Source organism: Kitasatospora sp. GP82 (assembly GCF_029892105.1).
Taxonomy (GTDB): Bacteria; Actinomycetota; Actinomycetes; order Streptomycetales; family Streptomycetaceae; genus Kitasatospora.
On the sequence record NZ_JARZAJ010000019.1, the window covers coordinates 1 to 55,624 of the forward strand.

50 protein-coding genes and 6 pseudogenes (1 of these 56 cut by a window edge) are annotated in these 55,624 nt (G+C 70.2%); 25 read left to right on the forward strand and 31 right to left on the reverse strand.

The features are described from left to right. Window positions 1-456: 456 nt before the first annotated feature. The 3 genes and pseudogenes from P3T39_RS21040 to P3T39_RS21050 form a co-directional block, all read left to right on the forward strand. A pseudogene (locus tag P3T39_RS21040) lies at window positions 457-915 on the forward strand (transposase); the annotation flags it as partial. A 627-nt stretch (window positions 916-1,542) separates the two neighbouring features. Beyond that, window positions 1,543-2,085 carry an adenylyl-sulfate kinase gene (gene cysC / locus P3T39_RS21045; RefSeq protein ID WP_280700018.1) on the forward strand — a complete coding sequence of 181 codons (543 nt, stop codon included), beginning with the start codon at window positions 1,543-1,545 and terminating at the stop codon, window positions 2,083-2,085. Window positions 2,086-2,149: 64 nt separating this feature from the next. Next, window positions 2,150-2,384 (forward strand): annotated as a pseudogene (locus P3T39_RS21050) (sulfate adenylyltransferase small subunit); the annotation flags it as partial. Between the two features lie 30 nt (window positions 2,385-2,414). Here P3T39_RS21050 and P3T39_RS21055 read toward each other — a convergent pair. Both P3T39_RS21055 and P3T39_RS21060 read right to left on the reverse strand, forming a co-directional pair. Then, the gene (locus P3T39_RS21055; RefSeq protein WP_280700150.1) at window positions 2,415-2,993 is read right to left on the reverse strand and encodes a helix-turn-helix domain-containing protein; all 579 of its coding nucleotides are present in this window, start codon (window positions 2,991-2,993) and stop codon (window positions 2,415-2,417) included. Next, the gene (locus P3T39_RS21060; RefSeq protein WP_280700019.1) at window positions 2,994-3,167 is read right to left on the reverse strand and encodes a hypothetical protein; all 174 of its coding nucleotides are present in this window, start codon (window positions 3,165-3,167) and stop codon (window positions 2,994-2,996) included. 255 nt (window positions 3,168-3,422) lie between these two features. Here P3T39_RS21060 and P3T39_RS21065 point away from each other — a divergent pair, with 255 nt between their 5' ends. After that, complete coding sequence (locus P3T39_RS21065; RefSeq protein WP_280700020.1) at window positions 3,423-4,076, forward strand: TetR/AcrR family transcriptional regulator; 654 nt, start codon at window positions 3,423-3,425, stop codon at window positions 4,074-4,076. Between the two features lie 7 nt (window positions 4,077-4,083). On the opposite strand, the gene P3T39_RS21070 is transcribed toward P3T39_RS21065, so the two are convergent. From P3T39_RS21070 to P3T39_RS21085, 4 genes are all read right to left on the reverse strand, one after another. Further along, window positions 4,084-5,571, reverse strand: coding sequence for an MFS transporter (locus P3T39_RS21070; protein WP_280700021.1), 1,488 nt, complete (start codon window positions 5,569-5,571; stop codon window positions 4,084-4,086). Window positions 5,572-5,673: 102 nt separating this feature from the next. Beyond that, on the reverse strand, window positions 5,674-6,492 hold the full coding sequence (locus P3T39_RS21075; RefSeq protein ID WP_280700022.1) for an alpha/beta hydrolase: 819 nt from the start codon (window positions 6,490-6,492) through the stop codon (window positions 5,674-5,676). A gap of 149 nt (window positions 6,493-6,641) precedes the next feature. Then, entirely contained in the window at window positions 6,642-7,100 is a 459-nt protein-coding gene (locus P3T39_RS21080) for a cupin domain-containing protein (RefSeq protein WP_280700023.1), read from the reverse strand. A gap of 180 nt (window positions 7,101-7,280) precedes the next feature. Continuing rightward, complete coding sequence (locus P3T39_RS21085; RefSeq protein ID WP_280700024.1) at window positions 7,281-8,066, reverse strand: SDR family oxidoreductase; 786 nt, start codon at window positions 8,064-8,066, stop codon at window positions 7,281-7,283. A gap of 171 nt (window positions 8,067-8,237) precedes the next feature. Between P3T39_RS21085 and P3T39_RS21090 the strand changes: the two genes are divergently transcribed. After that, complete coding sequence (locus P3T39_RS21090) at window positions 8,238-9,230, forward strand: helix-turn-helix domain-containing protein (protein WP_280700025.1); 993 nt, start codon at window positions 8,238-8,240, stop codon at window positions 9,228-9,230. A 42-nt stretch (window positions 9,231-9,272) separates the two neighbouring features. On the opposite strand, the gene P3T39_RS21095 is transcribed toward P3T39_RS21090, so the two are convergent. The 3 genes from P3T39_RS21095 to P3T39_RS21105 all read right to left on the reverse strand — a co-directional run bounded on the left by P3T39_RS21095 (window position 9,273) and on the right by P3T39_RS21105 (window position 11,889). After that, window positions 9,273-9,578, reverse strand: a complete 306-nt coding sequence (locus P3T39_RS21095; RefSeq protein ID WP_280700026.1) for a MarR family transcriptional regulator — start codon at window positions 9,576-9,578, stop codon at window positions 9,273-9,275. Between the two features lie 320 nt (window positions 9,579-9,898). Further along, window positions 9,899-10,543, reverse strand: a complete 645-nt coding sequence (locus P3T39_RS21100) for a response regulator transcription factor (RefSeq protein ID WP_280700027.1) — start codon at window positions 10,541-10,543, stop codon at window positions 9,899-9,901. Continuing rightward, window positions 10,528-11,889 carry a sensor histidine kinase gene (locus P3T39_RS21105; protein ID WP_280700028.1) on the reverse strand — a complete coding sequence of 454 codons (1,362 nt, stop codon included), beginning with the start codon at window positions 11,887-11,889 and terminating at the stop codon, window positions 10,528-10,530. Before P3T39_RS21105 ends, P3T39_RS21100 begins: the two co-directional genes overlap by 16 nt. Before the next feature lie 270 nt (window positions 11,890-12,159). On the opposite strand from P3T39_RS21105, the gene P3T39_RS21110 reads away from it, so the two are divergent. Together P3T39_RS21110 and P3T39_RS21115 are read left to right on the forward strand one after the other, a co-directional pair. Beyond that, window positions 12,160-13,470 (forward strand): serine hydrolase domain-containing protein, encoded by a 1,311-nt coding sequence (locus P3T39_RS21110; protein WP_280700029.1) that lies wholly within the window; start codon window positions 12,160-12,162, stop codon window positions 13,468-13,470. Window positions 13,471-13,561: 91 nt separating this feature from the next. Further along, window positions 13,562-14,704, forward strand: a complete 1,143-nt coding sequence (locus P3T39_RS21115; protein WP_280700030.1) for an MMPL family transporter — start codon at window positions 13,562-13,564, stop codon at window positions 14,702-14,704. Window positions 14,705-15,215: 511 nt separating this feature from the next. Here the strand turns inward: P3T39_RS21115 and P3T39_RS21120 are convergent. Both P3T39_RS21120 and P3T39_RS21125 read right to left on the reverse strand, forming a co-directional pair. Then, entirely contained in the window at window positions 15,216-15,641 is a 426-nt protein-coding gene (locus P3T39_RS21120) for an organic hydroperoxide resistance protein (RefSeq protein ID WP_280700031.1), read from the reverse strand. Window positions 15,642-15,811: 170 nt separating this feature from the next. Beyond that, window positions 15,812-16,732, reverse strand: a complete 921-nt coding sequence (locus P3T39_RS21125; protein ID WP_280700032.1) for a helix-turn-helix transcriptional regulator — start codon at window positions 16,730-16,732, stop codon at window positions 15,812-15,814. A gap of 380 nt (window positions 16,733-17,112) precedes the next feature. Between P3T39_RS21125 and P3T39_RS21130 the strand changes: the two genes are divergently transcribed. Next, window positions 17,113-17,841 carry an SDR family oxidoreductase gene (locus tag P3T39_RS21130; RefSeq protein ID WP_280700033.1) on the forward strand — a complete coding sequence of 243 codons (729 nt, stop codon included), beginning with the start codon at window positions 17,113-17,115 and terminating at the stop codon, window positions 17,839-17,841. Between the two features lie 508 nt (window positions 17,842-18,349). Here P3T39_RS21130 and P3T39_RS21135 read toward each other — a convergent pair. Genes P3T39_RS21135 through P3T39_RS21145 form a run of 3 tightly spaced genes read right to left on the reverse strand, consistent with a single transcriptional unit; the run spans window position 18,350 to window position 21,830 of the window. Continuing rightward, complete coding sequence (locus P3T39_RS21135; RefSeq protein ID WP_280700034.1) at window positions 18,350-18,700, reverse strand: UBP-type zinc finger domain-containing protein; 351 nt, start codon at window positions 18,698-18,700, stop codon at window positions 18,350-18,352. Further along, complete coding sequence (locus tag P3T39_RS21140) at window positions 18,697-20,157, reverse strand: ATP-binding protein (protein WP_280700035.1); 1,461 nt, start codon at window positions 20,155-20,157, stop codon at window positions 18,697-18,699. The genes P3T39_RS21135 and P3T39_RS21140 overlap by 4 nt, the downstream gene beginning before the upstream one ends. Next, the gene (locus tag P3T39_RS21145; RefSeq protein ID WP_280700036.1) at window positions 20,154-21,830 is read right to left on the reverse strand and encodes an FAD-dependent oxidoreductase; all 1,677 of its coding nucleotides are present in this window, start codon (window positions 21,828-21,830) and stop codon (window positions 20,154-20,156) included. The genes P3T39_RS21140 and P3T39_RS21145 overlap by 4 nt, the downstream gene beginning before the upstream one ends. A gap of 572 nt (window positions 21,831-22,402) precedes the next feature. Between P3T39_RS21145 and P3T39_RS21150 the strand changes: the two are divergent. Beyond that, window positions 22,403-23,341, forward strand: a pseudogene (locus P3T39_RS21150) (amidohydrolase family protein); the annotation flags it as partial. A 48-nt stretch (window positions 23,342-23,389) separates the two neighbouring features. Here the strand turns inward: P3T39_RS21150 and P3T39_RS37605 are convergent. The 6 genes from P3T39_RS37605 to P3T39_RS21185 form a co-directional block, all read right to left on the reverse strand. After that, the gene (locus P3T39_RS37605; RefSeq protein ID WP_348534369.1) at window positions 23,390-23,902 is read right to left on the reverse strand and encodes a DUF302 domain-containing protein; all 513 of its coding nucleotides are present in this window, start codon (window positions 23,900-23,902) and stop codon (window positions 23,390-23,392) included. Between the two features lie 427 nt (window positions 23,903-24,329). Beyond that, window positions 24,330-25,259, reverse strand: coding sequence for an NAD(P)H-binding protein (locus P3T39_RS21160; protein ID WP_280700037.1), 930 nt, complete (start codon window positions 25,257-25,259; stop codon window positions 24,330-24,332). Window positions 25,260-25,385: 126 nt separating this feature from the next. After that, a complete protein-coding gene (locus P3T39_RS21165) occupies window positions 25,386-26,393 on the reverse strand; it encodes a zinc-binding dehydrogenase (protein WP_280700038.1) in 1,008 nt (335 codons plus the stop codon). A gap of 115 nt (window positions 26,394-26,508) precedes the next feature. After that, on the reverse strand, window positions 26,509-27,057 hold the full coding sequence (locus P3T39_RS21170) for an NAD(P)-binding domain-containing protein (protein WP_280700039.1): 549 nt from the start codon (window positions 27,055-27,057) through the stop codon (window positions 26,509-26,511). 227 nt (window positions 27,058-27,284) lie between these two features. Beyond that, window positions 27,285-28,259: a zinc-dependent alcohol dehydrogenase family protein gene (locus P3T39_RS21175; RefSeq protein ID WP_280700040.1), complete on the reverse strand. Its 975-nt coding sequence runs from the start codon at window positions 28,257-28,259 to the stop codon at window positions 27,285-27,287. A gap of 736 nt (window positions 28,260-28,995) precedes the next feature. Beyond that, window positions 28,996-29,286 carry a zinc-binding dehydrogenase gene (locus P3T39_RS21185; RefSeq protein ID WP_280700041.1) on the reverse strand — a complete coding sequence of 97 codons (291 nt, stop codon included), beginning with the start codon at window positions 29,284-29,286 and terminating at the stop codon, window positions 28,996-28,998. A gap of 148 nt (window positions 29,287-29,434) precedes the next feature. Between P3T39_RS21185 and P3T39_RS21190 the strand changes: the two genes are divergently transcribed. The 4 genes from P3T39_RS21190 to P3T39_RS21205 all read left to right on the forward strand — a co-directional run bounded on the left by P3T39_RS21190 (window position 29,435) and on the right by P3T39_RS21205 (window position 32,793). Further along, window positions 29,435-29,722, forward strand: a complete 288-nt coding sequence (locus tag P3T39_RS21190) for a hypothetical protein (RefSeq protein WP_280700042.1) — start codon at window positions 29,435-29,437, stop codon at window positions 29,720-29,722. After that, window positions 29,715-30,767 (forward strand): polyprenyl synthetase family protein, encoded by a 1,053-nt coding sequence (locus tag P3T39_RS21195; protein WP_280700043.1) that lies wholly within the window; start codon window positions 29,715-29,717, stop codon window positions 30,765-30,767. Before P3T39_RS21190 ends, P3T39_RS21195 begins: the two co-directional genes overlap by 8 nt. 30 nt (window positions 30,768-30,797) lie before the next feature. After that, window positions 30,798-31,967 carry an oxygenase MpaB family protein gene (locus P3T39_RS21200; protein ID WP_280700044.1) on the forward strand — a complete coding sequence of 390 codons (1,170 nt, stop codon included), beginning with the start codon at window positions 30,798-30,800 and terminating at the stop codon, window positions 31,965-31,967. A gap of 439 nt (window positions 31,968-32,406) precedes the next feature. After that, entirely contained in the window at window positions 32,407-32,793 is a 387-nt protein-coding gene (locus P3T39_RS21205; protein WP_280700045.1) for a hypothetical protein, read from the forward strand. A gap of 321 nt (window positions 32,794-33,114) precedes the next feature. Here the strand turns inward: P3T39_RS21205 and P3T39_RS21210 are convergent. Next, window positions 33,115-33,276, reverse strand: a pseudogene (locus P3T39_RS21210) (IS5/IS1182 family transposase); the annotation flags it as partial. A 376-nt stretch (window positions 33,277-33,652) separates the two neighbouring features. Next, window positions 33,653-33,937, reverse strand: a pseudogene (locus tag P3T39_RS21215) (TipAS antibiotic-recognition domain-containing protein); the annotation flags it as partial. 216 nt (window positions 33,938-34,153) lie between these two features. Between P3T39_RS21215 and P3T39_RS21220 the strand changes: the two are divergent. The 9 genes from P3T39_RS21220 (at window position 34,154) to P3T39_RS21260 (ending at window position 43,294) form a co-directional block, all read left to right on the forward strand. Continuing rightward, window positions 34,154-36,892 (forward strand): bifunctional GNAT family N-acetyltransferase/acetate--CoA ligase family protein, encoded by a 2,739-nt coding sequence (locus tag P3T39_RS21220; RefSeq protein WP_280700046.1) that lies wholly within the window; start codon window positions 34,154-34,156, stop codon window positions 36,890-36,892. 5 nt (window positions 36,893-36,897) lie between these two features. Then, window positions 36,898-37,161, forward strand: a complete 264-nt coding sequence (locus tag P3T39_RS21225) for a hypothetical protein (protein ID WP_280700047.1) — start codon at window positions 36,898-36,900, stop codon at window positions 37,159-37,161. Next, window positions 37,158-37,949, forward strand: coding sequence for an HAD family hydrolase (locus P3T39_RS21230; RefSeq protein ID WP_280700048.1), 792 nt, complete (start codon window positions 37,158-37,160; stop codon window positions 37,947-37,949). Before P3T39_RS21225 ends, P3T39_RS21230 begins: the two co-directional genes overlap by 4 nt. A 236-nt stretch (window positions 37,950-38,185) precedes the next feature. After that, the gene (locus tag P3T39_RS21235; RefSeq protein WP_280700049.1) at window positions 38,186-39,349 is read left to right on the forward strand and encodes a 4Fe-4S dicluster domain-containing protein; all 1,164 of its coding nucleotides are present in this window, start codon (window positions 38,186-38,188) and stop codon (window positions 39,347-39,349) included. Continuing rightward, window positions 39,346-39,798 (forward strand): cyclic nucleotide-binding domain-containing protein, encoded by a 453-nt coding sequence (locus P3T39_RS21240; protein ID WP_280700050.1) that lies wholly within the window; start codon window positions 39,346-39,348, stop codon window positions 39,796-39,798. The genes P3T39_RS21235 and P3T39_RS21240 overlap by 4 nt, the downstream gene beginning before the upstream one ends. Next, on the forward strand, window positions 39,795-40,613 hold the full coding sequence (locus P3T39_RS21245; protein ID WP_280700051.1) for an FAD/NAD(P)-binding protein: 819 nt from the start codon (window positions 39,795-39,797) through the stop codon (window positions 40,611-40,613). The genes P3T39_RS21240 and P3T39_RS21245 overlap by 4 nt, the downstream gene beginning before the upstream one ends. 1 nt (window position 40,614) lies before the next feature. Next, complete coding sequence (locus P3T39_RS21250; RefSeq protein WP_280700052.1) at window positions 40,615-41,454, forward strand: oxidoreductase; 840 nt, start codon at window positions 40,615-40,617, stop codon at window positions 41,452-41,454. Next, window positions 41,451-42,812, forward strand: coding sequence for a nickel-dependent hydrogenase large subunit (locus tag P3T39_RS21255; protein ID WP_280700053.1), 1,362 nt, complete (start codon window positions 41,451-41,453; stop codon window positions 42,810-42,812). The genes P3T39_RS21250 and P3T39_RS21255 overlap by 4 nt, the downstream gene beginning before the upstream one ends. Further along, complete coding sequence (locus P3T39_RS21260; RefSeq protein WP_280700054.1) at window positions 42,809-43,294, forward strand: hydrogenase maturation protease; 486 nt, start codon at window positions 42,809-42,811, stop codon at window positions 43,292-43,294. The genes P3T39_RS21255 and P3T39_RS21260 overlap by 4 nt, the downstream gene beginning before the upstream one ends. A gap of 26 nt (window positions 43,295-43,320) precedes the next feature. Here P3T39_RS21260 and P3T39_RS21265 read toward each other — a convergent pair whose 3' ends face one another. Next, on the reverse strand, window positions 43,321-43,773 hold the full coding sequence (locus P3T39_RS21265) for a universal stress protein (protein WP_280700055.1): 453 nt from the start codon (window positions 43,771-43,773) through the stop codon (window positions 43,321-43,323). A 307-nt stretch (window positions 43,774-44,080) separates the two neighbouring features. Beyond that, window positions 44,081-44,419, reverse strand: coding sequence for an RICIN domain-containing protein (locus P3T39_RS21270; protein ID WP_280700056.1), 339 nt, complete (start codon window positions 44,417-44,419; stop codon window positions 44,081-44,083). Between the two features lie 350 nt (window positions 44,420-44,769). Between P3T39_RS21270 and P3T39_RS21275 the strand changes: the two genes are divergently transcribed. Further along, window positions 44,770-44,976, forward strand: a complete 207-nt coding sequence (locus P3T39_RS21275) for a transposase (protein WP_280700057.1) — start codon at window positions 44,770-44,772, stop codon at window positions 44,974-44,976. A gap of 189 nt (window positions 44,977-45,165) precedes the next feature. Here the strand turns inward: P3T39_RS21275 and P3T39_RS21280 are convergent, their stop codons facing one another. Both P3T39_RS21280 and P3T39_RS21285 read right to left on the reverse strand, forming a co-directional pair. Further along, complete coding sequence (locus P3T39_RS21280) at window positions 45,166-47,715, reverse strand: FtsX-like permease family protein (protein ID WP_280700058.1); 2,550 nt, start codon at window positions 47,713-47,715, stop codon at window positions 45,166-45,168. Window positions 47,716-47,782: 67 nt separating this feature from the next. After that, window positions 47,783-47,926, reverse strand: a pseudogene (locus P3T39_RS21285) (ABC transporter ATP-binding protein); the annotation flags it as partial. A 212-nt stretch (window positions 47,927-48,138) separates the two neighbouring features. Between P3T39_RS21285 and P3T39_RS21290 the strand changes: the two are divergent. Then, window positions 48,139-49,356, forward strand: a complete 1,218-nt coding sequence (locus P3T39_RS21290; protein ID WP_280700059.1) for a histidine kinase — start codon at window positions 48,139-48,141, stop codon at window positions 49,354-49,356. 20 nt (window positions 49,357-49,376) lie between these two features. Beyond that, window positions 49,377-50,051, forward strand: coding sequence for a response regulator transcription factor (locus P3T39_RS21295; RefSeq protein WP_280700060.1), 675 nt, complete (start codon window positions 49,377-49,379; stop codon window positions 50,049-50,051). Here P3T39_RS21295 and P3T39_RS21300 read toward each other — a convergent pair. The 5 genes from P3T39_RS21300 to P3T39_RS21320 all read right to left on the reverse strand — a co-directional run. Beyond that, window positions 49,940-50,347: an integrase core domain-containing protein gene (locus P3T39_RS21300; protein ID WP_348534370.1), complete on the reverse strand. Its 408-nt coding sequence runs from the start codon at window positions 50,345-50,347 to the stop codon at window positions 49,940-49,942. The two genes, P3T39_RS21295 and P3T39_RS21300, sit on opposite strands and share 112 nt — an antisense overlap. 12 nt (window positions 50,348-50,359) lie before the next feature. Further along, a complete protein-coding gene (locus P3T39_RS21305) occupies window positions 50,360-51,385 on the reverse strand; it encodes a GNAT family N-acetyltransferase (RefSeq protein WP_280700061.1) in 1,026 nt (341 codons plus the stop codon). 560 nt (window positions 51,386-51,945) lie between these two features. After that, on the reverse strand, window positions 51,946-52,713 hold the full coding sequence (locus P3T39_RS21310; RefSeq protein ID WP_280700062.1) for a TetR/AcrR family transcriptional regulator C-terminal domain-containing protein: 768 nt from the start codon (window positions 52,711-52,713) through the stop codon (window positions 51,946-51,948). An 85-nt stretch (window positions 52,714-52,798) separates the two neighbouring features. Beyond that, on the reverse strand, window positions 52,799-54,316 hold the full coding sequence (locus P3T39_RS21315) for an MFS transporter (RefSeq protein ID WP_280700063.1): 1,518 nt from the start codon (window positions 54,314-54,316) through the stop codon (window positions 52,799-52,801). Window positions 54,317-54,732: 416 nt separating this feature from the next. Then, window positions 54,733-55,624, reverse strand: partial view of a LysR family transcriptional regulator gene (locus P3T39_RS21320; protein WP_280700064.1) — the 3' portion only. Its footprint extends 77 nt past the window's final position; the window shows 892 of its 969 coding nt (coding positions 78-969); the start codon falls outside the window, past its right edge; it ends in the stop codon at window positions 54,733-54,735.

A 55,624-nucleotide genomic window follows, 5' to 3' on the forward strand; every position in this document is an offset into this window, starting at 1 on the left:
TCCGTTGCACTCCGGTTGCAGCCTACTGTTGCGACCGGATGTCCCCCTGGGGTAGCTTGCGTGATGTCGGGGGAAATCTCCCGGGTTTGTTGTGGTCAGCATTCCCGTGACCGGTGCAGGACTTCGAAGAAAAGGGGCGCGGCGGGCGTGGAGAACTCTGATGGCGCCGCCTCGGGCAGTGCAGGACAGCTGAGCGAGGTGATGACACTGCTGCCTCACGATTTGCCAGACGCCTTTTCGGTCGCCCCGATATCCGAAGTTCTGCAGTGGAAGCCGTCCGATGTGGGAGTCCCCTCCCTGCCGCTGATCCAGTCCAGGGCAGCGGTTCTTGTCCGATAACCTCGCTCCGTCGGAAACCGTCCGGAATGCCTTCTCCTGCGGTGACCGCCAGGACTCGGCGCCGGGAACCCTCCTCCTCGACGCCGGGGCCGAGCGCGTTCGGACACTGCACCGCCGGGCCGCTGCTGGGCTCCGGCAGGGCAAACTCCGGTGGTACGAATCAACGGCAAGCGGTTCAAGGTCAACATCATGTCCGCCGTGGCCTCGCGTGGCGCACTGTGGTTCACCGTGTTCACGGGCCGGTTCACCGCCAATGTGCTCTGCGCGTTTCTCGACCGGCCTGCCGTCCAGGCCGGCCGGAAGGTCCACGTGATCGCCAACCGGCACCCGGTCCACTGCTGCAAGGCCGTCAAGCAGTGGCTCGCGGACAATGCCGACCACATCCAGCTGCACCTGATGTCCGGCTACAGCCCCGAACTCAACCCCGACGAGCTACTGAACGCCGACCTCAAACGGCACGTCAGCGCCGCCCGTGCCACGTCAGCCGAGGACCTTGCCCGCGAAACACGCCGGGCGGCAGCGCCAGCCCCACATCGTCTGCGGGTACTTCAGGGCCCCCGCACGTTCGCTACTTGATCATGTAGAAAACCAAGCCGTTTCGGCTCAATATGTCAGATAAGGGCGGCAGTGTGAGTTTCGAAATTGAGCGAAAGTTTCTCATTGCAAGCCTTCCCGGTCTTGTCGACGACGGAGAGACTATCGAACAGGGCTACCTTCCAATAAGTGAAGAGGGGGTCGAGGTTCGCATACGGCGTCGAGGCTCGAGCAACTATCTCGCAGTAAAGTCGGGCAGCGGGCTAGTTCGAACTGAGTGCGAGGAGATGGTTTCCCGAGATCTCTTCGAAGCCCTGTGGCCGCTTACGCAAGGTCGGCGCACATCAAAGACCAGGCATCACATCGCCTTTAGCGGCCTGATTATCGAACTAGATGTCTTCTCGGGTCGCCTGGCGGGCTTGATGGTTGCTGAGGTGGAGTTTCCGGACACTGCTGCAGCGGCTGCCTTTGTGCCACCGCTCTGGCTGGGCCAAGAGGTCACTAACGACCCGTCATACAGCAATCGATCGCTAGCAAACTGAAGGTAATCATGAAGAGCTCATACTCCATCAAATCAACTCCCGGAGCACTGGTGGGTAAGTAGTCAAAATAGTGACTCAGGGACAAAATTCAGCTACCAGCAACCCCCATACTGCCAGCAGTAAGGAAATGCTCATCGCCATTGGCGCCACGGTGTGGCTGACCGGGCTGCCGAGCGCGGGCAAGACCACGCTCGCCCTCGCGCTGGCCGAGCGGCTGCGCGCCGAGGGCCACCGGGTCGAGGTCCTGGACGGCGACGAGATCCGCGAATTCCTCTCCAAGGGCCTCGGGTTCAGCCGCGAGGACCGGCACACCAACGTCACCCGGATCGGCTTCGTCGCCCAGAAACTGGCCGCCAACGGCGTCAAGGTGCTCGCCCCCGTGATCGCCCCCTACGCCGACTCCCGCGCCGCCGTCCGCGAGCGGCACAACGCAGCCGGCACCGAGTTCCTGGAGATCCACGTCGCCACCCCCGTCGAGCTCTGCTCCGAGCGCGACGTCAAGGGCCTCTATGCGAAGCAGGCCGCTGGGGAGATCTCGGGACTCACCGGCATCGATGACCCGTACGAAGCCCCGGAGAACCCGGAGCTTCGCATCCAGACACAGGGCCACGCGGTGGCCGAGTCCGCCGCAGAGCTGCACGCCTTCCTGGCCGAGAGGGGTCTCGCGTGACCACCGCGACCGACAGCCTGGTCCACACCGACGACCCCAACCAGAATTCAGGGGGCCCTTCGCGCTGTCCCGCCTGGACGCGCTGGAGGCGGAGTCGGTGCACATCTTCCGCGAGGTGGCGGGCGAGTTCGAGCGGCCGGTGATCCTGTTCTCGGGCGGCAAGGACTCCATCGTCATGCTGCACCTGGCGCTCAATGCCGCCCTACCGCGACCGCGTCGTGGCGCGGCACAACCTGCGCCTGCACGTCGCCCTCGTGCAGGACTTCGTCGACGACGGGCGGTTGCGCGAGCGCCCGGACGTGTGGGGCTCGGAAAGTCATCGCTGCTGGTCAAGCTGCGTATCGGTACTCGTTGATGACGCCACTGAGGACGCGGGTGCGCAGGAGTCTGTGGCCTTCGAAGTCGTGAACGGTGGTGGGTTGCTGGTCGGCGCCGGGTGATATCTGGTTGCAGGCCCGGTGGGGGCGGTGTTCGTTGTAGTGCCGCTGCGCCAGCGCGTACAGGCGCTGGCCGAGCGCAGTGTCGAGTTGGAAGAAGTCGACGGCGATGATGCACTCGGTCTGGGCCGTGAGGAACTCGCGCCAGGTCGGGCCGGTGCGGCGCGGGGCCGGGTCGATGCCCGCCGTGTGGAGGATCTCCCACACCGTGGACGCGGCGATCGGGTGCCCGAGACGTGCGAGCTCGCCCTGGATCCGCCTGTGACCCCACCTTGCGTTCTCTCTAGCGAGCTGCAGGACCAGGTTCTTGAGCGCCGCCCTGGTCGGCGGTCGTCCGGTACGGGTGCGCCGCGCGCTGTAGTCCCACTTCGCTGCGATGAACCTGCGATGCCAGGCCAGCAGTGTCCCGGGAGTAACCGGGAAGACCTCGCTCCAGCGGTGACGGGGTATCAGACTGGAGAGCGCTGCCAGTCAGAACCGATCTGCGGGCTCGTAGCGGACCGGGCCAGGGAGCTGGCGGCGCAGCACCGCGTTCTCATGCCGGAGCAGGAACAACTCGGCATCCTTCGTGCTGTCGCGGCGCAGCAACAGCCCGGGCACGGACAGCAGCCTGCGAGCCGCTCTGTACGGCAGTGAGACGATCACGCGGACATGGTGCCAGCCGAGATCGCCTTACTGCTGCCAGCAGCGATGATTTCCGAGCCCGACAGGGTGTACGCGCCCTCGATGACGCGTGGCCGACCTGTGCCGTCACGCTCGGCGGTTGTGCTGGCGCCGTGTGCGGGAAGCCTGTCCCCGGCGATCGGTGGCCAATACGCGGAGGCAGTCGGGGACCCGAGCCCGTTGCTCCGTAGTGAGAGTCCACTCTCATCATCATGGTCGACTTGCTATTCTTGGGCCATGTACACGGGCGAATCGACGACACCGCAGGCCGCGACCGGCCGCGTGAACCAGAAGCTGCGCACGCGCAGGGCGATCGTGCAGGCGGCAGTCGAGCTGATGCGCACGGGCCGTGATGTGACGATGCTCGAGGTCGCCAAGTCCGCGCTGGTGTCCGAGGCCACGGCCTACCGGCACTTCCCCGACCTGCCGAGCCTGCTCCAGGAGGCCATGGCCGGGGAGATGCCCACTCCGGCCGAGGCGCTCGCGTCGGTCGCGGACTCCCGCGACCCGGTGGAACGCGTCGCCGTCGCGACCGAGCACCTGCTGCGCACGGTGCTGACCTACCAGGGAGCGACCCGCGCGATGATCGCGGCCACGATCACCCGCCCCGAGGCGGCCGGCGCTCGGCCGGCCATGCGTTTCGGCCTGATCGACCATGCGCTCGCCCCGCTGGACGACACCCTCGGGGCCACGGACCCGGCTGCTGTGAGGCAGCTCAAGAACGGCCTCGCCGTCGTCGTCAGCGCCGAGGCCCTGTTCGCGCTGACCGACCTGTCGCGGCTGGGCCCCGAGGAGGCGATCGCCAGCGTCGTGCACACCGCGACCACCCTCACCCGGGCCGCGCTCGACAGTGCCGCACCCGTCGGCGGCCGTCCCGCCGCACAGCGCTGACGACGCGTCAGGCCTGTGCGCCTCCGCGCACCCTGGGCGCGATGTTCGAGGGGGTCGCGGGATCGGCCGGGAAGCGTGCGGCGACCCGGACGGCCGTGGCGGTGGCGCGGCGTGTGGTGGTCACCAGGCCCATCGCCGCGATCACCAGTCCGCTTGCGGCCAGCATCCACCAGCCCGGGTGGCCGGCGGCGGCGAATCCGGCGTGGCCCGGACCCCGGGTGCGCGCGGCGGCGATCGAGCCGAGGACCGCGACGCCGAGGTTGTTGCCGACCTGGCGGCCGGTGGTGGTGATCGAAGCGGACACCCCGGCCTGGGAGCGCGGCATGCCGGCCACGGCGGTGCTGGTGATCGGGGTGTTGACGAGGCCGAATCCGGCGCCGAGCAGCACATAGGCGGCGAGCAGCACCGTCCACGGTGTGGTCGGGGTGAGCGTGGTCAGTGTCAGCGCCGCGGCGGCGATCAGCAGGCCGGCGGCGACGAGCGCCGGGCGCGGGCCGCGCGCGGCGGTCAGGCGCCCGGACAGCGGTGAGGCGAGCGCGATGCCGGCGGCCATGGGTACGGTCAGCAGGCCGGCGTGCAGCGCGCTGTAGCCGCGCACCTCCTGCAGGTACAGGGTGTTGAGGAACAGGAAGCCGGACAGGACCAGGAACGCGGTGACGGCGATGACGAAGGCGCCGGTGAACGGGACTGAGCGGAAGAGCACCGGGTCGACCAGCGGCTGCTGGCGGCGTCGTTCGTAGCCGGGCAGCGCCGCGACCGCGACCGCGGACAGGGCGAACAGGCCGATGATGCGGGTGCTGCCGTAGCCCTGGCGCGAGCCTTCGATGATCGCGAAGATCAGCGAGGTCAGGATGGTGACGACGAGCACCTGACCGACCGGGTCCGGGCGTCGTGTCGCGGCGGCCCTGGATTCGGGCACGAACACGGCGGTGAGCACCAGGGCGGCCACACCGATCGGGATGTTGATCCAGAAGATCGATCGCCAGCCGGCCGAGGCGACCAGCAGGCCGCCGACCACCGGGCCGGCGGCCAGCGACAGGCCGACCGTGGTGCCCCAGAGCCCGATCGCGCGGGCACGCTCACCTGGATCGGGGAAGGCGTGGGTGATGATCGACAGGGCGACGGGGTTGAGCATGCTGGCGCCCAGGCCCTGGGCGACACGGAAAGCGATCAGCCACCCCAGGGCCGGGGCCAGGGAGCAGGCCAGCGAGCCGGCGGTGAACAGGGCCAGTCCGGCCCGGAACACCAGGCGCCGCCCGATCCGGTCGGCGGTGGACCCGGCGAGCATCATGAAGGCGGCGACCGCCAGGGTGTAGCCGTCGACGGTCCACTGCAGGCCGCTGACCGAGGCGTGCAGATCGTGGCCGACGGCAGGCAGGGCGACGTTCACTGCGGTGGTGTCCAGGGCGGTGATCAGCAGGCTCAGGCAGCACACCGCCAGGACCAGCCCTCCCTGCCGGCGCCCACCGTCGGCCAGGGGCTGATGCGTCGTCATGTCCGTCCTCCTCGGTGAGTGGTGGCGCGCTCCTGATACGGCGCGCCCGCCGGTCCGCGAAGGGTGCGGTGCGGTGGGCGCGGTTTCGTGCTGGTGGCCGGGTTACCGGACGTCGGGCTTGACCTGGGTGTCGACGAAGTCGCCGATCGCCGCGAAGACCGCTGCGGGCTGCTCGATGTGCGGGAAGTGCCCGGCTTGCGGGATGGGTTGGAAGGTGGCGCGGGGAAAGGAGTCGGCCAGGGTGCGCTCGTACTCCAGCGGGGCGATGCCGTCCTGCTCACCGGCGATCACCAGTACCGGGACGGTGATCCGGTGCAGTCGCCCGCGCAGCTTAGGATCGCAGCAGAACGGGTCGCCCGCGTACACGGCCAGGGTGCGCTGGTTGGCGGCCATCGCGGCCAGCTGCTCCGGGCTGAGCGCGGCCGGGTCCGGGCGCAGTTGCGGGTTGTGGAAGGCCAGTTCGCCGGTCTTGGCCGGGCCGAGGTCGGCGGGGTTGGCCAGCTGCAGTGGCGGCTCGGGGGCGATGCCGGTGGAGGCGAGCAGAGCCAGGCAGGAGATCCGGGCGGCGTTGTCGCGCAGTGCCATCTCGGCGGCTATCCAGCCTCCGACCGAGCTGCCGGCCACCATGACGCCACGCAGGTCGAGTGCGTCGAGCAGGTCGAGGTGGGCGGTGGCCAGGTCGGCGACGGTGTCGGTGGACTCCGGACGGGGAGTGCCGTCGAACCCGGGGTGGGTCGGCACGACCACGTAGGCGTGCTGCGACATGCCGGCGGCGAAGCCTGCCATCGAACGCGGCCCGGCGCCGCCATGCAGCATGAGCACGCCGGTGCCCTCGGTGTTCTCGCCGAACTCCTGGATCGTGACGGCAAGGCCGCCCGGAAGGTGGACGGCTCGGGTGGTGCCAGTGGTGGAGACGGTCATGATGATGGTTTCCCTTTGGTATGGCGATCGAGCGTGGCGGGCCGGCACGCGCACGTCATGGGCGGCGGCGAACTTCTCGGCGAGTCCGGCGGCCCAGGACGCCGGACGGTGGGCGGGGACGTGCTGGGGCGGGTCGCAGGTGCGGCTGCTCAGGCGAAGTCGGTGGCCGGTTCGGTGGCGTACCGGCTCATCGCCTCGATCGTCGCCTCGGGGGTGAACGGCCGGCCGTCGGCGATCATGTCGCGCAGATCCCGGAAGTAGTTGACGTACAGGTCCGGGGTGAACGTGTTCAGCAGGACCGTGACGCCGTCGGTCGGATTGGCGAAGGTGTGCGGGGCGCCGGGCGGGATCATGACCAGCGTTCCGGCGGGCGCGTCGTACACGGTCTCGCCGACGGTGAACCGGGCCGCACCGGACACCACGTAGAAGCCCTCGTCGTGCCGGGCATGGCGGTGCTGCGGCGGGCCGTCGGTGTGCGGGGCGAGCGTGATCTCCCCGATGCCCAGGCGGTGCGCGGTCGTGCTGCCGTCCTCCAGGATCCGCATCCGCGTCGGGCCGAGCTGGATCGACTCGCCGCCGTCAGGGCTGACCACCGAGACGTCTGTCATCTGAACCTCCAGTAAAGAGGGAGTGCCTTCGTTATTGGGGCTGACTCTCATAAATGTAGGCGGTTGCCCTTCTTTGTGCAAGTTGACTCTCATGAAGAGAGTCGACCTGCCTTGCTGACTCCGAGTGCAGGGCGCGACGTGCTGGCGGAAGAACGCGGTCTGCATCCGTTGCCGTCGCCGTCAGTTGTTAGTCCTGTACAAGTCGGTCTGGCCGTCCGAGGCGGTCAGACCGCCGTCCACGGGTATGTGCACTCCGTTGAGATACCCGGCGTCGCGACCGGCGAGGAACGCGATGACGGCGGCGACCTCGGCCGGCTCGCCCGGCCGGCCCATGGGCACGCGCTCCACGAAGCGCCTGCGCAGCGAGGTTCCCTCGGCGAGCGCGTCGCGCAGGACCTGCCTGCTGAGCGTCACGCCGGGGTGGACGGCATTGACCCGGATCTGGTGGCCGTGGTCCAGTGCCATCGAGTTGGTCAGGTTGACCAGCGCGCCCTTGGTCATGTTGTAGGCGGCCTGGTTCCATTCACCGCGGAGTGCGGCCACGGAGCCGACATTGACGATGCATCCGCGTACCGCCCGCAGGTGGGGCAGAGCGGCGCGCGAGGCGAAGAAGACGCCGTCGATGTTGGTACTCACCATGGTCCGGTAGCTGTCCACGTCGATCTGGTCGACGGTGCCCGGAATCGCGACCCCCGCGTTGTTGACCAGCACGTCCAGGCGCCCGAACCGCTCGGCCACCCCGTCCATGGCCGCAGTGACGGCAGCCAGGTCCGAGACGTCCGCAACCCGGGGGTGCATCTCCACACCCGTCGGGTTCTCCTGGGCGGTCCGCTGGAGGGTCGCCTCCGTGCGGCCCACGAGCACCACGGTGTACCCGTCGGCGGCGAACCGGTGCGCGGTCGCTGCTCCGATGCCGGTACCGGCACCCGTGATGACGGCCACGGGGGTGGAATTCTGTTGGCTCACGAGATTCTCCTCATGCGTATGTACCGGGCCGGGGCGAGGGGTTGTCCCTGCAACTGAAGCCTAGGAAAATCGGCGCAGCACAGGCTTGAACCACAGCGCCATCCCGGCAGAACATCCGCGCCAGACGGCGCCGGACAGTGCCGGAGCGACGAAGGCGGGGGAGGACCGTCGATGAACAACGCCGGAGCTGAAGCCGACGGGTCAGGCAGGGCCACCTCCGGGGAATCCGCACACGCGGATCCGGCGCCGCGAGGATTCGACGCCTTCCGAAGTGGCTGGGAGAAGGAGATCGGCGACGGCTTCCCGCTGCCGACCTTCAGCCCGGCGACGACCCGTGATTTCCGGGTCAAGAGCCGCGCCACCAAGGTGGGCGACGTGGCCATCACCGATCTCCACGGCGCGTCGGCCATCCGGACCGAGGGCCCCCTCAACGGCGTCGAGGACCAGGTGCGGCTGTACGTCGTGAAACGCGGCTCCTGGACGCTGGGCGCCCCGCTGGCCCGCAGCGAACAGACCGTACCTGCCGGGCAGTTCCTCATCCGCCACATCGGACGACCGCTGCACTTCGAGACGGTGCCGGACACGACGGCGAAAGTGCTCGTCCTGCCCGCCGCCATGCTCAAACCACTGCTCGGGAGCCGGCAGAGCGTCAGCGGGCCGGCTGACTCCGCTGAGGTGCGGCTGCTGGCGGCCCACTCGAACATGATCTACGGAACGGTCGCCGACCTCGGGCCGGCGGGAGTACGAGCCGCCCACAGCACGCTCATCGAACTGGCGAAGGCGGTGGCGAGGCGCCGGGTCGACGATGCAGAACCCCGGCTGGCTCCCGCGGTGGCACAGGCCGCGAAGGACCTGGTGGACAGCCACCTTGCCGACCCCGAGCTTTCCGGGGCGATGCTGGCCCGTGAACTCAACGTCTCCGTACGCAACCTGCAGCGGGCATTCGCCGCGGGGGGAGAGCCGGTGACCGCTTACATCCGCCGACGGCGGCTGGAGGAAGCCCGACTCGCTCTCACCGCACCACCTTCTGGTCGGCTGAGCGTCTCGGAACTCGCCGCCCACTGGCAGTTCGCGGACAGCAGTCACTTCATCCGAGCCTTCAGGAAGCACTACGGCCGGACGCCCACCGAGTACGCCCGCTCGACGTTGGCGGCGGGGAGCTGAGCTGCGCCCCCGGGTCGAGGGTGGGCGCGTACGGGGCCGGCCTCACCGGTCCTGGGTGAGCAGCGCGCCGAGGCTGTCGGTGAGCTGTGTGCGGGTGGCTGTCGACAGCGGGGCGAGTCGGCGCTCGGTCTCCCGGTCGAGGGTCGCGGCGGCGGCATCGAGGAGTGCGCGGCCTTGCGTGGTCAGTTCCACGATGGAGGAGCGCCGGTTGGCGGGGTGTGGTCTGCGCTGGGCGTGGCCGGCCTTTTCGATCCGGTCGACGGCCTGGCCGGCGCCGCCGCTGGTGATGGTGAGCTGGTCCGCGATGTCCTGGACGCGGCAGTCGGGGGTCTGGGCGATGACGCGCATCGTCGCCGGCGAACCGTCGCCCCGATCAACCGTCCCTCGCGGCCTGCGAATCGAGGTCAGCCGACGTAGCCGACGATGTTCCAGTCCTGGTTCGCGCCACCGTTGCAGTCCCAGATCACCAGCTGGGTTCCGGCGCCGCCGAAGGCGGAGCGGGTGGCATGCCGACCAATTGCCGATCCGACCTGCCCGATGCGGGTATGCAGCGGAAATTGATCATGGCTCTGGTGCTTTTACTCGCCGATGATCTGCTGTGAGGGAAAGAGGGATAGGACCGCCGTGAATGATCGGCGACGGAATGGTACGGGTCGTATGTGGCGGGCTCAGCCTTCCAGGTAGGCGAGGACCGCCAGGATCCGGCGGTTGTCGTCCTCGGAGGGTTCGAGTCCGAGTTTGCTGAAGATGTTGTAGCTGTGTTTGCTGACGGTCTTCTCGGTGACGAACATCCGGCCGGCGATGGCGGCGTTGGAGCGGCCCTGGGCCATCAGCGAGAGGACCTCGTGCTCACGCGGGGTCAGCGCCAGCAGGTGCGGGTCGGCCGAGCGGTGGGCGAGGAGGGCGGTGACCACGTCAGGATCCATGACCGTACTGCCGGCGGCAACCTGCTTCACGTTCGCGACGAACTGGCCGACGTCCAGCACCCGGTCCTTCAGCAGATAGCCCACCGCCCCGGCGCGGTCCGACATCAGTTCCCGGGCGTAGAGCTGCTCGACGTACTGCGAGAGCACCACGACGGGCAGGCCGGGGAGCTGCTTGCGTGCCTCGATCACGGCGCGCAATCCCTCGTCGGTGAAGGTCGGGGGCAGCCGCACGTCGACGATCGCGACATCGGGCCGGTGGGTCGTCAGCGCCCGGATCAGCGAGGGGCCGTTGTCGACGGCGTCGACGACCTCGAAGCCGTTGACCTGGAAGATCCTGATCAGGCCCTCGCGGAGCAGGGCGAGGTCCTCGGCTATGACGATGCGCACGGCAGCGACATCCTTATCTCGGTGGGTCCGCCGGGCGGGCTGTCGACGGTCAGGGTGCCGTCGAAGGCCGCCAGACGGCGGGCGATGCCGCGCAGGCCGGTGCCGGTGCCGGCGTCGATGTCGGCGCCCCCGCGGCCGTCGTCGGACACGCGCATGGTGAGCAGTCCCGCGGTGGTGCCGGGGTGGGGCGTGAACTCGACGGTGATCTCGATGCGCTGGGCCCGGGCGTGTTTGATGGCGTTCGACAGGGCCTCGGCGACGGCGAAGTAGGCCGCGGATTCGACCGGTGCGGGCAGCCGCCCGGGCAGGTGGGTCACCACGGTCGTCGGTATCGGGTTGACCAGGGCCAGGGCCTTCAGGGCACCGTCCAGGCCGCGGTCCGCGAGCACCGGCGGATGGATGCCGCGTACCAGGTCGCGCAGTTCGGCCAGGGCGTTGGCGGTCGACTCGCGGGCCTCGTCCAGTAGTTGCTGGGCGGCCTGCGGGTCGTCGTGCATCAGTTGTTGGGCCAGTCCCAGGCTCATGCCCAGCGACACCAGTCGTGCCTGGGCGCCGTCGTGCAGGTCCCGTTCGATCCGGCGCAGTTCGCCGGCCTGGGTGTCGACGGTCTCGGCGCGGGAGGCGGCCAACTGTACGACGCGGGCCCGTAGTTGTGCCTGCTCGGTGGGTGTCAGCAGGGAGCGGATCACCCGGGCGTTGAGGTTCGCCAGCCGCTCGGCGGTGGTGTACCAGAGCAGGAAGAAGACCGGGCCGAGCGGGATCAGCGCGAACGACTCCTGGACGCTGTGCAGACGGAAGCCGTTGCCCAGGGGCGTGCGGAACACCTGAGGCGGGGTCAGTTCGTAGAGCAGCGGATAGATCAGGTAGAAGACGCCACCGAGGAAGAGTACGAACGACAGCCCGTAGGTGAACCAGCCGGTGATCGAGTTGGCCACCAGCCAGGCCCAGTCCCGCCAGCTCGCCGGGTCGCGCAGGATCGCCCACAGCCGTACCGGCCAGCCGCCGTCGGGTGTCGGCAGGTAGGGCCGCGCGACGGGTTCGCCGAGCCGGTCGGCGGCCCACTGGCGGTGCAGGTCGGCGAACCAGCGGACCAGGACAGTCGAGAGCAGGGTCAGCGGGATCCCGACCCCGAGCGCGACGACCGTCACCGAGGTGGTCCAGAGCGTGAGCAGGGCGGCGCCCAGGACCGCGCCGAGCAGCAGCACCAGCGACCAGCCCAGCAGGCTCAGCCGCAAGGCGAGTCCGGAACGCAGCGCGAGGCCGGAACGCGTGGCGGGGCCGGGCGCGGGATGCTCCCCGGAGGCCGGGATGCCGCCCGGGGCGGGGCGCTCGCTGGAGTGGGTCATCACGCTCCATCATCGTGCATCGGTGCCGCGTCGATTGACCTGCCGACCGACGCCAGTCCGCGATCGCAGGCCGGATCTCGATGATGACCGGCCTGCCGGGGTCCGCACAGTGGGGTTTTCTCCACCCCCTCGGGGGACCCAGCACCCGTGTTCTCTGCCCGCGCCCCCGGGACGCTGGTGTGGTCGGGAAAGCGTCGACCGGTGGGACCGGGTGGCCGGAGAACGACGCGCCGCCCGATCGATCCACACCTCATGTTCAGGAGAACCCTCATGACCGGACACACGCCGTCCCCGCGCCACCGTCGGCAGGCGGGTCTGACGCTCGCCCTGGCCGCGGCCCTGACCACTACGCTCGCCGCGTGCGGGTCGTCGGCCGCACCGTCCGTCGCGCCGCAGGCCTCCGCCCACGCGTCGCCCGGGAGCCCCGGTGCGCCGGCAGCGCGGGAGGCCCGGCTGGCCGGGCTCGCCCAGCAGGACGTGGACGCCGGCGCTCCCGGCGTGATCGTCCGGGTTGAGGACGGCAACGGGCCGGCGATCGAGATCGCCCGGCAGGCGCCCTTGACCAAGGCCGACCACGTGCTCGCCGCGGGCGACACCTTCCGGATGGGCTCGAACACCAAGACGATGGTCGCCACCGTCATCCTCCAACTGGTCGCCGAACACCGGCTCCAGCTCACCGACCCGGTCGAGAAGTGGCTGCCCGGCCTGATCCCGAACGGGTCCGCGATCACGCTGCGGATGCTGCTCGACCACACCAGCGGTCTGTTCAACTACGCCAACGACCCCGACGTCCTGAAGGCGTTCACCGGCCAGGACACCAGGGTGTGGATGCCCGGGGAGCTGATCGCCGCAGCCGTCCGGCACGACCCGCTGTTCGCGCCCGGTGCGCGGTACTCCTACAGCAACACCAACTACGTCGCGCTCGGCCTGGTCGCCGAGAAGGCGTCGGGACACAGCCTCAGCGACCTGATCCAGCAGCGGATCACCGGGCCGCTGCACCTGGAGAACACCTACCTGGTCACCGGCTCCGACGAGGCGAAGAGCCCCGCTCTCGCCCACGGCTACGAACCCGACGCCGCCCAGCTCGCCCCGGTTCTTCCCCCCGGCACGCCCCCCGGGACCGCGTTCGCCGGCCCCGCCCGGCCCGCCGACCACGTCGACACCACCTGGATCAACCCCAGCACGGAATGGGCCGCGGGCGGCATGGTCTCCACCGCGCAGGACTGGGCCCGCTTCGACACCGCGCTGATGTCCGGCAAGCTCCTGCCGCCCGCCCAGCTCAAGGAGATGCAGACCACCGTCGCGGAGGAGAGCGGGAATCCGAACCGGTACGGGCTCGGCCTGGAGCAGGTGGTCACCCCCTGCGGCACCGTCTGGGGCCACGTCGGCCAGGTCCCCGGCTACTCCAGCGAGGACTACACCGACAGCACCGGCCGGCGCACCGCCTCGGTCTTCACCACCACCATCTTCGGCCTCGCCCCGCCGAAGACCGCCGCCGCCGACCAGGCCGTGGTGAACGCCGCGGTCTGCACCATGCTCGACAAGCCGATCCCCACCACGCCGCCGTCCCCCGCCGGCTGACTCCCGGGCAGCCGCGCCGGCACTCCGTGCTCGTCCCCTCTCACTCTCCGTACCGCTGAGAAGGTTCTTCAGCCATGTCCGCACTCGCCAGATGGTGCTTCCGGCACCGCCTCGTCGTCGTCGGGATCTGGGCCGCGCTGCTGGTCGCGCTCGCCGTGCCGTACGCGACGCTCGGCACCCGCTACTCCGACGCGTTCAGTCTGCCGGGGCCGAGTCGTCGAAGGCGCAGGCGCTGCTTCAGGCGTCCGCGCCCCAACAGGCCGGGGACAGCGACCAGATCGTGGTGCACGTGCGCGACGGGTCGGTCCGGGACACCGCCGTGCGGCAGAAGGTGACCTCGATGCTGGACCAGGTCGCCAAGCTGCCCTCGGTCGCCTCGGTGACCAGCATGTACGGCCCCACGGGAGCGCCCCAGATCAGCCGGGACGGCAGGACCGCCTATGCGACGGTGACGTTCGACGCGCCGGCCGACCGGATACCGGCTACCGACGTCACCCGGGTCGTCGATACCGCCCAGGCCGCTCGTGACGCGCAGCTGGGCGCGCCCAGCGATGTACCGGCCCTGAACACGCTGGTCCAGGCCGTGCGCAGCACTCCCGGAGTGGCGTCGGTGGTGGCCGAGCCGGTCACCACCGGGACCGGGCTGTCCGTCATCGACGTGGTCCCGGTCAGTGCGCCGCAGGACGAGGCGACCGGCACCCTGGTGACCCACCTGCGCAAGGACGTCGTTCCGGTCGCGGAGCGGGGAAGCAGCCTGAGGGTCCACGTCGGCGGTGCGACGGCGGCCTCCGGTGACCTGGGCGGCGTGCTGGCGGGCAAGCTGCCGCTCTTCCTCGGGGTGATCGTCGGACTCGGCTGCCTGCTGCTGATGGTCGCGTTCCGCAGCATTTTGGTACCGCTGACCGCCGCCGTGATGAACCTGCTCGCCTCGGCCGCCTCCTTCGGCGTCGTCGTCGCGGTGTTCCAGTGGGGGTGGGGCTCGGAGGCGCTGGGCCTGGGCAAGGCCGGGCCGGTGGAGGCCGCGCTTCCCGCGATCATGCTGGCCATCCTGTTCGGCCTGTCCATGGACTACCAGGTCTTCCTGGTCAGCCGGATGCACGACCTGGGCTGGCTGGCCGACCTTCTCACCCTGCCCCGCCAGGTCCGCAGCGCGAACGCCCGCCTCGCCCCGCAGGACGTCGCACCCGGTGCGGACGCCGCGGTCGGCCCGGCGCTGAACGAATCCGTCCGCTGACCGACGGATTCACCCGACGACAACGAAAGCCCAGGTGTCCCCATGACCACGCCAGATTCCCGCAGCGAGGAGCTACCGACCAACTGGGGACGGTGGGGTGCCGACGACGAACTCGGCACCTTGAACCACGTCACCGACCGGGCCCGAGCCCGCGCGGTCGCCGACTCGACCCGGGCCACAACGTCACCGGCAGCGATCTCGACGCGGCCGAACAGTACGCCGGCGTCAACGTCGAATCCGGGGACGCGATCGTGGTCCGGGGTGGCTGGAGCGCGGCCGACAGCCCGCAGCCTGTCGAGGAAGTCCGATGCGCCTGCCAGTCGGCCGGATCCAGCTCGGGGAACATCTGCGCGGGTGGCCGGGTGGCCATCTCGTGCTCCAGGACACGGTCAACCCTGACCCGGCCCAGCATCATCGTCGTCATCGGCTATCGGACGGTGACGGGAGTCAGCACGAACCCGTCGTCAGGCCGCCCGGTGCGGACGGCCTGACGCCGCTGGGTGGCGGTCTGTCAGACGGTTGCTTCGAGGACCACGTCGACGTTGCCGCGGGTAGCGTTGGAGTACGGGCACACCTGGTGCGTCGTCTCCACCAGCTGGTCGGCGGTGGCCTGGTCCAGACCGGGCAGATACGCGCTCAGCTTGACGGCCAGGGAGAAGCGCTTGCCCTCGTCCAGGGCGAGCAGGCTCACCGTGGAGGTGATGGTCGACCCGGTCAGCTTCAGCTTCTGCTCGCCGGCGATCAGTCGCAGGCCGTTGTGGAAGCAGGCCGCGTAGCCGGCGGCGAACAGCTGCTCGGGGTTGGTCTTGTCGCCGCCGGGGCCGCCCATCTCCTTCGGGACGGCGAGCGCCGTGTCGAAGACGCCGTCCAGGGTGCGGACTTCGCCGTTGCGGCCGTCGCCGGTCGAGATGGCCTCGGTGGTGTAGAGCACGGACATGGTTGTCTCCATTCGTGGATTCCACGGGGTGTGGACACGGGATCGTGCGGGGTCGCCGAAGAGGTCTTCGGCAGGTTTCGGGCAGGCTGAAGCCGCCTGCGGGTCATCAGGACCAGGATGTGTCGGGTGCCAGGGGAAGCCGGTGGTGTCGTCGGACGTGGATCGGGCCGCTAGGAGGCGGACCTTTCGCACGCCGGACGAGCTTGTTCGTCCGGGGCCCTGGTGGGAACGGTGGTCTCGGCGGCGGCCCGGGCGAGCAGGGTCAGCGCGGCCTTCGAACCGGCCTCCGCGGTGACGGCGACCAGGCGCTGCCCCCGACCGTTCGGGACCGCCATGGCCTGCTGGGTGACGTCCAGAGCCCCGACCAGTGGATGCCGCATCCGGTAGTTCGCGATGTCCCAGGCCCGAACCTTGTGCTCGGACCACATGGCGGTGAACTCCGGGCTGTGCACCACCAGTTCGCCGATCAGCGCGGCCAGCAGCGGATCGTCGGGATGCCGCCCGACGGCCATCCGCAGCCGTCCCACCACGTCCCGGGCTTTCTTCGGCCAGTCCTCGTACAAGTCGCGCGTATGGGCGTCACGGAAGACCAGGCGCGCGGTGTTCGGCCGCTGAGCAGGATGCTCAGGGCTCTGAGGGTCGAGGTGCCCGGCGAACAGCGCGTGCCCGGTGCGGTTCCACGTCAGCACGTCGCTGCGCCGGCCGAGCACGATGACCGGAGTGCTGTCCCCGAATGCCTCGACCAGCTGCCGCGTCGTCTCGCTGACCTGCTCGGGGGCCGGCTTGCGAACTCGCTCGCCCCCCTTGCGCACCACACCCGCGGCGAGATCGCTCAGGTGTCGGCGCTCGGTCTCGTCCAGGCGCAGGGCACGGGCGAGGGCGTCCAGGACCTCCTGGGACGCGTTGAGTGACACACCTTGTTCCAGCCGCGTGTAGTACGACTCGCTGACCCCGGCGACCAAGGCCAGTTCGTCGCGCCGCAGTCCAGCGACCCGCCGGCGCTCATCGAACACCGGCAACCCGACGTCTGCGGGTTGCAGCTGCGCGCGGCGGGTCCGCAGGAACTCTCCCAGTTCCGACTTACTGCTCATGGATCCGAGTATGGGCTTGCCGGGCTGCGCCTACCTGCCCCTGCCAGTGTCAGTTTCAGCTCGGGCTTCCGGCGGAGCCGAGCCCCCGATCTGATCGTGCGAGGCCCCGGCCCGCCCGGCGACCCTTGGGGCCAGCCGCACCAGCAGTTCAGGCCGCTTCTTGTACCAGTGCCTGGTCGAACTCATACCGCCCGGAACTCCTCGCGGGATGCGGTCTCGGGCCGCCCGTGGTCGGGCGGCCGGCCAAAGGTTCGGATACCTGAGGCCGGTGTCGTGTTCACGCGGAATCTCGGATGAAACGTGTCCGAGTTGGGTGCATGCCATACCCGCATAGGGTTCATATGCCATATTGCGGACAGGATCCCGACGAAAGGCATGTCATGAAGGTCGCAGTCATCGGCGGTACCGGGCTGATCGGGTCGCAGGTCGTCAAGAATCTGAACGCCGCCGGGCACGAGGCGGTACCGCACTCGCACTCCACCGGAGTCGACGTCATCAGCGGCCAGGGACTGGACGAAGCGGTGGCGGGGGCCGACGTCGTCGTCAACCTGACGAATTCCCCGACCTTCGACGAAGCCTCCCTCGCCTTCTTCCAGACCTCGATGGACAACCTCCTGGCCGCGGCCCAGAAGGGTGGCGTCGGCCACTTCGTCATCCTCTCGATCGTCGGCGCGGACCAGGTGCCGGAGCTGGACTACTACCGTGCCAAGGTGCTCCAGGAGAACGTCCTCGCGGCCGGGCCGATCCCCTACTCGATCGTCCGGGCAACGCAGTTCATGGAGTTCATGGACGCCGTCCTGTCCTGGACCGCCGACGACGCCACCGTCCGGTTGCCCGCCACGCCGATCCAGCCGATCGCCGCCAAGGACGTGGCCAACGCGGTGGCAGAAGTCGCCGCGGGCGCCCCGCTCGGTGGCATTCGCAACATCGCCGGCCCCGAGATCTTCCCCCTGGACGAACTGGGCCGGATCACCCTGTCCCGCAAGGGCGACAACCGTACCGTCGTCACCGACCCCACCGCCGGCATGTTCGCCGTCGTCAAGGGTGACGTCCTCACCGACAAGGACGCTCACCTCGCCCCCACCCGCTACGCCGACTGGCTCTCCTGACCCGCTCGCGCCGTCTCAAACCCGGGTGGGGTGGGCGGTGACGCGGCGATGTGCAGGCGACGGCTGCCGTGTTCGAGGAACGCCAGCGCGTACAGACGGCATCCGATGCAGCACCTGCACCGGCAGGCCCCTGCAGCAGTGCTGCCAGGAACGCCCGGTCGCTCGCTTCGAACCGTACCCGCTGGCCGCTCAGCTGCCGCTCCAGCACGGTGATCTGATGGCGCAGGGCCAGGATCTCCACGTCCTTCTCGCGGTCGCTCATCGGCAGCAGTCGCAGCATCGCGAACGCGTTCGTCACGCCCAGGTACGCCAGTCGTAGCAGCACGGTCGATCATCATGCCGCGGAGCTCGTCGGCTCTGCCAGAGCGCCGAACCGACCGACGAGGTCGGCACTTGTACACCCTCACACAGTGCCTCTCACCAGGGCGGATGAGGTCCTCGGCAAGGGCGGCGCGCGTCTCCGCAGCACGCGATCACTCACGACCTTGATCGACTTTCGCAACGGACCCTAACCCAGGCGATCGGCCCAGTTCGCTGGTACACGCCCTGCGGGGCCGGGGGTCGGCTGATCGGCGGGGTGGCTGTCCGGCGGTGCCAGCTGCGGACCCGACACGTACATCTCGGAGGTCTCGTAGTTCCAGAACCAGCTCTCGCCCGGTTCGAAGCTGCGGATCACCGGGTGCCCGGTGGCTTCGGCATGGGCGGTCGCATGCTTCGACGGCGAGTCGTCGCAACAGCCGATGTGGCCGCAGAGCGCGCAGCGCCGCAGGTGGAACCACCACCCGCCGACAGCGTCGCACTCGGGGCATCCGGTACCGCTCGGCGGGACCGAGGGGTCGATTCCGTTCCGGGAACTCATGACGGCTCCTGTGGGGCGTTGGAGTCGGTGGAGGTCAGAGGGAGGCGTACCTGGAACCGGGTGTCGCCGGGGACGGATCGCACCCGAAGGTCACCGTGGTGCTTGTTGACGACGATGCGCCACGAGATGTCCAGGCCGAGGCCTGTACCCTCACCCACCGGTTTCGTGGTGAAGAACGGGTCGAAGATGCGGTCGCGAATCTCTGCGGGCACCCCAGGTCCCGTGTCGCCGAACTCGACGAGGAGATGGCCGCCGTCCCGCGCGGTGCGCACCGTCAACGTGCCTTCGGCGTCCGTGCTCTTCATCGCTGAAACGGCGTTGTCGATCAGATTCGTCCAGACCTGGTTGAGCTCGCCGGGGTAGGCCGGGATCTTCGGCAGCGTGCGGTCGTACTCCCTGACGACAGTGATGCGGGGGCCGATCTTCCCGGAGACCATCAGCAGCGTGCTGTCGAGCAGTTCATTCACGTCGGCGACCTGGTAAGGAGCCCGGTCGAGTTGGGAGTACTGCTTGGCCGCGGTGACGAGGGCCGAGATTCGGGTGGTCGAGTCCTCGATCTCGTTCATGAGGAGTTCGGTCTCGACGGTGTAGTTCAGCCACCGTACGGCGCCTTCCAGGGTGCCCTCATCCACGGCTGCCGCGACCTGGTCCAGCCAGTCGGTGTCGAGGCCCGCCTGGACGAATGTCGGCGCCAACTGCCATCCGTCCGCGATGCCCTGGGCCTCCAGCCAGTCGGAGACGGCGTCCTCCCGGTCCGAGGCTTCGAGTGGGCTCAGGGTGCCGGCGGTCTTGGCGACGCGCTCGGCCGCACGTTCCTGCACCTCGACGAGTGCCTCCAGGCTGTCGCGCCGGTACGGGCCTGCCGCGATGGCGCCGAGCTTGTGGCGCATGCCGGCGACCCGCTCCCGGAGCGCCGACGTCGCTCGCACCGCCGCCGCGGCGGGGTTGTTGAGCTCGTGGGTCAGCCCCGCGGACAGCGACCCGAGAGCCAGGAGCCGTTCTCGCTGGCCGACGGCCTCCTGAGTGTTCTTGATGCCGAAGAAGAGCCCCTCCAACAGATGCACGGCCATGGGGAACCAGTCGCGCATGATCCCGGCGAAGGTCTCCGCGGGAAGCACGAAGAACCGCGAAGGCTCGATGACACGCAGGGAATTGTTGTACACCTGCTGCACGCGGTCGCCCAGGTAGGCGTGGAAGGCACCCGCGTAGACACCGCGGCTGGAGCTTCGGTTGACCTCCACGTCGTAGTTGCCGATCCTGCGCGAGAGGATGAGGGTCCCTTCGAGCAGCACGTAGAAGCAGGCGGCCGGGTCGCCCTCCTGGTACACGGGCCCCGGTTCGAACGCCTCGACACGGCCATCGCGGCACAGCCGCGCGATCTGGTCGGGGGCCAGCTTCTCGAACAAGAACAGCGTGCCGATCTCCTCCTGGCTGCACGGCATCGGCTGCCCGTTCACGACTGCTCCAGATACCGGTGCACGAGCATGACGGCCATGGCTCCCTCGCCGACGGCGGAAGCGACGCGTTTGGCGGACTCGGCGCGCGCGTCTCCCGCCACGAACACGCCGGGCACGTTGGTTTCCAGGTGGTACGGCGGCCGGTCCAGCTCCCATTCGGCCGGCGGACGCCCGTCCGCGGTCAGATCGGGACCGGTCAGGATGAAGCCGCGCGAGTCCCTCAGTACCGTGCCCTCCAGCCAATCGGTCAGCGGGGCCGCGCCGATGAACACGAACATCCACTGGGCATCGACGAGTTCCGTGTCCCCGGTCGCCGTGTCGCGCAGGGTGAGCTGCTCCAGTTGGCGCGTGCCGTGGGCGGCCTCGACGACCGTGTTGGTGCGCACCGAGATCGTGGGCGTGCGCTTGACCTGCTGGACGAGGTAGTAGGACATCGAGGCGGACAGCGATGGTCCGCGCACCAGGATGGCGACCGACTTGGCACCCCGGGCCAGATACATCGCGGCCTGGCCGGCGGAGTTCGCCCCGCCGACGATATACACGTCGTGGCCTTGACACGCGGCCGCTTCGGTCAGCGCCGAGCCGTAGAACACCCCGCACCCGGTCAGGTCGGCCACGCCGGGCGCCTCGAGCTGCCGGTACGACACGCCGGTCGCGAGGATCACGGAGTGCGCGGCGACCGCGGAGCCGTCCGAGAACCGAACGACGCGCGACGCGCCGTTGATCTCCAGCCCGGTGACCTCGCGTGCGGTCAGTACCTCGGCACCGAACTTCGCCGCCTGGCGCCGGGCCCGGTCGGTGAGCTGCGCCCCGGACACTCCGTCCGGGAAGCCAAGATAGTTCTCGATCCGTGAGCTCTGGCCCGCCTGGCCTCCGGTCGCGGAGCGTTCCACGAGGACGGTACGCAGACCCTCGGACGCTCCGTACACGGCCGCTCCCAGACCGGCGGGCCCGCCCCCGATGATTGCGAGGTCGTAGAAATGGGCCACCGGAGTCGTCGCCAGGCCGACCCGGGCGGCGAGGCCCTGATCATTGGGCTCGATCAGTGCCGTGCCATCCGGAGTGATCACCAGCGGGAGCCGCAAGCCGTCCTGGCCAGCGGCACACAGCAGCCGCCGACCTTCCGGTTCGTCGGACGAGTACCAGCGGTACGGCACCTCGTTGCGGGCCAGGAATTCCCGTACGCCCCACGAGCGAGCCGACCACCGGTGTCCGACGACCTTGGTGACGGCCACCGGCCGACGATCGGTGGCCCTCCAGGTCTCCAGCAGATCGTCCACGACCGGATAGAGCTTCTCCTCCGGCGGGTCCCAGGGCTTGAGGAGGTAGTGGTCGAGGTCGACCACGTTGATCGCATCGATTGCCGCATTGGTGTCCGCGTACGCGGTAAGGAGCACCCGCCGCGCGCCCGGATACACATCGAGAGCCTGCTCCAGGAACTCGATGCCGTTCATCTGCGGCATGCGGTAGTCGGCCAGGATCACCGCCACGAGGCCGCCCCGCAGCTTCAGCTCGCGTAGGGCGCCCAGCGCGGACTCCCCGGACTCCGCGCGCACGACGCGATACGCCTCGCCGTAGCGTCGCCGCAGGTCACGGGCAACGGCACGCGACACTCCGGGGTCGTCGTCCACGGTCAAGATGACGGCCCGCGCTGCGTCGGCAGCCTGTGCCATGCGTCTCCTGCCCCGGGCTGGCAGGTTCCTCGCCCTGGCGTCGCCAGCCCGTGTACGCCTGTACGCCGGTGACATCCATTGTATGAGTGGTTTTGTGGCTTCGCTCCGAAGAACCAGGATGTACCGGCCAGCTCGACCAGCGGTCCAGATTGAGGCTTCACCCTGCGGTTGGACACCTGGAGGCTGGGACATGTGAGCCCGGAGAAGCAGGTTCAGGTGGGAACCAAGAGCAATATGAGTCAAGCGGTGTACGGCGGAGTTCAAGCGGGATGCGGTCGCACTGGTGCGCTCGTCTCCGCACCGGAACGTCACCGAGATCGCCCGGGAGCTGGGGTCAGCCCGGAGGGGCTGCGGGGCTGGGTGAAGCAGGACCGCGCCGACCGGGGCGAGGGCGGTCCGGGCGGGCTGACCAATGCCGAGCGTGAGGAGCTTGCAAGAGCCGAAAACCCTGTCGCGGCCTGCTGTTCGGGCTGGCCTCGATCGCCCTGATCAAGGTCCTGCAGCGGGCCCTGCCGGTGCGGGGCGATCGCATCGCCGCCCTGTCGCCCGACCCGAACGGCCTCGATGCCTGGGTGACCGCGGGCACCACGGTCTTCGACCTGCCCCAGAGCACGGTCCTGCCGGCCTTCGACGACACGCACACCCATCTGATCTTCGCCGGCCACAGCGCGCATGACGTCCCCGTCCACCAGGCCCGTACCATCGCCGAGTTCCTGGACCTGATCCGGCAGCGGGCCGCCACCACGCCCGAGGGCCGGTGGATCCGCACCACCACCAACTGGCAGGAACTCAACCTGGCGGAGCGTCGCATGCCCACCGCCGCCGAACTCGACCAGGCCGCCGACCGCCACCCGGTCCTGGTCAAGCGCGGCGGCCACAACGACGTCGTCAACACCTACGCACTGCGCCTGGCGGGAATCACCGATCACGCCCCCGACCCCGCCGGCGGCGTGATCGGCCGCGACGCCGACGGCCGACTCAACGGGCGGCTGATCGACAACGCTCTGGGCCTGGTGGAGCGGCTCGTCCCCACGCAGGACCGGGCCCTGCGCATTGCCGGGCTTCGCCTGGCCAGTGGTCAGTACGCCGCCGCGGGGGTCGGCACCGTCCGCGACTGCGCGGTCTCGCTCGACGACTACAGCGTCTTGCTGGCCGCCCGCGAGGCAGGCGCGCTCAGCGCCCGGGTGCGCGCGCTCATTTCAGCGATCGGACTGTCCAGCGCGGCCGAGGTGGAGGACCTGCTCGATGCCATGGAGGACTGGCGCTACGACGCTGATCCGTGGCTGCGGGTATGGGGGGTGAAGTTCGTCCTCGACGGCGGACTTGAGGCCGGAGCCACCGAGGAGCCCTACGCCTGCGACCACGCCTTCTCCGGCACGCTGACCTGGGAACCCGACGCCCTGGCCGAAGCCGTGGAAGCCGTGGTCCGCCGCGGTTGGAGGGTCGGCACCCACGCCTACGGCGACCGTGCCGTGCGCATCCTCCTCGACGTCTACGAACGCGTGCTGCGGAACAGTCCCGGCCTGCGCAGCTTCGACGGTGGGTCTCCGAGAGGCTTGTCAAGCGGTCAGTTGCGGGGGTACGTCGCCGCCGAGCAGAGTGATCAGTTGGGCGAGGAGGGCGTCGAGTTCGCGGCCGACCTCGGTGATTTGCGGGTTGTCGTAGCTGGTGAACAGCAGGCTGGGCTGGTCGACGGCGAGTTTGGTGTCGCCGTCGGGGTCGTCGTAGAGCAGGGTCCGCAGTGGCGCGTGCAGCATGACGGATGGATCGTGGCGGAACATGCGTTCCGCGATGGTGTGGTTGCCCATCAGGTACTGGGTGGCCTTCCAGAAGGACGACGATCCGGCCATGGCGGCGGTGATGTCACTGCGGTAGTAGCGCATGAAGCCGTGCGGGGCGTTGATCTCGGCCAGTTCGAGCGTGGCCTGCCAGGAGGCCATTTGGAAGAAGCGGGCGAAATCGACCTCCGGAACGAGGGTTTCGTAGTGGTCGCGGGCTGCGTCGTATGGGCGGGGGAGCGCCACAACAAGCCGCCGGGTGGAGTGGTCGATGACCGTGCTGCGCGTGGTCATGGCTGTGCCTGTTCGTTGCCGGAGCGGACCGGTTCGACGTCGTGGATGTCGAGGGTGATGGACGGCAGGTTGAGGTTGACGCTGTTGTCGGGGTTGCGGCGGAAGACTCGACGGCGCGTGGCCACGAGTAGGCCCCCGAACGTCTTGTCTGGAGGCCAGCCTTTCATCGCCCAGATCGGGCCGCCGATGGAGATGTCGATGTTCAGGCCACGCAGACTGTGCCAGAGTTCCTGGCCGCCGGCCGTGGCGATCGCCAGGTCGAGGAGTTCGTCACTCATGGGCCGGTCCTTTCCGGGGCGGTTTCGGCGTGAGAGCTCAATCCGGTGCCCGTGTGGCGGCGGGGCCCGCGGACGATGACCAGCCGGCGCCTCCAACGGTGAATCCACAACGCAGGAGACGCTGGACAACACTCGGAGACGGAGGGGCTTCAGCCAGTGAACACGCCGGGGTTCTTACGGACGAAATCGGCCACCCCTGAGGGAGGCCGCCCGGTGACCTGCTCTACCCCGTCCGCCTTGCGGTCGTATCGATTCTCCGCATGAAGGCGAGCCATGGTGGAGATGTGCTGGAACACGTGGTCCGGCAGCCCCAGCGGCCTGAGATCGTCGTCGATCCATTCCTGCAGGGGGACGTTGGTGTAACCGACCGGTCGGCCCAGGGCTGCGGAGACCTCCTCCGCCATGGCGGTGATGTCCTCCGAGCGGGGGCCGGTCAGCTCATAGATCCGGCCGAGGTGCGGGGCCGGATCGGCCAGGATCTCCTCCACGACCGAGGCGACGTCGCCGGCGGCTACGGGGGAGGTTTTCGCCCGGCCGAAGGGCAGTCTGATGCTCCCGTCCTTCGCGATCGAGGAGAAGCCGACACGGAACAGCGGGTTCTCCATGAACACGGTGGGCCTGATCTGGACGACGGGCAGGCCTGACCAGTCGAGGACCTGCTCGACCAGCCACTGCTGCCGCTGCTGCACAGACTCGGAGGCGCTGGCGAGGTCCATCTCGGAGACAGTCAGCTGCGACATGTTCACGAACGCTTCCAGGCGTTCGGACGCACGCGCGACGGCCGCCACCGTCACGGCAGCCTCCAGATACTGTGCCGACACGCCCATGCCGAAGTACATGCGTCCACAGCCGGCCAGGGCGTCGGCGACGTCGCCCGTGCGCGTCAGGTCTCCGACGACGACCTCGGCGCCGGTCGCGCGCAGCGCCTCCGCCCGCTCGTCATCACGACGCACCATGGCCCGGACAGGCAGGCCCCGCTGCCGAAGGCCTTCGACCACGGATCGTCCGACGGCGCCGACGCTGCCCGCCGCGCCCGTCACCAGAACGGGCGGCATGCTCGCTTCCGGGGTGCGGTCCATAGGGGCAGCCTGCGGTGAGCACAGCCAGGGCGCAACCGGAGCCCGACGAGCCGCCGGGGCAGAATACGGCAGGGGTCACTCGGCCGCCCACGACACGCTCCACGATCGCGTCGCCGGCAGCGGCGGCTACCAGGGGCGGACGAGGACGAGGCCGACCTTGCCGGGCCGTACCGCGTGTTCCACGGCGTTGGCCAGCTCGCCAAGGCCGTACGTAGCAGCCACCTCGAACTGGTCCTTGAGCCCCAGCGCGATCTGCTTCGCGGTCGCGACGTCGGATGCCCGCCTCTCGGCGGAGGCCTCGGACGACCACCGACCGATGTTCTTACCCCGCAGCGTCAGCGACTTGTGCAGCAGCGTCGACGCATGCACCGACATCGGCTCCTCGGCGATCTGCCCGTAACTGACCAGCTTCCCGCCCGGCGTCAACAGGTCAAGAAGGCTCTCCGCCAGCTTCCCGCCGATCGGGTCGAAGGCCACACTTACCGGACGGCCGCCGGCTGCCTTGCGGACCTCGTCGGCCCAGCCCGGATCCTCTGTCGCCACGACCGGCACGTCCGGGAACCGCTTGCGCAGTTCGGCGGCACCGCGGTCGCTGCGGACGACGTTGACGAGCGCCACGTTGTGGAACTGGGACACGCCCGTCACCAGCCGCCCGACCGACGAGCCCGCAGCGGTCTGCACCAGAAGACCGTCGTATCCGAAGGCCAGGTGCTCCTCGGCCTCACGGCGCAGCATCACCGTGGTGAGCGGGTTCACCAGCATTTGCGCGGCGACCTCGTCCGACACCTCGTCCGGTACGGCGACGACCACCTCGGCGTCCGCCACGATCCACTGGGACCACGCCCCCGGCTGGGGGAAGACCGTTACGCGGCCGCCGACCTCGACACCCGGCGCCATGCGCGTTCCCGGGCCGATCGCCTCCACCACGCCGGTGGCCTCCACGCCGGCCGGAACGGGCTGTGCAGCCTCCCCGGGGTAGGCCTCGATGGCCTGGAGATCACCAGGGTGCACGGGGAAGGCCGTGGTGCGGATGAGGACCTGACCACCCCCGGGCTCTGCCGGCTGCGGCTCCTCGATGACGGTCAGGACGTCGGCGGGCAACCCGCCACGGGTGTAGACGACACGACGGTTCATGATTCTCCTCGTGCGCGCTGGTGTGTGTGGGGCTTGGCCGGGGCGTCAGCCGACGTCCTGCAGCAGCAGGTGCTTTCCGCTGAGTGCACCGTCCAGCTGCATCAGCCGCCCGCCCTCACGCAGACTGCCAAGGTCCAGGGCGGCGAATCCGAATTCGTCCAGCAAGCCGGCCCACGGCTGCCTTCGCGTCGGCGTCGTCGCCCGCATAGAAGGCCACTAGCCGTCCTTCGGCATGCCGGGGGTCCGCGGCGATGAACGGGGCGTACAGGGTGTTGAGAGCCTTCACGACCCGGGCGCCGGGAAGGTGGCCGGCAACCCACTCGCTGCCCGTGAGGTCACCGACGTCGTACCGGCCCCGGTAAGGGCTGGCCGCTGCGAACTGATTCGTCGTGTCGACGACGATCTTCCCGGACCAGGTGGTGAGGCGTGTCAGTTCCGGCACGGCGAAGAACGGCACCGAAAGGAAAACGAGCTCCGGTTTCGCCGCCTCCTCGGCCGTGACTGCGCGGGCCTTCGGCCCCAGCCTGTCCACGAGGGCTTCGAGGGTCTCGGGGCCCCGGCTGTTGCCGATGAGTACCTCATGGCCGTGACGGATGGCCTTGTCGGCGACCGCCTGTCCCACCTCTCCTGCGCCGAGTACGCCAATGGTGCGGTGTGCGCTCATGTGTTCGTCCTTGATCGTGTGCAAAGACCGTGCGGGCTGCCCGGCATCGGCTCGTGCAGCCGACCCGGCGGCGTGCGCACCTGCCGTGCGTCCCGCCCGAAGCCCGGTGCCTCAGGTAACGGCCGCTCGGCGGAGGCACCGGATGAGGCTGCGGAGATCGGGGGCCGAGCTCGGCATCCAGGCTGCGGCCACCCGCCTGCCGCTTCGGTGCTGTGCCGTGAGGACGCCTACACGCGGTGAGGGTTGAAGTCCAGGAGGACCTTGCCGTTCTTCCGCAGGTACGCGAGGGCCTTGGCGAAGTCCTTGGCCTCGTAGACGGGGGCGGGGGGCAATGCGAGCTTTCCCTCGGCGACCAGCCGCGCGGACTCCGCGCCCAGGGCCGGATGACGGGGTAGGTACTCGTCCTGGTACATCCAGAACTCCGTTGTGGTGATGTTCTTCGCCTTCAGCACGTTCTGGTCGGGAGTGAAGGGCTCGCCACTCATGTAGCCGTAGATCACCAGCAGGGCGCCTTCGGTCAGCACGTCCAGCAGCAGCGAGGTGGCTTCTCCGCTGACGCCGTCCAGCCCCAGCAGCACGGGATCGTTGCCGATGCTCGCACGCACGCCCGCGGCCACGTCCGGCGAGTCGATCAGCACGATGTCGGCGCCGAGTTCCTCGAGTTCGGTGACGAGCTCCTCGCGGCGGACGATGTTGATCGTGCGAAGCCCGCGCTCCTTGGCGAAGGCGATAACGGATCGGCCGACCCCACTGTTCGCCGCGTTCTGCACCACCCACGAGCCGGCCGGAAGGTCACGCGACTCGACCAGCAGACCTCCGGTGGTGGGATTGATGCTGAGCATCGCCGCCTGGTCGAGGCTGATGGACTTGTCCACGGAGGTCAGCTTCGCGGCCTCCGCCAGGACCTGTTCGGACCAGGCGAAGGTGCCGAAGGGAAGCAGGACCGTGTCGCCGGGGCGGATGTGGGTGACGTCCGGCCCCACGGCCACGACCGTGCCGGCTCCCTCATTGCCGATGACGCTGGGCAGTTCGGGGCGGACCGGGTAGATGCCCTGCGCCAAGAGCAGGTCGTGGTGGTCGAGCGGGGCGTACTCAACCCGGATCAGCGCTTGCCCGGCGGCAGGAGCCGGAGGCTCGGGAACGTCCACGACCTTCAGGCTCTGCTCCGGCTCCCCGAACTGGGTGAGGTGAATTGCGAGCATGCAACTCGACTCCTTGCAGTGAGTGCGGACGAAGAACGGGGTGAGCAGGTGCCTCGGCCTCCGCGCCCTGGACCCTTTCCGTTAGAGGGTCCCGGGGCGCGGCCTGCCTCAGGCGTCTGAAGTGACCGCCTAGTGCTTGGGATCAAGGACGAACGAATCAAGAACGGCGGCCGCGGCCAAGCCGAGCGCCACATACCCCGAGTGCGGGAACAGAGTCAGGCCCGCCGCCGCGGAGGCGCTGCCTGGCAGGGCGACGAGGATGCGGGCTGCCCGGCATCGGCTCATGCTGCGCGTTCAGCCTGCAGGGACCTGCAAAGGGAACCGTGCGCCTCCGCTCGTGAAGTGATCCACGGCCACCTGCCGACGCCCTCGTTGCCGACGGGAGTCTTCGGCTTCCCGCCCCGAGGGACTACTTTGTTCAGCCGGTTTTGTAGAAACCTGAGATGCCCGCGATTCTGCGGGCCACCGGGTTCGCCGCCCGCCACCGCGAGGCCTTCCCCCGTCCCATTGTCAGCTCGGGTGCGGCCTGACGCACCCGGACCGTGAGGCTGTCGAGGCCCGCGTCCCTGCGGCATGGCTCCGCCTGGTTTTCCGGCCGGACCGGTCCATGGGCGGCGAGGTAGACCATCAGCCGCCAACGGGGGCGGAGTGCCCATGTGCAAGCCCGCGCGCACGGGCCCATGCGGCGCGGGCTGCGTCAGAACAGTTCGGCTGCGCCGCGGGCGCGCTCCGGCAGTCAGCGGGGGACGGCGACGGCGACCTTGCCGACCAGTCCGCCGGCTTCCAGGTGGCGGTGGGTGTCGGCGATGGCGTCGAGAGGGAAGGTCCTGTCGGTGACTGGAGTCAGGTCTCCCTTGGCCAGCCCGTCCCGGACGAAGTCGACGGCCTGACGGCGGCGCGTGTCGTCCAGAGTGATCTCCAACATCTCGAAGCCGCGAATCGTCAGGTGCTCGAACAGGACCTCCCCGACATCGAGTGGGGCGGGCTCGGGGTCCAGAAGGCCGTAAAGCACAAGCCAGGACCCCATTGGCGTGCTTTATCAGTGAATTAGCTAGTTCGAATGACTCTGGGCTGATCCGTTCCGTGTCGGGGAAGGATCACCGACGCTTACGAGTGCCGTGCACCGCCGGCCGGCGGACAGTCGCCGCAGCCGTGCCTCTGGGGAGGGGACAGTCGTGTCAGCACAAGGCAGCGCGGGGGCGCGCGCCGATTGGGGGGCCGAGGCGGTCCAACTCCTGGCCGGTGTCATCGACGTGGGACTGGAACAGGCCGAGGGACTGCTGCGCCGGATGCGCGGCGTGCTCGGCCGCTCCGACCTGCACGAGATAGCAGCGGACGGGCACGAGGAGCTGCGGGCACGCGGCGAGCTGCTGCTGGGCCGCCTCGCCCCCGCATCCGAATCCCATCTGGAGGCCGTGGCACGCCGCGCGGCAGCCTCCCGTCGGCCGTCGCCCGATGCCTGAGCTGCTGCCGGGTCCGGCGCTCAGGTCGCGGGTCGACGAGGCCCTGCGCGTCTTCGTTCGGGAGGAGACCGAGCTCCTGGTTGCCATCGACGCCCAACTGGAGCCGGTGGCTGAGCAGTTGCGCCAGGCTGTGGCGGAGGGCAAGCGGTTGCGTGCCGCGTTCGCCTACTGGGGCTGGCGGGCCTCGGGCCAGCCGGACAGCGAGGCCATGGTCCGGGCCGCGGCGGCCATGGAGTTGGTGCACGCGGCGGCCGTGGTCCACGACGACCTGATCGACGACAGCCCGATCCGCCGTGGTGTGCCCACCGCGCACCGAGCGCTGCGCTATGCCGTCGCCGACGGGCCGGGGTGCAAGGCCCAGGGCAGGTCGCTGGCGATGCTGGTGGGCGATCAGTTGATGTCCTGGGCCGGCCAGATGTTCGCCGGCTGCGGACTGCCCGCCGCCTACCTGGCACGGGCCCGCCCCCTGTGGGCCACCCTCGCCCGCGAGCTGATCGCCGGGGAGTGCATGGAGATCCTGCGCACGAGCTCAACACCCAGCGCAGAGAGCTCACTTGAGATCATCCGCTACAAGACCGCGAAGTACACCGTCGAACACCCCCTGCACCTGGGCGGCTACCTCGCCGGCGCGCCGCCTGCACTGCTCGACAGCTTCACCGCCTACGGGGTGCCGCTGGGCGAGGCGTTCCAACTCCGCGACGACCTGCTCGGTGTCTTCGGTGACCCGCACCGCACCGGGAAGTCCAACCTGGACGACCTCGCCGGCGCCAAACCCACCGCACTGCTCGCCCACGCCCTCACCGGCGCGACACCCGCCGACCGCGCGCACCTGCAAGCCCGGCTCGGCCGAGGCAGCCTCAGTGCGGCGGAGCTGGACCAACTGCGGGACATCATCGAGCGCTCCGGCGCCCGCGCCCGCGTCGAGGAAATGATCGCCCAACGAGCGACGGCCGCCCGCACCGCCCTTGAGCGGGCCGCACTCCCGCCGCAGGCCGCCGCAGCCCTCTTTGAGCTGATCGCCGCGGCGACCGCCCGCACGTCCTGACACCGCAGACACCCACCGAGAGGGCACCCCGTGACCGTGACACCCGAGGCGATGGACGCCCTGCGTCTGGCGGGCGACCCGCCGGCCGACGACGTGGTGGACGCCCTGTTCGAGCGCGGCGACATCGGCAAGTTCAACACCCTGATGCGCTGGTTCGCCCAGAGCGGCCAGCCACTGCCCGACGACGTCCCCGAGGAGGCCCGCGACTACCTGCACGCCACCGCCACCCCACCCGACTGGGTCGACTGGGACCAGATGGAGAAGGCCCGACTGTTCTTCATCCGCAACAACGTCCACATCTCCACCGCGCTGTCCTTCGCCGCGATGCCCGCCTGCTACGTCATCCCGCACGTCGCCCGCCTGCTCAGCGCCACCCACTCGCTCGACTATCCCTCCAAGCGGATGGCCGAGACCGGCCAGTTCACCCTCTACCTGATGCGCCCCGACGCCTTCGAGGCCGGCGGCCGCTTTCTCCCCGCCGCCCAGAAGGTCCGCCTGCTGCACGCCTCCATCCGCCACCACCTGCGCCGCGAGAACCACTGGGACGAAGCCGCCCTCGGCGTCCCGATCTGCCAGGAGGACATGATCGGCGGCCAGATGATGTTCTCCATCCAGGTGCTCGACGCCCTGCACCGGATGGGCATCCACATCTCCAACGAGGGCGCCGAAGCCTACTTCTACGCCTGGCGCGTGGTCGGCGCGATCCTCGGCGTCGACACCCGGGTTGCCCCCACCGACCTGGCCGAGGCGCGCGACTTCTCCGACCTCTACATGGCCCGGCACATGGGCCCCTCCGGCGAAGGCGTCACGCTCACCCGCCAACTCATCGACCTGTACGAGCAGGTCGTCCCCGGCACCCTGTTCGACCCGGCCGTCCCCGCCCTGATCCGCTACCTGATCGGCGACACCTGCGCCGACTGGCTCCAAGTCCCCCGCTCCCCCTGGGACAAGGCCATCACCCTCGCCCCCACCCTGCTGGGCATCCTGGAGCGCATCGAGGACTCCTCCCCGCTCGGCGCCTGGGCCCTGGACCGCCTCGGCGACCTCACCACCCGCTTCGAACTCAGCTCCCTCACCCGCGGCCGGGTCATGCAGTACGCCATCCCCGAACACCTCCACGACGAACACGACGTCACCTCCACCAAACACCGCACCGACCCCTGGACCCCACCCCCGCTCTCCACCCAACTCCCCAACTGAGCGCCTCAGGCGACGATCCGAGCCTCGTGGACGGCAAGGTTTGTGCGGTTGGTACAAGTCGAGACCTTCCTCTACAGCTACATATCTGGTCTTGCCTCTTTCGGATCTGGGGGACTATCAGGATTCCGGCTCTGGCTCGTAAACCGGCCCTCGGCCGTTCCCCAGACTGTGCACCTGGACACTTCACTCAATGCGCTGCCGGTCCTACACTCGCGGGTGGACCGCAAGGCTCACACGGCCTGATCTACTCCAACTGATCCACAGGTCTGACCATCTGGGCGTACGGGGTGTGTGGACTTGTACGGGAGACGGGACTCCACCCGGCCAGCCGGGGCTGCCTGGTCCTGCTGCTCCGCGCAAGGCTGGCCCACGCGACTAAAACAGCGGAAAACGTCCAGCGGCCCCATGACAGGCCGCGACACTCTCAGGGGGAACACTCATGTTCGGACACCGCACAGCTACGCTCGCAACGGCCGCGGCGCTGAGTGTCGGCGTGCTCATCACCGCTGCGGGGAGCGCCTCCGCCAACGATATCGTGCCGATCAGCACCAGCCACTGGGTCGGTCTGTACAACGGACCCAGCACCGCGGACGGCATCGCCGAAGGGCTGCCCCCCATCGCCCCTGGGGGCAGGATCTTCGCCCAGTGCTGGACCGTCGGCCAGAGCATCGGCAACTACGGCGACACCTGGTACCGCACGAGCGACGTGGACTACAACGACGGCCACGGCTGGCTCTCTCTCGATAAAAACGTATACGTCTTCGCCGGGTACGCCGACAGCAACGCCCGCACTGTCAACCGGGATCCCAATATCCCTCAGTGCTGATGACACCGAGCACATGTCGCCTCCGGGGTGAGGTACTGGCTGACCGCATTTCTCGCAGGAGCAGCCAACACCGCGGTCCGACCAGCTGCCGACCGGTCACGGCCGCTCTCCATGGAGCCCCTTTCCCCGTGCAGGACGAGCCTGGGCGACTGGTTCGTGGCGGGTTGGCCCGCTCCTGAGCGGGGAGTACCGGGCACGGCCTGAGGCCAACGCTCGCGGCCGACCAAGTAGGGGTGACGTATTGCTGCCCGCCGACCGGCAAGGTCGGCGGGCAGCAGGGTGGCGCACGACTCCGGAGCTGTTGGCTCAGTCTCGGGCGCCGGCGATCCGTTCGTAGCCGGAGCCGTGGACCAGCGCGAGCACGATGTACTCGAAGACGGTGCGGTCCGGAACCCGTCGCCGGTGACAACCCAGTGGGTGGCTCTCGGCGTACCCGCTCCGCACGGGCAGAAGAGCAGCGAATTGATCCCACAGGGGTTCCAAGAGGCATCATGGGACCGCAGGCACGAGCCCTCCGGGTGATCACTGAGCGTCAAGAACTCCATGATCACTCAGGCTCGTGCCTGCCTTGCGTGCGGGCCTGTCTGGGCAGCCCTGCCCACCATTTGCCGGTTGGTCTTAGGCCGTCGTCTGGCTTTATTCACGAGTGGCGACAGCGGTTGTTCAGTTCTCCGGGAGGCGCTCTCTCGGGGCCGAGGTCGATGTTCACGGGAACGGACAGCACCCGGTCGGCGGCACCGTCGCCGAGAGAGGTTCCTTCTCGGTGGCTGCGGTCCTTTGGCCGGTGGAACCGCCAAGGACCCGACCCGGCAAGGGCCGCCGCCGCGGGCCCGTTCCCTTGGCGGCGGCCCGGTGCGGCTCAGCTCAGCCGCGTCGTGGCGTATGCCTCGATGGCATCGCGCTGGTACGCGGCCAGGCCCGGCGCGATCACCTCGTACGCGGCGCGCCACTGCTCGTTGTCTACGCACGAGCGCCCGATCGCGCGGTACTCCTCGGCCGTGACCGTCCGGAACTCGGACAGGGTCCGGTACTGGGTGTGGACCTCGGCCTGGACCGGGTCGGCGGCGGCGGGCAGGCCGGCGGCCAGCAGCTCGGCCAGCCGGATCATCTGCGCGGTGCGCTCGCGCTGCCCGGCGTCGATCTCGGTTCGGAGTCGGTGGCGCACCGGCTCACCTCCAGCGTCGGCGGCCGGGGTGGCCGCCGGGGAGGGCCGTTCGGGCCGTCGCGCGAGACCGCGCGGCCCCGCCGCCGGGTGCGGCCGGGGCGTGCCCGGGGCCGGTCGGCCCTGTTCGAGGGGCGCGGTGTGCGCGGAGGGTGGAGGTGTACCGCTCAGGGGGGCGCCACGGACCGAGGAGTCGCCATGTCCACCGCCCGGCACCTGCCGCGCACCGTCGAGGCGCTGCTCGCCGACGGGACCACGGTCGAGATCCGGCCGCTCGGCCCATCCGACCGCGCGGCCGTACTGGACCTGCACGCCGTGCGGATGTCGGACGAGAGCCGCCGGCTGCGCTTCTTCGGCGCCAGCCGGAGCGCCCCGCAGCTGGCGGTCGACCGGCTGTGCGCCGAGCCGAGGCCGGAGCTCCTCGCGCTGGGTGCCTGGGCGGGCGGGGAACTGGTCGGGGAGGCCGATTGCGAGACCGTCCAAGCGCGCCCGGATACGGCCGAACTGGCCGTCGCGGTCGCCGACGACTGGCACCACAGGGGCGTCGCCACCCTGCTGCTGGAACACCTGATCCACGCGGCACGGGAGAACGGCATCCGTACCATCGAGGCCGACACCCTGGCGGGCAACCTGGCCGTGCACCGGGTCTTCTCCGACCTGGGCCTCCCGGTCCACCGCCACCTGGAACAGGGTGAGGTCCGGGTCCGCGTCCCGCTCGACGAGACGGACGAGCACTACCGCGCGGCCGTGGACGAGCGGGGCCGCAGCGCGGACGTCGCCAGCCTCGCCGCCCTGCTGCGACCGGCCTCCGTCGCGGTGGTGGGAGCCTCGCGGCGGCCCGGGTCCGTCGGGCAGTCCGTACTGCTGAAGATCCGTCAGGACGGCTTCACCGGTGAGCTGTGGGCGGTCAACCCGTACGCCGCCGAGGTCGCGGGCGAGCCAGCGTACCCCTCGCTGAGCACCCTGCCTGGTACCCCGGACCTCGCCGTGCTGGCAGTGCCGCCGATCGCGGTGGCGGGCGCCGCCGAGGAGTGCGGCCAGGCCGGGGTGCGTGCCCTGGTAGTGCTCACCTCCGGCCTCGGGGTCGACACCGCACGGCAGCTGATACACGCGTGCCGGCGCCACTCGATGCGGCTGGTCGGCCCGAACAGCCTGGGCATCGCCCAGACCGACCCGGAGATCCGGCTGGACGCCGAGTTCGGCGCGGTGTCGCCGCTGCCCGGCAGCGCGGGGGTGGCGGTGCAGTCGGGCGGAGTCGGAATCGCCTTGCTGGAACGACTGACCTGGCTGGGCATCGGCGTCTCCAGCTTCGTCTCGCTCGGCGACAAGTACGACGTCAGCGGCAACGACCTGCTGCAGTGGTGGGAGAGCGACGGCACCACCGACGTCGCACTGCTGCACCTGGAGTCCTTCGGCAACCCGCGCGCCTTCTCCCGCACCGCCCGCCGGGTCACCCGCAAGCTCCCGATCATCACCGTCGACGCCGGACGCTCGCCCGCCGGCCGCCGGGGCGCCGCCTCGCACACCGCCGCAGCCGCCACACCGACCGTCACCCGCGAGACCCTGTTCCGCCAGGCCGGGATCACCGCGACCCACAGCCTCTCCGAACTCGTCGACACCGCCACCCTGTTGCACAGCCAGCCGCTGCCCTCGGCGCGCTGCGCGGTCGCGGTGGTGTCCAACGCGGGCGGCGTCGGCATCCTGGCCGCCGACGCCTGCGCCGACGCCGGACTGACCCAGCCCGAACTGCCCTGCGACCTCACCGCCGAGCTGCGCGACCTGCTCCCCGGCGGTGCCTCCACCGCCAACCCGGTGGACACCACGGCAGCCGTCCGGCCCGGTCAACTCGCCGCCTGCATCGACACGTTGGCGCGCAGCCGGGCCGTGGACGCCCTGCTGGTCTGTCTGGTCCCCACCGCGCTGTGCGCCGGTCCGCAGGATGATCCGGTCCGTGCCCTGCTCGACGGCCCGGCCCGCCGGCGCATTCCGGTCGCCGCCGTCCTACTCAGCCAGGAGGTGCCGGTGCGCTACCTGACCTGCGCCGACGGCGGGTACATCCCTTCGTACGCCGACCCGCAGGCCGCCGCGCGGGCCCTCGGCCACGCCCGCGACCGGGCCCGCTGGCTGGCCGAACCGCCGAGCCCCGAGGCCAAGATCCCGCCCGGCTGCGACCCGCAGGCCGCCCGGCGCCTGGCCGAGGCCTTCCTCGCAGCCAACCCGGACGGCGGCTGGCTCGACCCGGCCCTCACCGTCGAGCTCTTCGACTGCTACGGCCTGTCGCTGACCGTCTCCATCTGGGCCCCGGACGAGCGCGGAGCCGTCATCGCTGCCCAGTCGCTGCGACAGCTGGGCCACCGGGGCGAGGTTGCGCTGAAGGCGTACTGGCCGGGCCAGGTGCACAAGAGCGCACTCGGCGCGGTCCGCACCGGACTGGCCACGGACAGCCAAGTCCACGACGTGTTCCGGGAGTTCACCAAGCGTTTCGGCCGGCAGCTCACCGGCGTGGTGGTCCAGCCGATGGCCGCCCCCGGGCTGGAGCTGCTCGCCGGTGTCGTCCAGGACCGGGTCTTCGGCCCGCTGGTTGTCCTCGGTCTCGGCGGTACCGCCAGCGAGGTGCTGGACGACCGCACTGCCCGGCTCGCCCCGCTGACCGAGCGGGACCTGGCCACCATGGCCACCGAACTGCGCAGCTCACCACTGCTGTCGGGACGCCAGGGCGCCGCAGCAATCGACCTGGCCGCCGTCCAGGACGTGCTCGCCAAACTCTCCCGGCTGGCCGCCGACCTCCCGCAGCTCGCTGAACTCGACCTCAACCCGCTGATCGCCCGGCCGGACGGAGTGATCTGTGTGGACGCCCGGGTCCGGCTGGAGCCCCGGCCGTCCTTCGAGCCCTACCTGCGCCGGCTGCGCCGCCCGGCCGCCACCGAGGAGCCCTGAGAACCATGAACCACAGCATCCTCGACGGCACCCCGACCGAGACCTTCGCCGATCCGGGCCACGCCCACACCCCCGGCCGCGCCCTCATCCGTACGTGTATGAGCCGTCCCGCCGTCGCGGTCACACCCGACACCGACTTCGCCACCACCCGCACCCGGAGCGACGCCGCCGCACTCTGCCTCCAACTCGCCCGCATCCAGGGACTCACCGGTCTCACCGACCGGCTCCGCTGGGACGTCGACGACATCGAAGGGCGGGCCGACCCATGACCGGCTCCGAGGCGGTGACGCTCCTCGACACCCGCCGCATCAGCGCCGTGGTGCTCGACGCCGACGGCGTACTCACGGACTGCCTGCCGCTGCGCACCACCGCCTGGCGGGACACACTGCACGCCTTCGCCGCTCAGTACGCCCGCGTCACCGGCGACGCACAATCCCCGCTGGACGCCTCGGCGGACCTGCCCGCCCACCTGACCGGCCTCCTGGACGAGGACATCGCGGCGACGCTGCTCCGTCCGCACACCCGCCGGGTCGACCTCGCGGCCGACCATCTCGGCCCGGCCGAGGCGGACCTGCGCCGGATCCTGGCCCGTCACGAGGACCAGCGCTTCACCGAACTCCTGGACTCCGACAGCCCAGTGGCCCGTCCCGGCGTCCACCGGTTCCTGCTCGACCTGCAGGATGCAGACATCACCGCGGCAGCGCTCTCCAGCGGCAGGCACTGCCGTCGGATGCTGCGCCGGGCCGGGCTCGACCAGCTGGTCGAGGTCTGCGTGGACGCGCAGGACACCGAGCACTACGGGCTCGCCGGACCGCCCAACCCGGCGCTGCTCCAGTTCGCGCTGCGACTGCTGCACACCAGGCCCGAGCGTGCGGTGCTGTTCGCGGACACGCCCGCCGTCCTGGAAACGGGGGAGCGCAGCGGCTTCGCCCTGATCATCGCCGTCGACCACCGCGAGGCGGAACGGGCCCGGCTGCTGAGCGGTCACGAGCCTCTGGTGCACGGCCTGGACCAGGTCGAGGTGCGGACGGGCCGTCCGATACCGCTCGGGTTGTGATCGGGCCGCCACCTGCCCGTACGGCCCCATCGATGCTGTGTCGGGACCGGAAATCCTGCTCATCCGGGTAGTTCTGTGCAACAGATGGGCCGGAGACAACCGGGCATGGCTGCAGCGGTATACGGCAGCAGTATGAGGAGGTACGCCGAAATGAAGTGGCTCGAATCCGGCCCGGTCGGTGGGGGCTCGGTGTTGGCGGGCACAGGCCGGGCCATCCGTGACGAACGGTCGCCCTCATGAGTGCCCCGATGGCTCCTGCGGCCGACGACGCCGTGATCGGCAGGGAGGGCTTGGCAGCCCTGGTCGACGTCCTGCGGGCACGCGGCTTCACGGTGATCGGTCCGACCGTGCGGGGCGGCGCCATCGTGCTGGACGAACTCGAGTCCGCCGAGAGCCTGCCCTACGGCTGGGGCGTCGAACTCGAAGCCGGGCAGTACCGCTTGCGGGAACGGGCGGACGGAGCGGCCTTCGCCAACGCGGCCGGCCCGCAGTCGTGGAAGACGTTCCTGCACCCGGCCCGGGTACGCCAGTGGCGGGCCGAACGCTCCGACGGGCAGCTGACCTTCGAGACGGACGACACCCCACCGCCGCGCTTCGCCTTCCTCGGTGTCCGCCCGTGCGATCTGCGTGCCATCGCGATCCAGGACCGGGTCCTCGCCACAGGCCGACACGCCGACCCGGTCTACCAGGGACGGCGGTCCGGGGCGTTCCTGGTGTCGGTGGAGTGCACCGAGCCCGGAGCGACCTGCTTCTGCGTGTCGATGGGCACGGGCCCGGCGGCCGGTCCCGGCTACGACCTGGTGCTGACCGAGCTGGCCGACGAAGGCGGCCACCGGTTCTGGATCCGCAGCGGCAGCCCGGAAGGTGCCGAGGTCCTCGCCGAACTCCCCGGCCGGATCGCCGATGACGCCATCCGTGAGGCCGCTCGTGAGGGAGTCTCCGCCGCCGCCGACCGGATGGGCCGCGCCATGCCCTCGGTCGACCTGCACCGGCTGATGGCGGGCACACTCGAAGCCCCGCGCTGGGACGACGTCGCATCCCGCTGCCTGACCTGCGGTAACTGCACCATGGTCTGCCCGACCTGCTTCTGCACCACGACCGAGGACGTCACCGATCTGACCGGGGACCACGCCGAACGATGGAGGCTGTGGGACTCATGCTTCGATCTGGACCACTCGTATCTGCACGGGGGACCGGTGCGCCCCTCGTCGCGCAGCCGGTACCGGCAGTGGCTCACCCACAAACTGGGTACCTGGTACGACCAGTTCGGCTCGTCCGGATGCGTCGGCTGCGGCCGGTGCATCGTGTGGTGCCCGGTCGCCATCGACATCACCGAGGAGGCGGCCGCCCTGCACGACTGGGCCAACCGGCCGGCGGACAACGGCGCGGCACCGGAATGACCGATCCGCCCTCCCTGCTCGGAGCCCTTCCAAAGACGCACCGGGACCGGCTGCTCGCCCTCGCCCGCGACAGCTCCTTCCCCACGGGGGAGCGGCTGTTCGACGAGGGCGGCCCGGCCGACCGCTTCTGGCTGATCCGCTCCGGCGAGGTCGCCCTTGACCTGTACATCCCAGGCCGCCAGGCACCGGTCGTGGAGACCATCGGGCCAGGGCAACTGCTCGGCTGGTCATGGCTCTTCCCCCCGTACCGCTGGCACCTGGGCGCGCAGACACTCGTACCGGTGGACGCGTGGGAGTTCCCTGCCGACCAGGTCCGGGCGCTGTGCACGGCGGACCCAGAGCTCGGCTACCAGCTGACGCTGCGCTGCGCCGAGGTGATCGGCGAGCGGCTCCAGGCCACCCGGATCCGCCTGCTCGACCTCTACGCACCAAGCACGGGCGTGTCATGAGCAGGGTCATGCCACCTCTGCCGTACCGGGTGACTGCCACCCACCCGGAGACCGCCGATGCCGTCTCGCTCGAACTGCTGCCCGCTGCAGCGGCGTTGCCCCGCTTCCGGCCGGGGCAGTTCGCCATGGTCTATGCCTTCGGTGTCGGCGAGGTACCGATCTCGGTCAGCGCGATCCGACACCAGGACGGCGCCCTGGTGCACACCGTACGCGCGGTCGGCGCGGTCTCCGGGGCGCTCTGCCGACTGCGGCCGGGCGACGTCGTGGGCTTGCGCGGGCCGTACGGCACCGGCTGGGACCTGGACTCGGCTGCCGGGGCTGACGTGCTGGTGATCGCGGGCGGTATCGGGCTCGCCCCGCTGCGGCCGGTCGTACACCAGGTGCTGGACCGCCCACGGCGGTACGGCCGCCTCGGCGTCCTGGTGGGCGCCCGTACCGCCGAGGACCTCCTCTACCGGGACGAGCTGCGGCACTGGCGGACCTCGGCCCAGGTCGAGGTGACGGTCGACCGCCCCACTCCCGGCTGGCAGGGCACCGTCGGCGTGGTCACCGGACTGCTCGACCGGTCCGAGCTGCGCGCCGAGAACACCTGCGCACTGCTCTGCGGGCCGGAGGTGATGATCCGTCACACCGCGCAGGCGCTGATCGCACGCGGTCTGCCCGCGCATCGCATCCAGGTGTCGCTGGAACGGAACATGCGGTGCGGCACGGGGCACTGCGGCCACTGCCAGCTCGGCCCGCTCCTGCTCTGCCTGGACGGACCGGTGGTCGACTACGCCGGATCCCAACCCCTACTCGCCGTCCGGGAGTTGTGACATGAACGACGACAGGATCCCCACCCTCGCGGTCTGGAAGTTCGCGTCTTGCGACGGCTGCCAGCTGACCCTGCTCGACTGCGAGGACGAACTGCTCGGCCTGGCCGAACGAGTGCGGATCTCGCACTTCTTGGAAATGTCCGGCGCGGAGGGCTCGGGCGAAGGAGAAGCGGCGACCCTCGCCGGGGTCGGTCCGTACGACCTCTCCCTGGTCGAGGGATCCGTCACCACGGCCGAGGACGCCCAGCGGATCCGCCGCATCCGGCAGATCTCCCGCCGCCTGGTCACCATCGGGGCCTGCGCCACTGCGGGCGGTGTACAGGCCTTGCGCAACTTCGCGGACGTGGCCCAGTTCCGCGCCGCCGTCTACGCCCACCCGGAGTACATCGCCACCCTGGCGACCTCCACCCCGATCTCGGCCCACGTACCGGTCGACTTCGAGCTGCGGGGCTGCCCGATCGACCGCCGCCAGCTGCTGGAGGTGATCACCGCCTACCTGGCCGAACGCAAGCCGAACATCTCGGCGCACAGCGTCTGCTTCGAATGCAAGGTGCGTGGTACCACCTGCATCACCGTCGCCCATGGCACCCCGTGCCTCGGGCCGGTCACTCACGCGGGCTGCGGCGCCATCTGCCCGGCCTACGACCGAGGGTGCTACGGCTGCTTCGGGCCGTCCAACAGCCTGAACCTGGAGTCGATGGTGCGCCAGCTTAAGCACGACGGCATGAACGACCAGGACGTGATGCGGGTCTTTCGGACCTTCAACGCGGCCTCCCCCGAGTACGCCGCACTGCCCACCCTCACCGGCCAGGACGCCGCCGCCGAGGAGGAAGCCCGATGAGCCACCGGGGAGCCAGGATCCTGCGCCTGGACGCACTCGCCCGGGTGGAGGGCGAAGGCGCCGTGCACCTGACGATCAGCGACGGCCAAGTCACCGACACCCGCCTGCGGATCTACGAGCCGCCACGCTTCTTCGAGGCCTTCCTGGTCGGCCGAGGGCACACCGAGCCGCCCGACATCACCGCCCGCATCTGCGGAATCTGCCCCGTCGCCTATCAGATGACCGCCTGCCAGGCCATCGAGGCCGCCTGCGGGGTAACCGTTGACGGGCAACTGGCGGAGCTGCGCCGCCTGCTCTACTACGGCGAGTGGATCGAGAGCCAGTCTCTGCACATCCATTTGCTGCATGCCCCCGACTTCCACGGCCACCACAGCGCCGTCGAACTCGCCTGCGAGCAACGCGAGCCCGTGGAAAGGGGGTTGCGGATCAAGCAGGCCGGCAACGCCGTCATGGAGCTGCTCGGCGGCCGCGCCATCCATCCGGTCAACGTCCGGCTCGGCGGCTTCTATCGAGTACCGGCACGGGGCGAACTCGCACCGCTGGCCGAGCAGTTGCGCCGGGTGCGGGACGACGCCCTGGAGACGGTGCGCTGGGTGGCAGGCTTCGACTTCCCCGACGCGCAGCTCGACTGCGAGCTGCTGGCCATGCAGGAAAGCGGCCGGTACGCCATCGACTCCGGCACGCCCACCGCCCTGAGCCTGCCGGACGGCACCGCTCCAAGCCGGTCCGCCGCTGAGCACCGTTTCCCCGTCGCCGAGTTCGAACGGCATGTGGTCGAGGAACACGTCCCGTACTCCACCGCCCTGCGATCGAGCCTGGACGGCCGACGCCACCTCACCGGCTCACTGGCCCGGTACGCCATCAGCGGCCGCTGGCTCCACCCGACGGCAGCCGAGGCCGCACGGGCGGCGGGCCTCGGCGACCCGGCCGCTGGCGAGGCCTGCCGCAACCCGTTCCGCAGCATCATCGTCCGCGCGGTCGAGGTGGTGCACGCGGTCGAGGAGGCACTGCGGATCATCGACGCCTACGAACCGCCTCCCCGGCCCCACGTCGAGGTCCCGCCGCGCGCGGCCGAGGGCTGCGCGGCCACCGAGGCGCCACGCGGCCTGCTCTATCACCGCTACGCCATTGACGCGGACGGCAACCTCACTCTCGCCCGGATCGTCCCGCCAACCGCCCAGAACCAGGGGGCGATCGAGGAGGACCTGCGGCGGCTGGTGCAGTCCCGCCTGGACCGGCCCGGCGATTCCCCCACCGACGAGGAGCTGGCCGTCCTGTGCGAGCGGGCCGTCCGCAACCACGACCCGTGCATCTCCTGCTCCACCCACTTCCTCGACCTGACGGTGGACCGGAGATGACGGGCCGGGTGGTCGTGATCGGCGTGGGCAACCCGTTCCGCCGGGACGACGGGGCCGGGCCGGCCGTCGTCGAGGCACTGGGTGGCCAGGTGCCCGAGGACACGCTGCTCACCGTCAGCGACGGCGAGCCCGGCCGGATGCTCGGCCTCTGGAGTGGCCAGGACAGCGTGATCGTGGTCGAGACCGTGCATGCGCACCCGGGAAGCCCGGGGCGGCTGCACACGCTGGACGCCGAGCAGACCGCCCGGTGCGCGACCGGCCCGGCCAGCAGCCACGGTCTGGGTCTCGGTGAGACCGTCGCTCTCGCCGCGGCGCTGGACCGGATGCCCGGTGAACTCGTGGTCCACGCGGTGGAGGGTGAGGACTTCGGCCTCGGTCCCGGACTCAGCCCACCGGTCCGGGCAGCACTCCCGGAACTGGTCCACCGGGTGACCACGGCCGTCCAGGAGGCGCAGCGGCGACTGTGCTCCCGGACCGGCTGAGCTGATCGCAGGAGGCTTTTGCGAGTTCAGTCCTTGGTACCGCGCAGGACCACCACGGGGCAGTGCGCGTGCTGAGCGCAGTGCTGACTGACGGACCCAATCAGTGCACCGGTGAACCCGCCGTGCCCGCGGTTGCCGACGACCAGCAGAGATGCTCCCTCGGCGGCTTCGAGCAGCACTTGAGCCGCGCTGCCCCGGCTGACCACGGACTGGATCCCCACCGGCCGCTCGGGTCCCACGACTTCGTCGATGGTCGCGCTCAGCACCGAGCGGGCGACGCCCTCGGGGGTGGGGTTCTCCGGGGTGGGCACCCACGAGGACAAGCCGTAGAGCTGCGGGTAGTCCCAGGCGATCACCGCCTGCACCACACCGGTCACCAGTCGGGCCTGTCGTACCGCCCACCGAAGGGCGTCCTGGGACGGTTTGGAGCCGTCCACCCCGACGACGATCCGCTCCTTTTCGGCCTGGATCTCGACCATGGTTTCTCCTTACGTCGAACGCTGCGCCCAGCGTGCCCCGCGGGACGTTCGGGCGGCCACTTGCCTGCCTGTTCGAGCCGGTGACCGCCTTGAAGCCGCTACTGCCGGGGCATGTCAGGTGCAGGCCCGATCTGCTGGAGGTGCATCCGTGACCAGCGGCAGGCGATCGTGCCAGCGGGCTGCGGGGTCTTCCCGCGGTTCGACCCGCGGCCGGTGACGTTGCCGGGCGGGAAGCCCCGACAGCCCCGGCAAGCCGAACCCGCACTACCCGGAGGGGCAGTGCGGGTTGGAAGCGGGTGAGCAGCTACTACCCCACGATCGTGAACCGCTGGTTGAATCCACCATCGCAGGTGTACTGGATGATCGGTGTGCCGTCCGCCGGGCTGCGCCCCTTCACGTCGAGGCACTTGTCGGCGAACGTCCGGATCTCGTACTTACCGTCGCCGACCGGCAGGATCCTGAACCGCTGGTTGAATCCACCATCGCAGGTGTACTGGATGATCGGTGTGCCGTCCGCCGGGCTGCGCCCCTTCACATCGAGGCACTTGCCGGCGAACGTCCGGATCTCGAACTCACCGCCCTGTCGCCTGTCGATGGTCGGGGATGCCTGAGCCGCGGTGAGCGGCGCCATCGCGGCGGCTGCCATGCCCAGGACAGTCAGAACACGCCATGCCTTCGAGGAGGAGCGCACGAAGCCACCTCTTTCGTGGGAGGTTTACCTGTCCGCCCCAGCGTCGACTGTCCCAGTGCCCTGGAGTTACGCAAACGGCCCGGCTTCACTCCGTCGCAGCAGCACAAACCCACCGACGAGTGAACCGGTCGAACCCCGCTGACGGCCCGGACGGTCGCTGTCGGTTGGGTGAAGGGTCACGGCCGGGCTGAACGCGGCCTGGCAGGTTTCGGAGCGGGCGCGGGACGCGATGGGTGGCACGGCCCGCGGTGCTGGCCGGTCCGGTGCGCCGCATGCCACCGTCCGCCAGCTCCGAAGACGCAGTCATGGCAGACAGGAGGCGGAAGTTCGACGCGGAGTTCCGTGAGGGGGCTGTGCGGATCGTCGCCGAGTCCGGCAAGACGCTGGCCGAGGTAGCGCGGGATCCGGGGATCAACGAGACCACCCTGGCAACCTGGGTCTCGCGGGCCCGGCCAGCCGCTTACACGAGGGCCTGGCTGCAGAGGAAGGCCTCTACGAAACCAGGGGATTGACACTCCAGCGGACGTGACCTTAATCCGTCGGCGCCCTGGCGCCAGCGCCGCGGCGCGGACGGACGGGCTTGTGCCCGGCACGTCCCGGCTATGAGCGTAGCCGCGTCCGGTCCGGCCCGTGTGGCCCGGCGGGCGGTGCCCGGCAGGGCAAGGCGCGGCTGCCCTTGCGGTCGGTGCACCGGTGCAGCGCTATTCGGTTCCGATGGCCGTCAGGACCGGGGTGCGGGCCGCGCGGTGCGCCGGCCACAGGGAGGCCAGCAGACCCGCGACTGCTGCCAGGATCAGCAGGGCGGCCAGGCGCGCTGCGGGCACGCTGTGGTGGTAGCCGGGAAGGTGTCGTGTAATCAGTTCGCCACCGGCCCAGCCAAGGAAGACGCCCAGGGCCGTGCCGAGCACACCGCCGAACACGGCGATGATGAGGGCTTCGGCGCGCACCATGCCGCGCACTCCCGCCCGGGGCAGACCGATCGCCCGCAGCATGCCGATCTCGCGCTGCCGCTCGGCGACGGACAGGGCCAGGGTGTTGATGATCCCCAGGAAGGCAACCGCGATGGACAGCGCGAGCAGGGCGTAGAGCAGATTCAGCATCCGGTTGGTGTCATGCGCGGCTGCTTGGGCCAGGTCGTCGCTGCTGTCGATACGCAGGGCGGGACTGTCGCCGAGGACGTGGGTGAGGGTGAGCTGCAGCGCGGGGCTGGGGTGGTCGCGAGTGCTGAGAAAGACCTTCTTGGCGGTGTCGGTGCGGGAGGGCAGGGTTGCGGCATCGATGAGGATGCCGGTCAGCAGGGTGTTGGGCTCGTACACGCCCGTCACCGTCAGCTGGGCGGACTGTCCGCCGGGGAGCTGGGCGTGCAGCGGGCTTCCCGGTGCCCAACCGTAGGCGCGGGCGTCGTCGGTGGGCACCAGGACCCTCGGGCCGCCGAAGGTGTCGGCCGATCCGCTGGTGACCCGCAGGCGCAACATGTCGCGCACGGCGGTGGCGGGAAGGGCCAGTGCACTCTGCGTGGCCTGATCGATGGTCAGTTCTGCCTCACGCATCGCTGCGGCGGTGGTGACGTCGGGGCTGGCGGCCAGGCGTCGTTCCACCGTGCCGGACAGGGGGCTGAGGTCCTGCATCGACACGACGTAATCCGCCTTGAGCACGTGTGCGCTCTGGGCGTTGGCTGCGGCGAGGCCGCCGGCCGCGATCATGGTGAGCGTGGTCACCAGGCTCACGCCGACGACCAGGGATGCGGCTGCGGCCGCGGTGCGGCGCGGGTTGCGGGCGCTGTTGCGTTCGGCGAGCCGTGCGCTGATCCCGGCCCGGGCAAGCAGCGGGCGGGCCAGGGCGAGAGCCGGCCCGACCAGCATCGGCATGAGCGTGAGGAGGCCACCGGCGGTCAGGACGGCTCCGAGAGCCATCACCGGTGCGCCGTCCTGGATGCGGTTGGTCCTCGTCCCTGCCAGCAGGCAGGCCACGCCGCCGGTGGCCAGCAGGAGGCCGACGACCACGCGGAGCCTGCCGGCGCCTTCTCGTGCCGGGGCGTGGGCCATGCGCAGTGCGGCCAGCGGCGCGATCCGGGCGGCCCGCCGCGCGGGCAGCCATGCGGCGACCAGCGTGGTCAGCACCCCGGCGAACAGCGGGAGGACGAGGGCGTACGCGGGCAGGCTCAGCGTCCCGCCGGAGGGCAGCGGGCCGTTCTTGCCCAGGTCACCGGCGATGGGGCGCAGACCATCGGCGACGCCGATGCCGGCAGCGATGCCGGCCAGGGAGGCTACGAGTGCGACCAGGAATGCCTCGGCCAGCACCAGGCGGGTGACCTGGCGGCGCGTGGCGCCGATCGCCCGCAGCAGGCCGATCTCCCGGGTCCGTTGGGCAACGAGCATGCTGAAGGTGTTCGTGATCAGAAAGCAGGAGACGAACAGCGCGACGGCGGCGAAGGACAGCAGCGTGGCGCGCAGCCCGGTGACCGCGCCCTCGCCGGCCAGCGCCTGATCGCGGGCGAGAAAGGCCGCCGTCATGGTCACCGCGCCCACGACCGTTTTCTCCGTCGCCTGCTGCAGCCGCTCGGCAGAAACGCCGGGCGCGGCCTTCACCAGGAACTCGCTGTAACGGCCGGGGCCGGTGAAGTGCCCTTGCGCCGTCGCGGTGTCGAACAGCACCAGGCTCCCGCCCGCGGTGAGGGCGGGCTCCGCCTGGGTGGTGAAGACGCCGCTGATCCGTGCGGTGAGACCGGGCCCGTCCACCGAGATCCGCGCGGCGTCCCCCACCTGGTAGCCGCACCGCGCGGCACTGGCCGCATCGACGGCGATCTCGCCGCCCTGTGCGGGCGGGCGGCCGCGGGTGAAGGTGTAGCGCGGGTCCGTTCCGCCGTTCCCGGCCGGCCCGTCGTAGTTGCTTCCCTGGGTGGGGCCGCCGCGGCCGGCCGAACGGCCGTCCGGACAGCCGAGAGCCGTATGGCCGGAGACGACGGCGATGACGCCGCCCGTCCCGGGAAGGCCTTCCACCCGCTGCAGATCGGCCGCGGACAAGGACGGCGGCCGGTCGTCGGACGCCGTAGGGGCGCTCCTGCCGTCTGGGCGGATCACCACATCGGTGTGGGCGAACGTCTGCCGGTACGCCCCGGTGAGCGCGTCGGAGACGGTGGCGGTGAAGAGGAGAATCCCGGTGACGAAGGCGACGCCGACCGCGACGGCCAGCGCGGTCAGCGCCATGCGGGACTTGTGGGCGCGTACGTTGCGCCACGCGGTACGAAACATGAAATCCGAAGTCCTGATTCGACAGCGGGCGGCCTTCACGGCCGCCTCGGCGAAGTGGGAAAGAAGGTCAGCGCGATCGCCGGGTGTCGAGATCCTTCATCCGGTCCAGCACCGCGTCCGCCGCGGGCTCGTCCATCTCGTCCACGATCCGCCCGCCGGCGAGGAACACCACCCGGTCCGCGTAGGCGGCGGCGCTCGGATCATGGGTCAGGCGGCCGCCCCCTTCGACGATGCGGTCGGCGCGATCAAGGTGTTGCGATCACGGCTCATACGAACTCCCTGCAGACAGACGGCAGATCAACATCGGCGATCCTCCCGGCCCACGCCGGCTGCGCGGATCAACCAGATGACCGACTGCCGCGCTGCCGCCTAGACCGAACGGTGGAAGGACCAGACGCCTCACCTGGCGTAGCGTGAGCCGCCATGATCACCATCCCGGCGCGCGCTGTCTTCGCCTCCTGGGCTCCCGCCCGTCGCGTCCTGGCCATCGGCGCAACCACCCTGGCCCTGGCCGCGATCACCGCTGAGGCACTGGACACCGGCTTCCTGCCCACGACCGCCGCCACGATCGCCGTCGGCCTGCTGTGCGTCGCAGCCTTGCTGGCGCCGCCCCAGCACCTGTGGCCCACCGCATGGGCCGCGGTCACCGCCTCCATGGGCCTGTCCCTGGCCACCACCCAGCTGCAGCACCGCCCGGAGCACACCCCCGGCATGGCGGAGACGTGCACGCTGCTGCTGCTCGTCACCCGCTCGGTCCGGCATGAGCCGCTCAGGCGGATGATCCCGCTCGCCACCGCCGCCTGGCTGGCCGCCCCGCTCCTCCTGCTGCGCCTCCCGGCCTCCGAGTACGTCAAAGCGTGCAAGTACAGCGTGCCAGTCCTGCTGCTCGCCGCACCCGTGATGACCGTCCTCGGCCTGTACCTGCGCCTCCTCGACGCCACACGCGAGCGCGAGAAGAGCGCCCGCCTGTACGTCCAGCGCCTCGAGTACGCCCGCGAACTGCACGACTTCGTCGGCCACCACGTCACCGCCATCACCGCTCAGGTCAAGGCAGTGCGCTTCACCACGGCCGTCGGACACCCCCCGACACCGCAGGCGCTGGACAAGGCGCTGGCGAACATCGAGGACGCGGCAACGCAGGCGACGGACTCCATGCGAGCCATGGTCGGCCTGCTACGCCAGCCCGACCGCTCGGCACCCCTCCAAGCCCCTGAGGGACTGCAAGCCCTGCACGACCTGGCCGAATCACTCCGCGCGACCGGGCCCGCCGTCTCCCTCACCATCGACCCCAGGCTGGCTGCGGCACCCCCGGCCGACCACATCGCATCCGCCGTCCACCACATCGTCCGGGAAGCGCTGACCAACATCCGCAAGCACGCCACTCAGGCCGACACCGTGGCCATCGACGTACGCCTGTCCCCAAACCCCGGTGTGCTCACCATCTGTGTCACCGACAACGCCGCCCCGCCCCCTGTCGGCACGTCATCACGCCAAATCCGCGGCGGGTTCGGCATCGTCGGGCTGCGCGAGCGCGTCCACGCGCTGGGCGGGAGCCTGACCGCGGGACCCGGGCCGGTCAGCGGCTGGCAGGTCGTCGCCGAGATCCCCCTCAGCCACAGTGCACCCGGTCACCCGTCCTGACATCTGGCACGATGGACGCCATGACCATCCGTGTCCTCCTCGCCGACGACCAGGCCACCGTGCGCGCCGCCTACCGGATGATCCTCGACTCCCAGCCGGACATGGAAGTCGTCGTCGAAGCCGCGGACGGAACGACAGCCGTGGCCGAGGCCCACCGGCTGCGCCCCGACGTCTGCCTGCTCGACATCCGCATGCCCGGCATGGACGGACTCGAAGCCACCCGCCTCCTCGCCGGACCGGATGCCGAACAGCCGCTCAAGGTGGTCATCGCCACCACCTTCGACCTCGACGAATACGTTTACAGTGCCCTGCACCACGGAGCGTGCGGCTTCGTCCTCAAGGACTGCTCACCCGCCCTGCTCATCGAAGCCGTCCGCGCGGCCGCCGCAGGCGACTCACTCATCTCACCATCCATCACCGTCAGGCTCCTCAAGCACATGGTCAGCTTCTCGGAGCCAGCGCCGCGCCAAGCCCAACCGGCCGCTCTCATAGCGCCATTGAGCGAGCCACTCACTCCCCGCGAGCGAGACGTCATCGCCATGGTCGCCAAAGGCCTGACCAACGACGAAGTCGCTGCAGCCCTCTACGTCACCCTGTCCACCGTCAAAACCCACCTCGGCAACATCCAGCGCAAACTCGGCACCCGCAACCGCGTCGAAATCGCCGCCCGAGCCTGGCAACACGGCATGACCTGACGGGCATCCCGCCACGAGCGGACGCTTGGCGGTCGGGGCTCCCGGGTTCGGGCTCGTGCTTGCGGTGCGAGTTGCCGGCGTCCTTGGTGGGGTCGATGCCGGTTGAAGTGGCGGGCGTACTCGTGGAGGATCTTCTCGGCGTGGCCGCGGTCGAACAGCAGGACTCGGTCCGTGCACTCCTCCCGCATGGAGCTTATGAAGCGTTCCGCGTGGGGGTTGCAGTTGGGGCTGTGCGGAGGGATCTTGGCAGGCGGCGGCAGACTGACGGGACATCGAGGCCTCTGGTGGTTCAGGATGCAGCGCTCACGTCAGGGGCGTGGCCGGAGGTCGGTGAGGCGGGCTTCGAGCGCGCCGACGTCGGACTCGACGCTTGCCACGACGTGGTCGGTCACGTAGCCGAGTTGGGCGTTGACGCGGATCATGTGAAGGTTGTCGGCCGCCGTCATCGTGTGCACCTGTTCCAGGCGGGGAAGCTCGGCGGTGAGCCACCGCATCATCGAGGCCTTGATCGCCCGGCCGAGTCCGAGCCCGCGGAACTCGGGCAGCACGGCGGTGTCCTCCTGATGGCAGTAGCTCCACTGCTGCGGAACGATGGCGATCTCGGTGAAGCCCGCCACCGCCCCGCTGCGCTCGTCGACGGCCACGACGTACCGGTGTGATTCGCCGATCCCGCGCATCCTGGCCTCGTACTGCCGCACCCGTTCCGCGGTCCAGTCAGGGTGCTGGTAGCTTGCCTCACCGGTCGGAGAGTCGGCGATGGCGTTGCGCGCCCGGGCGAAGCTCTGCACGAGGTCGCCTGGCGCTGTGTCCACCCACTTCTGGATCCGGAACCCGGGCGCCAGCGGCACCTGCCACCGCGCCGGGTCCGTCCTCTTGATGTCCAGGTGGTGTGAGGCGCGCTGCGCGACCGTGCGGAAGCCGAGGGCGTTCGTCCACTTCTCGCCGTCCGCGCCTGCCTTGGTCTGACCGGCGATCCTCTGGCAGCCGCGTGCGTGGATCTCCGGCAGCATCGTCTGGAGCAGTCGTGTCCCGACGCCGCGTCGGCGGTTTCGCGCCGACACGCGCACGGCGGTGATGGCCCGCTCGCTGTTCTCGTCCGTCGGGAAGACGGCGCGCGCTGTGCCGATCAGCCGCCCGTTGTCGCGCGCGACCCACAGCCGTTGCAGCCCGAGGTATGAGGTGGGTTGGCGCAGCTGCTGCACGTAGGAGTCGTACGGCGGCAGCGGGGTGCTCGGGTAGTCCGCGGCGGTTGCCGTGACGGCAAGCTCGTACCAGGCGCGGAGCTCGGCCGCCGAGGCGCGTTCCGGTGCGAACGGTGTTGTTCCCAGGCTCATGACGACGTTCCTTTCCTAGACCTCGAGGGCGGGGGCCGCCTGCCGCGTGCTGTCACAAGTCGAGCGGACCGGTGGCATGTCGGCGCAGGCGGCCAGCGCCCAGCGCCGCTCGCGCGGAAGCAGGTCCAGCTCGGCGAACCGGCTCGGGTCGCGATCGACGGTGACGGCGTCGAAGAAGGCCGCGCGGTGGTGGCGGCGGCGACACCGGACGCCAGCCGCTTCTCGTAGCTTCCCCGACTGTCCAACTCAGCCAGGAGGTCGGCTAGTTCGCTGTTCCGGCCGATCCGCTGAGCGGCGCGTGAGAGCTCCCGCATGCGCTCGGGGTAGGGCAGCGGATCGAGCTCGGCGAGCAGACGGTCGGCTGTGGAGTGGGACATGGCGGCGATTCTGCCGGGCTGCCGCGCCGAGGTATACAGGTTTTCGGTCGGTGCGTGGCGCACCTCCGTCATGGTGCAGTAGGCACTGTCGGCGCCGACAAGCCATCCACGCGGGTCGCGCCGCACGTCGGTACCCGACGGCGCCTGACCGCGGCAGCAGGCAGTCCGGGGTCGTTCCGCAGCTCAGTGCGCTTCCGTCGATGCTCCCGAGGTCCGCGCCCCCGCGATGCGCGCGTCGATGCCGGCCAGGGCGAAGTCGAGGCCCTGGGCGAAGCGGCGGTCGCGGGCGGCGGCGGAGTTGGTGCCGCCGTTGCCGACGAGTTCGGCCTGTTCGACGAAGCGGACGTCGGCCTGCTCCACGATGCCGTAGACGACGCTGTAGAACTCCTCCTCGCTCAGGCCGGAGGCTCGTACTCGGAGCAGCCACTGGGACTCGAGCAAGGCGAAGCCGTAGGCGTACTCGAAGAGCAGGCCCAGGGCGGCGCCAGCCTGGTCGGCGGGCAGGCCGCTGCGGGTGATGGCGCTGATCGCGCTGGTGGAGAAGAGCAGCGAGTTGGGGCCGAGGGCGAGGAACTGGCCTGCCAGCTGGGCTGCCCAGGGGTGCTCCTGGAAGCAGTGGCGGTACTCGTGGGCCAGGGCATGCAGGTGGCGCCGCCAGTCGCCATGGTCCTCCAGGGGCGGGATGCGCATCTGGCCGAGGACGTCGTCCAGGGCGAGTTCGAGGAGCTCGTCCTTGTTGTCGACGTACCAGTAGACGGACATCGGCGTGACGTCGAGTTCGGCCGCCAGTTTGCGCATCGAGAAGGCATGCACGCCGTCGGCGTCCAGCAGGCCCACCGTCGCGCGCACGATCCGGTCCCGGCTCAGGGCGCTGGGGGCGACGCCCCGCTTGCGGGTCTTGGGCTGCTTCACCCAGATGCTGACCGCAGGATCGCGGAACTTGTCGGCCATGCGCTGTCCTTGCTCGTCCTGCCCAGTCCTGGGGCTGATTGCTGCACGGCTGCCGGGGCGGGCCGTGCAGCGATCGTACGGGCGGTCAGCCCGCCTGGGCCGATTGCGGCTGCGCTGTCGGGCCCGGCTGCTCGGCGGTCGCCCGGCTCAGCAGCCAGCCGGCCAGCAGACCGCCGAGCAACACGGCGACGGCGCCGATCAGTTGGCTGCTGGTGAGGCTGTCGGCGAAGGCCGAGCGGACCTGGTGGGCGACAGCGGGTCCGGCCGCGGCGAGCGCGTCCGGCAGCGACCGGGCCGCCGTGTTCGGCACCCCGGCGGGCAGCGTGGCGGCGAAGCCGGCGGTGAGCACCGCGCCCAGGACGGCGACGCCGAGCGAGTTGCCCAACTCGCCGAGCGTGCCCATCAGACCGGAGCCGACGCCGGCCTTCTCGGGCGGGATCGAGCCCATCACCGCGGTGGCCATGGCGGGTTGGGCACAGGCCACGCCGGTGCCCATCAGCACCAGGCCGAGCAGCACGCCGGGGTAGGAGCCGTTGTGGCCGAAGACGGCGATCGCGGCCAGGCCGGCGGCGAGCAGGGCGAGCCCGGTGGCGATGGCGGCGGGCGGCTTGAGGCCGAGCTTCGTGGTCAGCCGGATGCCGGTACCGGTCAGGTTGAGCGCGACGATGGTCAGTGCCATCGGGGCGGTGCGCAGACCGGCAGAGAGCGGACCGTAGCCGAGGACGAACTGCAGGTGCTCGGTGAGCAGGAAGAGCGAGCCGCCCATCCCGAAGCTGACCAGCACACCGCCGGAGACCGCACCGCGGAACCGGGCGTCACGGAAGAAGGAGAGGTCGAGCAGCGGGTGCTCGATCCGGCGCTCCCAGAGCACGAAAAGCAGCAGGAAGAGCAGGCCGAGCCCGCCGGACAGCAGGGTGTGCGAGGAGGTCCAGCCGCTGCCGGGGCCCTGGATCACCGCATACACCAGGCCGACCAGGCCGGCGGTGGAGAGCACGGCGCCGAGAAGGTCGGGGCGATCGCCGCGCGGGTCCTTGGACTCGGGCACCAGGCGGGCCACCGCGAGCAGGGCGGGCGCTGCCACCGGGACGTTGACCAGGAAGACCGAACCCCACCAGAACCGGGTGAGCAGCAGGCCGCCGATCACCGGCCCGAGCGCGACGCCGAGCGAGGCGACCGCGGTCCAGGCGGCGATGGCCTTGGGCTGCTCCTCGGCGTCGAAGGTGCGTACCACGATGGCCAGACTGGTGGCCAACAGCAGGCTGCCGCCGACTCCCATGCCGGCCCGGGCGGCGATCAGCTGCCCGGGGTCGTCAGCCATCGAGGCGCCGAGCGAGCCGACGCCGAACAGGGCGAGGCCGAGCAGCTGGACCTTCTTGCGGCCGTACCGGTCGGCCAGGCCGCCGGCGGCGATCAGCAGGCCTGCCTGGGCGAGCGAGTAGGCGCCGATCACCCACTGGGTCTGTGCGGTAGTGGCGCCCAACTCCTTGGTGAGGGAGGGAACTGCGACGTTCAGGATGGTGTTGTCGAGCACCACGACAAGTTGGGCGAGACAGATCACGGCGAGGATCACCCACCGGTCCGGTCGGCGGTCGGTCTGGGACATGTAGGGCCGCTCCAGCCTATCTTGTACGACGTATAATACTTATACAGCGTATAAGCAGGGGAGCGTGGAGCGCCAGGGAATATCCTGTGGGGCTCGGATAGTCGTCGCTATGACCTCGAACGCCACAGACTCTGCGCACCCACGTCCTCGGCGTCATCAACGAGTACCGATACGCGGCTTGACCGGCGGGGGTGGGGCCGGTGCGGCGCGGGGCTGGGTCGATGCCCTCTGCGTGGAGGATCTCCCAACCAGCCCGGACAAGCAGAAACGGCCCGCCAGTCGAGCTGACGAGCCGTCATGCAAGATCGAGGCCAGAACGCCCGTACGGAACTGCCGGGTGGCCCTGCGTGGCGAGGGTGGCTGTGTTCGGACCCGGGTCGTATTGCTCAGTTTTCACTTTGGTGTGCGTCGGCGTGTCAGGGCTGGGAGCTCGGCGGCTCGGACCGGTGGTCGCGCAGCCAGTGCAGGTAGACCGGGCTGCGGCCGACGGCGGCCCGCTGGGCGTCCCGGGCGTGCTGGACCAGCGCCGGGCCCAGGTGGGCGAGCGGGCCGGCCCGGTGCCAGGCGAGCAGGTGGCGGTACCACAGTGGGTTGCCGGCGATGGGGCGCACCGCGATGCCCGGGACCTCGTCGAAGGTGGCCTGGCACAGGCTCACCGCGTGGCCGCTGCGGACCACTTCCAGCAGCAACCGCCCCTCCACCTCGTGGACCGTGCGCATCCGGTGGCCCGTTAGGAGGAAGGTGGTGGACCAGTACTCGCGGGTGCGGTCGTCGTCCGGATGCGGGGACGCCCATTCCTCGTCGGCGAGTTCGTCCAGTGTGACCTCGTCGCGCTCCGCGAGTCGGTGGGCGGCGGGCAGGGCGACGAAGACCGGCTCGGTGGCGACCGGGTGGAGCGTGACGCCGGGGCGAGGGGTCAGCTCATAGCCCGGGCTGTCACCGACCACGGCGACGTGGAGGCGGCCGTTGGCGACGTCGTCGATCAACGGCACCGACGAACCCTGGCCTCGGGAGACGACCCGGGCCTCGGGGTGGTGGGCCTTGAGAGCGGTGATCAGCCCGCCCAGCAGTGGCGCGTTGACCGAGCCGAGCCTGAGGTGAGGAACGGGACCACCGGTCCAGGCGGCCAGCGCGGAGGTGCCGAGCAGGTCGTCGACCGTGGGCAGGATGGCACGCGCCCGAGCGAGCACGACTTCGCCGAAGGCCGTCGGCACCGCCCCGGAGGGCCTGCGGTCGAAGAGTGGGCCGCCCAGCAGGGCCTCGATCCGGCGCAGTTGCGCGCTGAGCCCGGGTTGGGTGAGGCGCAGG

What these genes read in the sequence shown, in the direction of transcription:
- cysC (WP_280700018.1), top strand. Translation starts at nt 1,543, where the DNA reads ATGCTCATCGCCATTGGCGCCACGGTGTGGCTGACCGGGCTGCCGAGC.
- P3T39_RS21065 (WP_280700020.1), top strand. Translation starts at nt 3,423, where the DNA reads ATGTACACGGGCGAATCGACGACACCGCAGGCCGCGACCGGCCGCGTG.
- P3T39_RS21070 (WP_280700021.1), bottom strand. Translation starts at nt 5,571, where the DNA reads ATGACGACGCATCAGCCCCTGGCCGACGGTGGGCGCCGGCAGGGAGGG.
- P3T39_RS21075 (WP_280700022.1), bottom strand. Translation starts at nt 6,492, where the DNA reads ATGACCGTCTCCACCACTGGCACCACCCGAGCCGTCCACCTTCCGGGC.
- P3T39_RS21080 (WP_280700023.1), bottom strand. Translation starts at nt 7,100, where the DNA reads ATGACAGACGTCTCGGTGGTCAGCCCTGACGGCGGCGAGTCGATCCAG.
- P3T39_RS21090 (WP_280700025.1), top strand. Translation starts at nt 8,238, where the DNA reads ATGAACAACGCCGGAGCTGAAGCCGACGGGTCAGGCAGGGCCACCTCC.
- P3T39_RS21095 (WP_280700026.1), bottom strand. Translation starts at nt 9,578, where the DNA reads ATGCGCGTCATCGCCCAGACCCCCGACTGCCGCGTCCAGGACATCGCG.
- P3T39_RS21105 (WP_280700028.1), bottom strand. Translation starts at nt 11,889, where the DNA reads ATGACCCACTCCAGCGAGCGCCCCGCCCCGGGCGGCATCCCGGCCTCC.
- P3T39_RS21110 (WP_280700029.1), top strand. Translation starts at nt 12,160, where the DNA reads ATGACCGGACACACGCCGTCCCCGCGCCACCGTCGGCAGGCGGGTCTG.
- P3T39_RS21115 (WP_280700030.1), top strand. Translation starts at nt 13,562, where the DNA reads ATGGTGCTTCCGGCACCGCCTCGTCGTCGTCGGGATCTGGGCCGCGCT.
- P3T39_RS21120 (WP_280700031.1), bottom strand. Translation starts at nt 15,641, where the DNA reads ATGTCCGTGCTCTACACCACCGAGGCCATCTCGACCGGCGACGGCCGC.
- P3T39_RS21125 (WP_280700032.1), bottom strand. Translation starts at nt 16,732, where the DNA reads ATGAGCAGTAAGTCGGAACTGGGAGAGTTCCTGCGGACCCGCCGCGCG.
- P3T39_RS21130 (WP_280700033.1), top strand. Translation starts at nt 17,113, where the DNA reads ATGAAGGTCGCAGTCATCGGCGGTACCGGGCTGATCGGGTCGCAGGTC.
- P3T39_RS21135 (WP_280700034.1), bottom strand. Translation starts at nt 18,700, where the DNA reads ATGAGTTCCCGGAACGGAATCGACCCCTCGGTCCCGCCGAGCGGTACC.
- P3T39_RS21145 (WP_280700036.1), bottom strand. Translation starts at nt 21,830, where the DNA reads ATGGCACAGGCTGCCGACGCAGCGCGGGCCGTCATCTTGACCGTGGAC.
- P3T39_RS37605 (WP_348534369.1), bottom strand. Translation starts at nt 23,902, where the DNA reads ATGACCACGCGCAGCACGGTCATCGACCACTCCACCCGGCGGCTTGTT.
- P3T39_RS21160 (WP_280700037.1), bottom strand. Translation starts at nt 25,259, where the DNA reads ATGGACCGCACCCCGGAAGCGAGCATGCCGCCCGTTCTGGTGACGGGC.
- P3T39_RS21165 (WP_280700038.1), bottom strand. Translation starts at nt 26,393, where the DNA reads ATGAACCGTCGTGTCGTCTACACCCGTGGCGGGTTGCCCGCCGACGTC.
- P3T39_RS21170 (WP_280700039.1), bottom strand. Translation starts at nt 27,057, where the DNA reads ATGAGCGCACACCGCACCATTGGCGTACTCGGCGCAGGAGAGGTGGGA.
- P3T39_RS21175 (WP_280700040.1), bottom strand. Translation starts at nt 28,259, where the DNA reads ATGCTCGCAATTCACCTCACCCAGTTCGGGGAGCCGGAGCAGAGCCTG.
- P3T39_RS21185 (WP_280700041.1), bottom strand. Translation starts at nt 29,286, where the DNA reads ATGGGGTCCTGGCTTGTGCTTTACGGCCTTCTGGACCCCGAGCCCGCC.
- P3T39_RS21195 (WP_280700043.1), top strand. Translation starts at nt 29,715, where the DNA reads ATGCCTGAGCTGCTGCCGGGTCCGGCGCTCAGGTCGCGGGTCGACGAG.
- P3T39_RS21205 (WP_280700045.1), top strand. Translation starts at nt 32,407, where the DNA reads ATGTTCGGACACCGCACAGCTACGCTCGCAACGGCCGCGGCGCTGAGT.
- P3T39_RS21220 (WP_280700046.1), top strand. Translation starts at nt 34,154, where the DNA reads ATGTCCACCGCCCGGCACCTGCCGCGCACCGTCGAGGCGCTGCTCGCC.
- P3T39_RS21225 (WP_280700047.1), top strand. Translation starts at nt 36,898, where the DNA reads ATGAACCACAGCATCCTCGACGGCACCCCGACCGAGACCTTCGCCGAT.
- P3T39_RS21230 (WP_280700048.1), top strand. Translation starts at nt 37,158, where the DNA reads ATGACCGGCTCCGAGGCGGTGACGCTCCTCGACACCCGCCGCATCAGC.
- P3T39_RS21235 (WP_280700049.1), top strand. Translation starts at nt 38,186, where the DNA reads ATGAGTGCCCCGATGGCTCCTGCGGCCGACGACGCCGTGATCGGCAGG.
- P3T39_RS21240 (WP_280700050.1), top strand. Translation starts at nt 39,346, where the DNA reads ATGACCGATCCGCCCTCCCTGCTCGGAGCCCTTCCAAAGACGCACCGG.
- P3T39_RS21245 (WP_280700051.1), top strand. Translation starts at nt 39,795, where the DNA reads ATGAGCAGGGTCATGCCACCTCTGCCGTACCGGGTGACTGCCACCCAC.
- P3T39_RS21250 (WP_280700052.1), top strand. Translation starts at nt 40,615, where the DNA reads ATGAACGACGACAGGATCCCCACCCTCGCGGTCTGGAAGTTCGCGTCT.
- P3T39_RS21255 (WP_280700053.1), top strand. Translation starts at nt 41,451, where the DNA reads ATGAGCCACCGGGGAGCCAGGATCCTGCGCCTGGACGCACTCGCCCGG.
- P3T39_RS21260 (WP_280700054.1), top strand. Translation starts at nt 42,809, where the DNA reads ATGACGGGCCGGGTGGTCGTGATCGGCGTGGGCAACCCGTTCCGCCGG.
- P3T39_RS21265 (WP_280700055.1), bottom strand. Translation starts at nt 43,773, where the DNA reads ATGGTCGAGATCCAGGCCGAAAAGGAGCGGATCGTCGTCGGGGTGGAC.
- P3T39_RS21270 (WP_280700056.1), bottom strand. Translation starts at nt 44,419, where the DNA reads ATGGCAGCCGCCGCGATGGCGCCGCTCACCGCGGCTCAGGCATCCCCG.
- P3T39_RS21275 (WP_280700057.1), top strand. Translation starts at nt 44,770, where the DNA reads ATGGCAGACAGGAGGCGGAAGTTCGACGCGGAGTTCCGTGAGGGGGCT.
- P3T39_RS21280 (WP_280700058.1), bottom strand. Translation starts at nt 47,715, where the DNA reads ATGTTTCGTACCGCGTGGCGCAACGTACGCGCCCACAAGTCCCGCATG.
- P3T39_RS21290 (WP_280700059.1), top strand. Translation starts at nt 48,139, where the DNA reads ATGATCACCATCCCGGCGCGCGCTGTCTTCGCCTCCTGGGCTCCCGCC.
- P3T39_RS21295 (WP_280700060.1), top strand. Translation starts at nt 49,377, where the DNA reads ATGACCATCCGTGTCCTCCTCGCCGACGACCAGGCCACCGTGCGCGCC.
- P3T39_RS21305 (WP_280700061.1), bottom strand. Translation starts at nt 51,385, where the DNA reads ATGAGCCTGGGAACAACACCGTTCGCACCGGAACGCGCCTCGGCGGCC.
- P3T39_RS21310 (WP_280700062.1), bottom strand. Translation starts at nt 52,713, where the DNA reads ATGGCCGACAAGTTCCGCGATCCTGCGGTCAGCATCTGGGTGAAGCAG.
- P3T39_RS21315 (WP_280700063.1), bottom strand. Translation starts at nt 54,316, where the DNA reads ATGTCCCAGACCGACCGCCGACCGGACCGGTGGGTGATCCTCGCCGTG.